Annotated in this window: 42 protein-coding genes, 2 tRNA genes and 1 other RNA gene; 18 read left to right on the top strand and 27 right to left on the bottom strand. The window is 73.8% G+C overall.

Annotation, left to right across the window (positions count from 1 at the left end; translation table 11 throughout):
• The 4 genes from WD794_13915 to WD794_13900 all read right to left on the bottom strand — a co-directional run.
• Positions 1–292 (bottom strand): hypothetical protein (locus WD794_13915; GenBank protein MEX2291404.1); only part of this gene is annotated, 292 nt, incomplete at its 3' end.
• Complete coding sequence (locus tag WD794_13910; GenBank protein ID MEX2291403.1) at positions 289–1,425, bottom strand: serine/threonine-protein kinase; 1,137 nt, start codon at positions 1,423–1,425, stop codon at positions 289–291. The genes WD794_13915 and WD794_13910, both read right to left, overlap by 4 nt.
• The gene (locus tag WD794_13905; GenBank protein ID MEX2291402.1) at positions 1,422–2,471 is read right to left on the bottom strand and encodes an aspartate-semialdehyde dehydrogenase; all 1,050 of its coding nucleotides are present in this window, start codon (positions 2,469–2,471) and stop codon (positions 1,422–1,424) included. The genes WD794_13910 and WD794_13905 overlap by 4 nt, the downstream gene beginning before the upstream one ends.
• Positions 2,468–3,727: an aspartate kinase gene (locus WD794_13900; GenBank protein ID MEX2291401.1), complete on the bottom strand. Its 1,260-nt coding sequence runs from the start codon at positions 3,725–3,727 to the stop codon at positions 2,468–2,470. The genes WD794_13905 and WD794_13900 overlap by 4 nt, the downstream gene beginning before the upstream one ends.
• An 88-nt stretch (positions 3,728–3,815) precedes the next feature.
• Between WD794_13900 and WD794_13895 the strand changes: the two genes are divergently transcribed.
• On the top strand, positions 3,816–5,459 hold the full coding sequence (locus WD794_13895; protein ID MEX2291400.1) for an NAD(P)/FAD-dependent oxidoreductase: 1,644 nt from the start codon (positions 3,816–3,818) through the stop codon (positions 5,457–5,459).
• On the opposite strand, the gene WD794_13890 is transcribed toward WD794_13895, so the two are convergent.
• The gene (locus WD794_13890; GenBank protein ID MEX2291399.1) at positions 5,401–5,835 is read right to left on the bottom strand and encodes an SRPBCC family protein; all 435 of its coding nucleotides are present in this window, start codon (positions 5,833–5,835) and stop codon (positions 5,401–5,403) included. The genes WD794_13895 and WD794_13890 overlap by 59 nt on opposite strands.
• Before the next feature lie 15 nt (positions 5,836–5,850).
• Positions 5,851–6,699, bottom strand: coding sequence for an SDR family NAD(P)-dependent oxidoreductase (locus tag WD794_13885; protein MEX2291398.1), 849 nt, complete (start codon positions 6,697–6,699; stop codon positions 5,851–5,853).
• 56 nt (positions 6,700–6,755) lie between these two features.
• Here WD794_13885 and WD794_13880 point away from each other — a divergent pair, with 56 nt between their 5' ends.
• Both WD794_13880 and WD794_13875 read left to right on the top strand, forming a co-directional pair.
• A complete protein-coding gene (locus WD794_13880) occupies positions 6,756–7,718 on the top strand; it encodes an ABC transporter ATP-binding protein (protein ID MEX2291397.1) in 963 nt (320 codons plus the stop codon).
• Positions 7,715–8,797, top strand: a complete 1,083-nt coding sequence (locus WD794_13875; GenBank protein ID MEX2291396.1) for an ABC transporter permease — start codon at positions 7,715–7,717, stop codon at positions 8,795–8,797. Before WD794_13880 ends, WD794_13875 begins: the two co-directional genes overlap by 4 nt.
• Here WD794_13875 and WD794_13870 read toward each other — a convergent pair.
• The 5 genes from WD794_13870 to ffs all read right to left on the bottom strand — a co-directional run bounded on the left by WD794_13870 (position 8,794) and on the right by ffs (position 12,310).
• Complete coding sequence (locus WD794_13870; GenBank protein ID MEX2291395.1) at positions 8,794–9,336, bottom strand: DUF5063 domain-containing protein; 543 nt, start codon at positions 9,334–9,336, stop codon at positions 8,794–8,796. The two genes, WD794_13875 and WD794_13870, sit on opposite strands and share 4 nt — an antisense overlap.
• Entirely contained in the window at positions 9,329–9,928 is a 600-nt protein-coding gene (gene recR, locus WD794_13865) for a recombination mediator RecR (GenBank protein MEX2291394.1), read from the bottom strand. The genes WD794_13870 and recR overlap by 8 nt, the downstream gene beginning before the upstream one ends.
• A gap of 36 nt (positions 9,929–9,964) precedes the next feature.
• Entirely contained in the window at positions 9,965–10,273 is a 309-nt protein-coding gene (locus WD794_13860) for a YbaB/EbfC family nucleoid-associated protein (GenBank protein ID MEX2291393.1), read from the bottom strand.
• A 95-nt stretch (positions 10,274–10,368) separates the two neighbouring features.
• Positions 10,369–12,183, bottom strand: a complete 1,815-nt coding sequence (locus tag WD794_13855) for a DNA polymerase III subunit gamma and tau (GenBank protein ID MEX2291392.1) — start codon at positions 12,181–12,183, stop codon at positions 10,369–10,371.
• Between the two features lie 28 nt (positions 12,184–12,211).
• An RNA gene (gene ffs / locus WD794_13850) (signal recognition particle sRNA small type) lies at positions 12,212–12,310 on the bottom strand.
• Between the two features lie 60 nt (positions 12,311–12,370).
• Between ffs and WD794_13845 the strand changes: the two genes are divergently transcribed.
• Both WD794_13845 and WD794_13840 read left to right on the top strand, forming a co-directional pair.
• Positions 12,371–12,456: transfer RNA gene (locus WD794_13845), tRNA-Ser, on the top strand.
• A 116-nt stretch (positions 12,457–12,572) separates the two neighbouring features.
• Positions 12,573–13,826 (top strand): MFS transporter, encoded by a 1,254-nt coding sequence (locus tag WD794_13840; GenBank protein MEX2291391.1) that lies wholly within the window; start codon positions 12,573–12,575, stop codon positions 13,824–13,826.
• 4 nt (positions 13,827–13,830) lie between these two features.
• Here WD794_13840 and WD794_13835 read toward each other — a convergent pair whose 3' ends face one another.
• The gene (locus tag WD794_13835; protein ID MEX2291390.1) at positions 13,831–14,106 is read right to left on the bottom strand and encodes a hypothetical protein; all 276 of its coding nucleotides are present in this window, start codon (positions 14,104–14,106) and stop codon (positions 13,831–13,833) included.
• 75 nt (positions 14,107–14,181) lie between these two features.
• On the bottom strand, positions 14,182–14,319 hold the full coding sequence (locus tag WD794_13830) for a hypothetical protein (protein MEX2291389.1): 138 nt from the start codon (positions 14,317–14,319) through the stop codon (positions 14,182–14,184).
• 150 nt (positions 14,320–14,469) lie between these two features.
• Between WD794_13830 and WD794_13825 the strand changes: the two genes are divergently transcribed.
• Positions 14,470–15,741 carry an ATP-binding protein gene (locus WD794_13825; protein MEX2291388.1) on the top strand — a complete coding sequence of 424 codons (1,272 nt, stop codon included), beginning with the start codon at positions 14,470–14,472 and terminating at the stop codon, positions 15,739–15,741.
• A 515-nt stretch (positions 15,742–16,256) separates the two neighbouring features.
• On the opposite strand, the gene WD794_13820 is transcribed toward WD794_13825, so the two are convergent.
• From WD794_13820 to WD794_13805, 4 genes are all read right to left on the bottom strand, one after another.
• Positions 16,257–16,346: transfer RNA gene (locus WD794_13820), tRNA-Ser, on the bottom strand.
• A 10-nt stretch (positions 16,347–16,356) separates the two neighbouring features.
• On the bottom strand, positions 16,357–16,833 hold the full coding sequence (tadA, locus tag WD794_13815) for a tRNA adenosine(34) deaminase TadA (GenBank protein MEX2291387.1): 477 nt from the start codon (positions 16,831–16,833) through the stop codon (positions 16,357–16,359).
• A gap of 11 nt (positions 16,834–16,844) precedes the next feature.
• On the bottom strand, positions 16,845–17,345 hold the full coding sequence (locus WD794_13810; GenBank protein ID MEX2291386.1) for a tRNA adenosine deaminase-associated protein: 501 nt from the start codon (positions 17,343–17,345) through the stop codon (positions 16,845–16,847).
• 34 nt (positions 17,346–17,379) lie between these two features.
• On the bottom strand, positions 17,380–17,871 hold the full coding sequence (locus WD794_13805; protein ID MEX2291385.1) for a tRNA adenosine deaminase-associated protein: 492 nt from the start codon (positions 17,869–17,871) through the stop codon (positions 17,380–17,382).
• 120 nt (positions 17,872–17,991) lie between these two features.
• Between WD794_13805 and WD794_13800 the strand changes: the two genes are divergently transcribed.
• Positions 17,992–18,603, top strand: a complete 612-nt coding sequence (locus WD794_13800) for a hypothetical protein (protein ID MEX2291384.1) — start codon at positions 17,992–17,994, stop codon at positions 18,601–18,603.
• A gap of 61 nt (positions 18,604–18,664) precedes the next feature.
• Here WD794_13800 and WD794_13795 read toward each other — a convergent pair whose 3' ends face one another.
• The 3 genes from WD794_13795 to WD794_13785 all read right to left on the bottom strand — a co-directional run bounded on the left by WD794_13795 (position 18,665) and on the right by WD794_13785 (position 21,598).
• Entirely contained in the window at positions 18,665–19,621 is a 957-nt protein-coding gene (locus tag WD794_13795) for an NAD(P)/FAD-dependent oxidoreductase (GenBank protein ID MEX2291383.1), read from the bottom strand.
• Complete coding sequence (locus tag WD794_13790; GenBank protein ID MEX2291382.1) at positions 19,618–21,261, bottom strand: ATP-dependent DNA helicase RecQ; 1,644 nt, start codon at positions 21,259–21,261, stop codon at positions 19,618–19,620. Before WD794_13790 ends, WD794_13795 begins: the two co-directional genes overlap by 4 nt.
• A gap of 172 nt (positions 21,262–21,433) precedes the next feature.
• A complete protein-coding gene (locus tag WD794_13785) occupies positions 21,434–21,598 on the bottom strand; it encodes a hypothetical protein (protein MEX2291381.1) in 165 nt (54 codons plus the stop codon).
• 139 nt (positions 21,599–21,737) lie between these two features.
• On the opposite strand from WD794_13785, the gene WD794_13780 reads away from it, so the two are divergent.
• Positions 21,738–21,965: a DUF3039 domain-containing protein gene (locus tag WD794_13780; GenBank protein MEX2291380.1), complete on the top strand. Its 228-nt coding sequence runs from the start codon at positions 21,738–21,740 to the stop codon at positions 21,963–21,965.
• Positions 21,966–21,989: 24 nt separating this feature from the next.
• Positions 21,990–22,841: an ROK family protein gene (locus WD794_13775; protein ID MEX2291379.1), complete on the top strand. Its 852-nt coding sequence runs from the start codon at positions 21,990–21,992 to the stop codon at positions 22,839–22,841.
• A gap of 9 nt (positions 22,842–22,850) precedes the next feature.
• On the opposite strand, the gene WD794_13770 is transcribed toward WD794_13775, so the two are convergent.
• The 3 genes from WD794_13770 to WD794_13760 are packed head-to-tail and all read right to left on the bottom strand — an operon-like array spanning position 22,851 to position 27,709.
• Entirely contained in the window at positions 22,851–23,897 is a 1,047-nt protein-coding gene (locus WD794_13770) for a UDP-N-acetylmuramate dehydrogenase (protein MEX2291378.1), read from the bottom strand.
• A gap of 9 nt (positions 23,898–23,906) precedes the next feature.
• Positions 23,907–24,812: an EamA family transporter RarD gene (gene rarD / locus WD794_13765; GenBank protein MEX2291377.1), complete on the bottom strand. Its 906-nt coding sequence runs from the start codon at positions 24,810–24,812 to the stop codon at positions 23,907–23,909.
• Between the two features lie 17 nt (positions 24,813–24,829).
• Complete coding sequence (locus WD794_13760) at positions 24,830–27,709, bottom strand: DEAD/DEAH box helicase family protein (protein ID MEX2291376.1); 2,880 nt, start codon at positions 27,707–27,709, stop codon at positions 24,830–24,832.
• A gap of 353 nt (positions 27,710–28,062) precedes the next feature.
• Here WD794_13760 and WD794_13755 point away from each other — a divergent pair, with 353 nt between their 5' ends.
• On the top strand, positions 28,063–28,266 hold the full coding sequence (locus WD794_13755) for a cold-shock protein (protein ID MEX2291375.1): 204 nt from the start codon (positions 28,063–28,065) through the stop codon (positions 28,264–28,266).
• Positions 28,267–28,419: 153 nt separating this feature from the next.
• Positions 28,420–28,854 carry a hypothetical protein gene (locus WD794_13750; protein MEX2291374.1) on the top strand — a complete coding sequence of 145 codons (435 nt, stop codon included), beginning with the start codon at positions 28,420–28,422 and terminating at the stop codon, positions 28,852–28,854.
• A gap of 235 nt (positions 28,855–29,089) precedes the next feature.
• Here WD794_13750 and WD794_13745 read toward each other — a convergent pair whose 3' ends face one another.
• Positions 29,090–30,292 (bottom strand): aromatic acid exporter family protein, encoded by a 1,203-nt coding sequence (locus WD794_13745; protein ID MEX2291373.1) that lies wholly within the window; start codon positions 30,290–30,292, stop codon positions 29,090–29,092.
• A 255-nt stretch (positions 30,293–30,547) separates the two neighbouring features.
• On the opposite strand from WD794_13745, the gene WD794_13740 reads away from it, so the two are divergent.
• Genes WD794_13740 through WD794_13730 form a run of 3 tightly spaced genes read left to right on the top strand, consistent with a single transcriptional unit; the run spans position 30,548 to position 33,231 of the window.
• Positions 30,548–31,093: a hypothetical protein gene (locus WD794_13740; protein MEX2291372.1), complete on the top strand. Its 546-nt coding sequence runs from the start codon at positions 30,548–30,550 to the stop codon at positions 31,091–31,093.
• Positions 31,094–31,111: 18 nt separating this feature from the next.
• On the top strand, positions 31,112–31,654 hold the full coding sequence (locus WD794_13735; protein ID MEX2291371.1) for a SigE family RNA polymerase sigma factor: 543 nt from the start codon (positions 31,112–31,114) through the stop codon (positions 31,652–31,654).
• Positions 31,651–33,231 (top strand): hypothetical protein, encoded by a 1,581-nt coding sequence (locus WD794_13730; GenBank protein ID MEX2291370.1) that lies wholly within the window; start codon positions 31,651–31,653, stop codon positions 33,229–33,231. The genes WD794_13735 and WD794_13730 overlap by 4 nt, the downstream gene beginning before the upstream one ends.
• Positions 33,232–33,259: 28 nt before the next feature.
• Here the strand turns inward: WD794_13730 and WD794_13725 are convergent, their stop codons facing one another.
• The gene (locus WD794_13725) at positions 33,260–35,452 is read right to left on the bottom strand and encodes a UvrD-helicase domain-containing protein (GenBank protein MEX2291369.1); all 2,193 of its coding nucleotides are present in this window, start codon (positions 35,450–35,452) and stop codon (positions 33,260–33,262) included.
• 75 nt (positions 35,453–35,527) lie between these two features.
• On the opposite strand from WD794_13725, the gene fabG reads away from it, so the two are divergent.
• From fabG to WD794_13710, 3 genes are read left to right on the top strand one after another with little or no spacing between them, the layout of a single operon-like run.
• Positions 35,528–36,235: a 3-oxoacyl-ACP reductase FabG gene (fabG, locus tag WD794_13720; protein MEX2291368.1), complete on the top strand. Its 708-nt coding sequence runs from the start codon at positions 35,528–35,530 to the stop codon at positions 36,233–36,235.
• Positions 36,236–36,260: 25 nt separating this feature from the next.
• Positions 36,261–36,887 (top strand): histone-like nucleoid-structuring protein Lsr2, encoded by a 627-nt coding sequence (locus tag WD794_13715; GenBank protein ID MEX2291367.1) that lies wholly within the window; start codon positions 36,261–36,263, stop codon positions 36,885–36,887.
• Between the two features lie 60 nt (positions 36,888–36,947).
• On the top strand, positions 36,948–37,649 hold the full coding sequence (locus tag WD794_13710) for a dihydrofolate reductase family protein (GenBank protein ID MEX2291366.1): 702 nt from the start codon (positions 36,948–36,950) through the stop codon (positions 37,647–37,649).
• A gap of 1 nt (position 37,650) precedes the next feature.
• Here the strand turns inward: WD794_13710 and WD794_13705 are convergent, their stop codons facing one another.
• Positions 37,651–38,961 (bottom strand): ArgE/DapE family deacylase, encoded by a 1,311-nt coding sequence (locus WD794_13705; GenBank protein MEX2291365.1) that lies wholly within the window; start codon positions 38,959–38,961, stop codon positions 37,651–37,653.
• 141 nt (positions 38,962–39,102) lie between these two features.
• On the opposite strand from WD794_13705, the gene WD794_13700 reads away from it, so the two are divergent.
• Positions 39,103–41,163, top strand: coding sequence for a ribonuclease R family protein (locus WD794_13700; GenBank protein ID MEX2291364.1), 2,061 nt, complete (start codon positions 39,103–39,105; stop codon positions 41,161–41,163).
• Here the strand turns inward: WD794_13700 and WD794_13695 are convergent.
• A complete protein-coding gene (locus WD794_13695) occupies positions 41,126–42,178 on the bottom strand; it encodes a phosphatase PAP2 family protein (protein MEX2291363.1) in 1,053 nt (350 codons plus the stop codon). The genes WD794_13700 and WD794_13695 overlap by 38 nt on opposite strands.
• Positions 42,179–42,329: the final 151 nt, after the last annotated feature.

Raw genomic sequence — 42,329 nt, 5'->3', positions numbered from 1 at the left:
CCGGCTCGGGCTGCTCCGTCGGCTCCGGCTCCTCGAGCAGCGCCGAACTCTCCCGGATCTGCAGCGCGATGGCCTGCAGCCGCTCGGCCTCGTCCCGGTCCAGCTTGCGGCTGTTGACCTGCCTGCGGATCGTGTCGAGCAGATCCTCGACGGCGTCCCGGACGCCCTGCGCGTCCGCGGCGTTGGCCGCTCGCGTCACGGCCTCCACGTCGCCGCGCAGCTCGGCCCGCGGGCTGCCACCGCAACCGGCCAGCAGGACGGCTGCCGCCGGGATCAGCCACAGCCGCCTCACGAGTCGACCTCCCGCTGAAGGTCCTGCAGCTGGCTCTGCAGCGGCTGCGGGATGCCCGGATCCACCGCGGGCAGCGGCCCGGTGGTACCCCGGTCCTGCAAGGCGTAGAGCGCGCCGGCGCCGATGAGCAGCGCCACCGCGAGCAACGCCAGCGCCCAGGCCCAGGTGTTGCGTGGAGCCGGAGCGACCGGGCGCGGGGCGACGGCCGGTCGGGGGGGCGGGGCCGGCGGAGCGGCCGGCAGCACCTGGGTGCGATCGCGGGCCGGGACCGCGGCGGTCGCGGCGGACATGAGCGTGGTCGCCGCGCCGCCGCCGGCGATCGCGCCCAGCTCACTGGCGGCGTCGGCCGGCAGCGGACGGTCCGCCGGCTCGCGGGCGGTCATCGCGCGCAGCAGACCCGGCCAACCCGCCGGCAGGGTCGCGGGCACCTCCGGTGAGCGGTGCAGGCGGGCCAGCGCGACCTCGACGGTGCTGCCGGCGTACTCCCGCTCACCGGTCAGGCACTCGAGCAGCACCAGGCCGAGCGCGTAGACGTCGGCGGGCGGGCCCACCGGCTCACCCGCGACCTGCTCCGGAGCCAGGTAGGACGCGGTGCCGACCATCATCCCGGTCGACGTCACCCGGGCGGCGTCGACCAGCCGGGCGATACCGAAGTCGGTGAGCCGGATCCGCCCGTCGCGGCCCATGAGCACGTTGGCCGGCTTGACGTCGCGGTGCACCAGCCCCTGGCCGTGGACGTACGCCAGCGCCTGCGCTATCGAGCTGCCGATACCCGCGGTCCGCTCCGACGGGAGCGGCCCGCGACGGATGGTGTCGGACAGCGTCTCGCCCTCCACCAGCTCCATGACCACCCACGGCCGGCCCTGCTCGTCGCTGCCGGCATCGTAGACCGGCACGAGCGACGGGTGGGACAGCCGGGCCAGCAGCCGCGCCTCCTCGCCGGCACGGGCCGAACTCTCGTCGGCCTGCACGGTCACGAGCTTCAGCGCCACGCTGCGGCCGAGGGCGTCGTCCTGCGCCTTCCAGACTTCGGCGGTGCCGCCGCGGCCGAGCAGGCTGACCAGCCGATAACGATCGGCGACGAACCGCTGCTCGCCGTCCCCGCTCGGGATCGCCTCGGTCGGGTCGGTCACGCCGTGACCCTGCCCAGCAGCTCGGCGATCTGCACCGCGTTCAGCGCCGCGCCCTTCCGGAGGTTGTCGTTGCTCACGAACAACGCCAGGCCGTTCGCGCCGTCCTGCCGCAGCCGGCCGACGTAGGAGGGGTCACGGCCGGCGGCCAGCAGCGGGGTCGGCACGTCGGCGAGCTCGACCCCCGGAGCGTTCCGCAGCAGGTCGGTCGCCGCTGCAACCGACAGCGGGCGGGCGAATTCGACGTTGAGCGACAGCGAGTGACCGGTGAACACCGGGACGCGCACGCAGGTGCCGGAGACCCGCAGGTCCGGAACGCCGAGGATCTTGCGGCTCTCGTTGCGGAGCTTGTGCTCCTCGTCGGTCTCCTGGGACCCGTCGGCCACCAGCGAGCCGGCCATCGGCAGCACGTTGAACGCGATCGGCGCGACGTACACCCCCGGCGGCGGGAAGTCCACCGCCGACCCGTCGTGCACGAGCAGCGTGGCACTGTCGGCGGTCTTGCGCACCTGACCGTCGAGCTCGTCGACCCCGGCCAGGCCGCTGCCGGACACCGCCTGGTAGGTGCTCGCCACGATCCGGACCAACCCGGCGGCGTCGTGCAGCGGCTTGAGCACCGGCATCGCAGCCATGGTGGTGCAGTTCGGGTTGGCGACGATGCCCTTGCGGATGTCCTGCAGCGCGTCGGGGTTCACCTCGCTGACGACCAGCGGGACATCCGGGTCCATCCGCCACGCGCTGGAGTTGTCGATGACGGTGACGCCGGCCGCGGCGTACTTCGGCGCGAGTGCCTTCGACGTCCCGCCGCCGGCGCTGAAGATGGCCAGGTCCAGCCCGGCCGGGTCGGCCGTCGACGCGTCCTCCACCACGATCGTGCGGCCGCCGACGGTGAGCGTCGAGCCGGCCGAGCGCGCGCTGGCGAACAACCGCAACTCCGCGAGGGGAAAGGACCGCTCGGTCAGCAGGCGCAGGACGACGGCCCCGACCTGCCCGGTGGCACCGACCACGCCGAGGCGGACACCTCGCGCGTTGCGCCCGGCCGCCGTCACCGGCCGGTCCCGGCGTAGACGGTGGCGCTCTCGCCGCCCCGGGCCCCGAGCTCGAAGGCCTCGTGCACGGCGCGTACGGCGTTCGGGACGTCGGTGTCGCGGCAGACGACCGAGATGCGGATCTCGGACGTGCTGATCGCCTCGGCGTTGATGCTGCCGTGCGCCAGCGCTTCGAAGAAGGTCGCCGTGACACCGGGGTGCGACTTCATCCCGGCGCCGACCAGCGACACCTTGCCGATGTGCTCGTCGGACAGCAGCGACTCGAAGCCGACCGACGCCTGCAGCTTCGACAGCGCGCTCATCGCCGTGGCCAGGTCGCTCTTGGGCAGCGTGAAGGAGATGTCGGTGCGGTCGGTCGCCCCCGACACGTTCTGCACGATCATGTCGATGTTGACCTCGGCGTCCGCCACGGCGCGGAAGATGGCCGCCGCCTCGCCGGGCTTGTCGGGCACCCCCACGACCGTGACGCGCGCCTCGGAGAGGTCGTGCGCGACCCCGCTGATGATCGCCTGTTCCACGTTGTCCCCTCGGGTGATGAGTGTGCCGGGCTTGGTCGAGAACGACGAACGCACGATGAGCGGCACGTCGTAGCGGCGGGCGTACTCCACGCACCGCAGGTGCAGGATCTTGGCGCCGGAGGCGGCCAGCTCGAGCATCTCCTCGTACGACACCGTCGGCAGGTGCCGTGCATCCGGCACGATGCGCGGGTCGGCGCTGTAGACGCCGTCGACGTCGCTGTAGATCTCGCAGGCCTCGGCGCCGAGCGCCGCCGCGAGCGCGACAGCGGTGGTGTCCGAGCCGCCGCGGCCGAGCGTGGTGATGTCCTTGCTGTCCTGGCTGACGCCCTGGAAACCGGCCACGATCGCGACGTGGCCCTCGCCGAGTGCCTCGACGATCCGCCCCGGCGTCACGTCGATGATGCGGGCCTTGCCATGCTTCGAGTCGGTGATCACGCCGGCCTGGCTGCCGGTGAACGACTGCGCGGACAGGCCCAGCGACTGGATCGCCATCGCCAGCAGGGCCATCGAGATCCGCTCGCCGGCGGTGAGCAGCATGTCCAGCTCCCGGCCGGGGGGCAGTGGCGCCACCTGCTGCGCAAGATCGAGCAGCTCGTCGGTCGTGTCGCCCATCGCGCTGACCACCACACACACGTCGTGCCCGGCCTTCCGGGTCGCCACGATGCGCTCGGCGACCCGCTTGATGCGCTCGGCGTCGGAGACCGACGAGCCTCCGTACTTCTGCACGACCAGACCCATGGGCGACGAGTCTACGGGCGGCGGTGGCCATGCCGCCGCGGCGCGACCGGCAGGCGTCAGCGTGCGGCGCCTGGGCAGGGGGTCAGGCATGACGGACGCGGTGGTGATCGGAGCCGGGCCGAACGGCCTGGTCGCGGCGAATCTGCTCGCCGATGCCGGCTGGGAGGTGTTGGTCCTCGAGGCCCAGCCGGAGCCGGGCGGGGCCGTGCGCAGCGCCGAGGTCACGGCGCCCGGCTACGTCAGCGATCTGTTCAGCGCCTTCTACCCGCTCGGCGTGGCCTCGCCGGTCCTGCGGGACCTGCAGCTCGAGCAGCACGGGCTGCGCTGGCGGCATGCACCGCAGGTGCTCGCCCATCCGCTGCCGGACGGCCGGGCGGCGCTGCTGAGCCGCGACCTCGCGACGACGGCCGCGTCGGTCGAGGCCTTCGGCGCCGGTGACGGTCAGGCCTGGCGCACCGGCTACGCGGAGTGGGAGCGGCTGTCGCCGTCGCTGCTCGACGCGCTGTTCACACCGTTCCCGCCCGTACGCGCGGGGGCGCGGCTGCTCCGCGAGCTCGGCCCCGGCGACGCGCTGCGCTTCGCGCGCTTCGGGATGCTGTCGGTGCGGCGGCACGGCGCCGAGCAGTTCGCCGGACAGGGGGCATCGCTGCTGCTGGCCGGCAACGCCCTGCACACCGACCTCGCGCCGAGCTCTGCCGGCAGCGCCGTCTTCGGCTGGCTGCTGGCCATGCTCGGCCAGTCGGTCGGCTTCCCGGTACCGGAGGGCGGGGCCGGCCGGCTGACCGACGCCCTGGTCACCCGACTGCGTGCGCGCGGCGGCCGGCTCGAGTGCGATGCCCGGGTGAGCGGCGTGGTGGTGCGCGGCGGTCGCGCGGTCGCGGTGCGGATCGCCGACGGGCGGACCGTCGACGTACGGCGTGCCGTGCTGGCCGACGTCCCCGCACCGCAGCTCTACCTCGACCTAGTGGACGCCAAGGCCCTGCCGCCGCGGCTGCTCGACGACCTGCGGCGCTTCCAGTGGGACTCGGCCACCGTCAAGGTGGACTGGGCGCTGAGCGGGCCGATCCCCTGGCGCGCACCCGAGGCCGCCCAGGCGGGCACCGTGCACCTGGGCGGCTCCCTGGACGACCTCGCCGCCTACAGCTCCCAGCTGGAGCGGGGGCAGGTGCCGGAGGAGCCCTTCCTGCTCGTCGGGCAGATGACGACCGCCGACCCGAGCCGCTCACCCGCGGGCACCGAGTCGGCGTGGGGCTACACGCACGTGCCGGCGCAGCCGCGCGGCGACGCGGCCGGTCAGCTGAGGGGCGACTGGGGGCCGGACGACCGGCAGCGCTTCGTCGACCGGATGGAGCACCGGCTCGAGCAGTACGCCCCGGGCTTCCGGGACCTCGTCGTGGGCCGGCACGTCCAGTTCCCGACCGACCTGCAGGCGGCGGACGGCAATCTCGTACGCGGGGCGCTGAACGGCGGCACCGCCGCCCTGCACCAACAGCTGGTCTTCCGCCCGACTCCGGGGCTGGGCCGCGCGGAGACGCCGGTCGCCGGGCTCTATCTGGCCTCGGCGTCCGCGCACCCGGGTGGCGGTGTGCACGGGGCCTGCGGCGCCAATGCGGCCCGTGCGGCGCTGCGGGCACGCAGCACGGGGCGGCTGGCGCTGGCCGGCACGCGGCTGCTCACTGCCGGCGCGCCTGCTGCTCGAGGCGCCGCAACGACTCGACGTTCCGCACCTTGATCAGCACGTCCGCGGCGGGGTTGTGCAGCCGCCTCGCCCAGCCGCGCAGCGGCTCCTCCTCGATGCTCACGCGGGTGCCGCCGTCGCCCGGCTCGGCCTGCAGAACCACCCGCGCCGTCCCGGCCGGCCAGGCGTGCGCCTCGAGCTCCAGCCGGGTGTCCGGGCCGTAGGCGCAGCTCACGGTCTCGTCGTCCTTGCGCAGCGGGCCGTAGCCGACCGTGTAGTGCAGCCGACTGCCCTCGGCCGGCCAGCCCGCGTCGACGGCGCGGATGGTCCGGGTGCCGACCACCCAGTGCCCGTAGCTCCTGCCGTCGCGCAGCACGTCGAAGACCTGCGTCGGCGTGACGCCGCGCATGAACCGCCGGGTGATCGCCATGCCGACCAGGTGCCCTCAGGAAGGGCCGACGTAACGGCCGACGCGACGCTCGGCGAGCCGGCGGCCGGCCCGCTCCAGCCGCCCGGCCGCCGGCCGCGCGAGCAGGTCCACGACCGGGCTCACCAGCGGGTACGACGCCAGCCGCGCGGCGCCCATCCAGCGCGGCACAGCCACCGACCGCCCCCGGCCGCGCTCCAGCTCCCGGCGCACGGCCCGGGCGACCCGGTCCGCGCGGATGCCGGGCGACGGCTGCAGCTCCGGGTCGTCCTCGCGTGGGTGCAGCCCCAGTGCCCGGGCGTGGAACTCGGTCGCCACGAAGCCCGGGTGGATGCTGTGCACCCGCACCCCCTGCGACGTCACCTCGCGGCGCAGGCCCTCGACGAAGCCGTCGACCGCACGTTTGGTCGCGGCGTACACCGTCAGCGGCGGCGGCGAGACCCAGGCGGCCGCCGAGGACAGCATCAGCACGTCGCCGCCGCCGCGCGCGAGCATCCCGGGCAGCACCAGACGGGTGAGGTCGACGTACGCCGTCACGTTCGTCGCCACGAGTCGCTCCACGTCGTGCGCCGTCATGTCGGCGACGGCACCGACGTAACCCAGCCCGGCGTTGTTCACCAGGACGTCGAGCCGGCCGTGCCGCGCGAGCACTGTCTCGACCAGTTCGCCCCGCTGCGCGGGATCCCGCAGGTCGCAGGGCACGACCTCCAGCCCCGGGAGGCGCTCGGCGACCAGCCGGAGCCGGGTCCCGTCGCGCGCGCAGCCGACGACCCGTGCGCCGGCCGCCGTCAGCCGGGCGGCAGTGGCCCGGCCGATGCCGGCGGTGACACCGGTGACGAGCACGACCCGGCCGGCGAGGACCCTCATCCGGCCTCTGTGCCCGGACCCGCTCGCCGCATGCCTGCGGGCGTTAGTCTCCGGCCGTGGCCGATCTCCTTGGCTCTTCCGGCGAGCCCGTGCTGCCGTCCGGCAGGGGCGTGGTCGCCCGCGGCGTCCGCCGCACCTTCGGCCCGGTCGAGGCGGTACGCGGGATCGACCTGACTGCGTTGCCGGGCGAGGTCACGGCGCTGGTCGGGCCGAACGGCGCGGGCAAGACGACGCTGCTGCTGGTGCTCGCGACGCTGCTCGTGCCGGACGCCGGAGAGGTGCGGGTGGCCGGCTTCGACCCGGTCACCGAGCCGGACCAGGTGCGCGCGCGGATGGGCTGGTCGCCGGACGTCTTCGGCCTCTACGACAACCTCACCGGCCAGGAGTACCTCGAGTTCGTCGGCGAGGCCTACCGCTTGGGCCGCAGCCGCGCCCGCAGCCGGGCACGCGAGCTGCTCGCGCTGGCCCGGCTGCCGGAGTATGCCGACCGGCCGGTGCACACGATGTCGCGCGGGCAGAAGCAGCGGCTCGGCCTGGCCCGTGCGCTGGTGCACGAGCCCGAGGTGCTGCTGCTCGACGAGCCGGCCGGCGGGCTGGACCCGCGCAGCCGGGTGGAGCTGCGCGAGTTGCTCCGGCTGCTCGCCCGCTCAGGGGTCGCGGTCCTGGTCAGCAGCCACCTGCTCGGCGACCTCGAGGAGCTCGCCGACCGGGTGGTGTTCGTCGACCGCGGCGCCACCGTCGGCGAACACCGGCTCGACCAGCTGCCCGAAGGCACGGCGGCACGGCCGTGGCGGGTGCGTGCCCTGGACATGGAGGCGCTGCTGGCGGCGCTGCAGCGTGGCGGCTACGACCACGACACGCCGACCATCGCCGGCGTCGACGTCCGGCTGGCTTCCGACGAGGCCGCCGCCGAACTGCTCAGCGGCCTGGTGCGCGAGGGGGTGCCGGTGGTCGCCTGCCAGCCGCTCGGCGGTGCGCTCGAGGCGGCCTACCTGCAGCTCACGGAGGAGGGTCGATGACCGGGTCCGGGATCGTCACCGTGGCCCGCCAGGAGTTCCGGTTGCGCATCCGCGCCGGGCGCTGGAAGTGGCTGCTCACCGTCTTCTTCCTGGTGCTGCTGGGGTTCACCGCGCTGCTGCGCGGCGCACTGTCGAGCGTCACCGAGCAGGACGTGCCGTTCAAGGGCACCGTCGTCTACGGCGGCCTGATGCTGTTCGTGCTCGGCCTCGCGCTGCTCGTCGTCCCCGCCCTGGCGGCCCAGTCGGTGAACGGTGACCGCGAACGCGGCACCCTCGCCACACTGCAGGTGACGCTGCTGTCGGCGGCCGAGATCACACTCGGCAAGTTCGTCGCGGCCTGGGGCACCGCGCTGGTCTTCCTGGCCCTGACCTTCCCCCTGGTCGGCTACGCGATGACGCAGAACGGCGTGCCGTTCCTGCGCGTGCTCGTCGTGACCCTCGTGCTCGCACTGCTGCTCGGCACGGTCTGCGCGATCTCGCTGTGGTGGTCGGCGGTCCTCTCGCGCACCACGACCTCCGGCGTGCTGGCCTACCTCACCGTCTTCACCCTCACCGTCGGCACGCTCATCGTCTTCGGCCTGGTCACCGCGGTCACCGCGGAGCGCTACACGCAGACCTACGAGAACGACTGCCCCCCGCCGCCGCCGGGTATCCCGGCACAGGACTTCGGCTGCGTCGACGGGCCGGTCACCTACCAGACCAGCCGCGCACGCACCGACCGCACCTGGTGGCTGCTCGCGCCGAACCCGTTCGTGGTGCTCGCCGACGCGGCGCCGCAGATCCCGGACGAGCCGATCGACCCGAGGCAGCACCGGTCCGGTGTACGGGCGAGTGACCTCGACCCGCTGGGCCAGATCGGCCGACAGGTCCGCCAACTGCGCCGCGCGCCGTCCGACGAGCCGGACTCGCCGACGCCCTTCCCGTCGCCGGGGAGTCCCTTCGAGCCCGAGCCGTCGGCCCCGGTCTGGCCGACCGGCCTGGTGGTGAACGTGGCGCTCGGAGTCGGGGCGCTCGCGCTGACCACCCGACGGCTGCGTACGCCCACGCGCACCCTCCCGCGCGGCCAGCGGGTCGCCTAGAGCAGGTCGGGAACAGGCTCCTCGGCGGCGTCCAGCCGCACGTGCGCGACGACGCTCTGCAGCGCACGCAGCGCCGCTCCGGCCGAGCCGCCCCAGGAGTTGAGGTAGGTGAACTGCCACCACCACAGGGCCTCCCGCCCGCGGCCGGCGTCGTAGTGCAGCAGGCCGCGGACCAGGTCCTGCGCCATGTCGGCCAGGTCGTCCGACAGCCGGTAGGGCACTGGCGGATCGTCGGCGTACGGGTCGAAGACCTCGAGGTAGGCGTCGATGGGGTCGAGCTGCTCGACCAGCCCGTCGCGGACCTTGTCCAGATCGGGCGCCCGGTCGAGCAGCGGCTCGACGTTGGTGTCGAGGATGACGTCGGTACGGGCGCCGAGGTGGGCGCCGGCCACGCACATCTGCGCCACGTCGAGCAGCAGCAGGGCGACCGCCTGGCTGCCGGCCTGCCCGGAGGCGACCAGCTCCAGTGTCTCCAGGAAGGACCGCACGTCACGCGCGACGTCGGTCGCCAGCTCCAGGTCCTCGATCGGCTCAGACATCGACCTGTCTCCGTCCTTCGAAAGCGCGGCCGAGGGTGACCTCGTCCGCGTACTCCAGGTCCCCCCCGACGGGCAGCCCGCTGGCCAACCGTGTGACGCGCAGCCCCATCGGGCTGACCAGGCGGGCGAGGTAGGTGGCCGTCGCCTCGCCCTCGAGATTCGGGTCGGTGGCCAGGATCAGCTCGGTGACCGACCCGTCCTGCAGCCGGACGAGCAGCTCGCGCACCCGCAGGTCATCCGGCCCGATGCCCTCGATCGGGCTGATGGCGCCACCCAGGACGTGGTAGCGGCCGCGGAACTCGCGGGTCCGCTCGATCGCGACGACGTCCTTGGACTCCTCCACGACGCAGATGACCGAGAGGTCGCGGCGCGGGTCACGGCAGACGCGGCACTCGTCCTGCTCGCTGACGTTGCCGCAGACCCGGCAGAACCGGACCTTGTCCTTGACCTCGGTGAGCGCGCCGACCAGCCGCCGCACGTCGGCCGGGTCGGCGGCGAGCAGGTGGAAGGCGATCCGCTGCGCGCTCTTGGGCCCCACGCCCGGCAGCCGCCCGAGCTCGTCGATGAGGTCCTGGACGGCGCCCTCATACATGTCGGCGCCCGGTCCGCAGCAGGATCACGTCGGCCCCTACATCCCCGGCAGGCCGAGGCCGCCGAGCCCGCCGGCGAGCGGGCCCATCGTCGTCTGCTGGAGCTCCTGCGCGTTGTTCGCGGCGTCCCGGATGGCGGCGACCACCAGGTCCTCGAGGCTCTCGACGTCGTCGGGGTCGATCGCCTTCGGATCGATCTTCACCGACAGGACATCGCCGGAGCCGCTGACGGTCGCGGTGACCAGCCCGCCACCGGCAGTGCCCGTGACCTCGGTCCCGGCCAGCTGGGCCTGCGCCTCCATGAGCTGCTGCTGCATCTTCTGCGCCTGCTTCATCAGCTGCTGCATGTTCGGCTGTCCCTTGCTCGGCGGACCGGCCACGGGCGTCTCCTCACGTCTGGTGTTGCTGGCGAGAGTACGGGGACCGGAGCTGCCTGCGGTGCTCAGTCCTCGCCGGAGGTGCTCACGACCTGCCCGCCGAGCTGGTCGACGACCAGGCGCAGGGCGGCGTCCTCACGATGGCCCTCCTGCGGCGCCGGAGGCTCGTCCGGGTCGTCCGGCACGGCCTCGTCGCCCGGGGCGAATCCCGGACGGGCGGCCGGTGGCGCCGGCGACGGGGTGCGGCCGGTCGTCTGCGACCCGCCGGTCGGCTGTGACTCGGCAGCACCCAGGCTCTCGTGCAGCACGCAGCGCAGGTCGAAGTCGGCGCCGAGCACCGCCTGCAGCGACTCCCTCAGCACGTCCGGGCCGGTGCCGGCCTGGAACTGCCGCAGGATCGGCGCGTGCTGGAACGCCAGCACCAGGGTGCGCCCACTGACCGAGCCGACCGTGGCGTCGGCCAGCTGCGCGTGGGCGGTGCGCTTGCGGCTCTTCACGGCGCCGAGCACGGCGTCCCAGGCGCCGCGCAGCGCTGCCGCATCCACGCCGCCACCGGGCCCCTGCGTCCCGGACTCCGAGCCCGGTCCTGCTCCCGCGCCGGGACGCCCGGGCTCCGGAGCCGGCGGGGCGGGGGCGGCCGGGAGCGGGGTGGTCGGGGGCGGGGTGGTCGGGGGCGGGGTGGTCGGGGCGGTCGGGGCCGGAGCAGCGGGGGCGGGGGCGCCGGCGATGTCCAACCTGCGCTCGAGCCGCTCGAGGCGGACCAGCAGGGCCGATTCTCCGGTGGCTGCGGCCGGCAGCAGCACCCGGGCGCAGACCAGCTCGAGCAGCAGCCGCGGCGTGGTCTTGCCGCGCATCTCGACCAGGCCGGCGTGGAACAGGTCGGCGGCGCGGGACAGCCCTGCGGTCCCCATCGCCACCGCCTGCCGGCTCATCCGCTCGAGCTGGTCGGCCGGGCAGTCGAGCAGTCCGGTCGAACCGGCGTCCGGCACGGCATCGAGCACGATCAGGTCGCGCAGCCGCTCGAGCACGTCGGTGGCGAACCGGCGCGGGTCGTGCCCGCCCTCCATCACCTGGTCGAGCAGGCCGAAGACGGTCGCGGAGTCACGCGCGGCAAAGGCGTCGACGATGCCGTCGAGCAGCGAGTCCGGCGTCACGCCGAGCAGTGCGGCGGCGCCCTCGCGGGTGACACCGTCCGGTCCGGCGGAGGCCAGCACCTGGTCCAGGATCGACAGGCCGTCGCGCGCCGAACCGGCTGCGGCGCGTACGACCAGGGGGATCACGGTGCTGTCGATCGCGATGCCCTCAGACCCGGCGACCTTCGTGAGCAGCTCGGTGAGCGTCTTCGGCGACATCAGCCGGAACGGGTAGTGGTGGGTGCGGGAGCGGATCGTCTGCAGGACGTTCTCCGGCTCGGTCGTCGCGAAGACGAACTTCACGAAGTCCGGCGGCTCCTCCACCAGCTTCAGCAGCGCGTTGAACGCCGCCGTCGTGACCATGTGCGCCTCGTCGATGATGTAGACCTTGAAGCGGCTCGACACCGGCGCGAAGAAGGCCCGCTCGCGCAGGTCACGGGCGTCGTCGACGCCGTTGTGCGAGGCGGCGTCGATCTCGATGACGTCGAGCGACCCGGGGCCGTTGGGCGCGAGAGCGACGCAGGAGTCGCACGTCCCGCAGGGGTCCGGCGTCGGGCCCTGGGCGCAGTTCAGCGAGCGCGCCATGATCCGCGCGCTGGAGGTCTTGCCGCAGCCACGCGGGCCACTGAACAGGTACGCGTGGCTGATCCGCCCGTTGGACAGCGCCTGCCGCAGCGGCTCGGTGACGTGGTCCTGGCCCATCACCTCGGCGAAGCTGCCGGGCCGGTACTTGCGGTAGAGCGCCAGGCTCACGCTGAGACTCCCTCCACGACAACGACAGGACCCCCCGCACACCCGCCCAGAGCCTGCCTGCCCTTGCTGCCTTCCGGCCCTGGGGGAGTTCAGCGGGATGGGCGCCGCACGAGGGGTCTGTCCCGACCCTACCCGTCCGGGCGGCTGACCGGAGCCGGGCGGCTCGGCTAGGATCGGCGGCGGAGGATTCGCCTAGTTGGCCTATGGCGCACGCTTGGAAAGCGTGTTGGGGGCAACCCCTCGCGAGTTCGAATCTCGCATCCTCCGCCGAGACGACAGCCGCTCCCCGCCGGGGCGGCTGTCGTCGCTGATCAGCGTCCCGGCACTCCGGGCGGGGCGCTGTCCGTCCCGCGCCGGCTGGCCAGGTCGGCAAGGATGGTCCTATGGCCCGTGCCGTCGACCTCTCGAGGGCGCTGTCCCGTGGCGCTGTCCGCCGGGTGCGTGCGGCCGCGCGCGCCGACGGCGCCGATCGCAGTGGGCTGTCGGCGCTGATCTCGGTGCACGCCCTGCACGCCGCGGGCGACGCGCTCGTCGCCGTCGCCCTCGCCGGCACGCTGTTCTTCAACGTCCCGCTCGGCGAGGCACGCAGCGGGGTCGCGCTGTACCTGCTGCTGACGATGCTGCCGTTCGCCCTGCTCGTCCCGGTCGCGGGGCCGGTGCTGGACCGCTTCCCGCACGGCCGACGCACGGTCCTCGCGGTGACCACCGGCGGCCGCGGGCTGCTGACGTGGGTGATGGCGGGGGCGACCGCCGGCCTGGGGCTCTACCCGCTCGCCCTCGCGGTCCTCGTGCTCTCGCGGGCGTACGGCGTCGCCCGTTGCGCAGCCGTGCCGCGTGTCCGTCCACCTGCGGTCGGGCTGGTCTCGGCCAACGCCCGGCTGAACGTCGCCGCCGTGACAGCGGGGGCCGGGGCGGCCGCCGTGGGCTCGGGCCTCGTCGCGCTCACCGGCTCGTCCGGCTGGGTGCTGCGGCTGGCCAGCCTGCTGCTGCTCACCGGCGCGGTGCTGGCCCTGCGGCTGCCCGAGCACGTGGACGAGCCGGCCGGGCCGACGGTGCGCTCCGCACTTCGCTTCCGGCTCTCCCGCACCTCCCCGCGGGTGACCGGGCCGCTGGCTGCCGCGCTGACGCTGCGCGCTGTCGCCGGGCTGCTCACCGTCTTCCTCGCGTTCCTGTTCCGGGCCGAGGGTGCCGCCGGCATCCTCGTCGGCACCGTCATCGCCGCCGCCGCAGTCGGTCAGCTGGCCGGCACGGCGGGAGCGGCCCGCCTGCCGGAGCGGGCGTCGCGGCTGCTCGCCGTCGTCGCGCTGGCCCTGCCGTTCGCCACCTGCCTGGCCGCCGCGCTCATGCCGGTCGGGGCGTGGATGGTCGCCGCGGCCGGCGCCACCGGGATCTCGGTCTCGCTCAGCAAGTTCGCCCTGGATGCGGCCGTGCAGGCGCACGTGCCGCCGCGCTCGATCAGCAAGGCCTTCGCCCGGTCGGAAACCGGCCTGCAGCTGGCCTGGGTGACGGGCGCCGCTGTTGCCCTGGCCCTGCCGACCAGCGCCGTCGTCGGCTTCGGAACGGCGGCAGCGCTGCCGCTTCTCGGGCTGCTGCTCGCCCGCCAGCTCGCGCTGCGCAGCCGGCCGCCCGCGGCGTAGCGGCTCAGCCGGCGAGGAGGGCCTCGAGGTCGCCCGGGACCTCCAGCAGCGCGGCGTCGCGCTCGACCTGCGCACCGACTCCGGCGGGCGGCCCCCAGCCGGAGGCGACGAGCAGGCGGTAGAGCCCGACGCGCGCGTGCAGCAGACGCTCGGCCGCGGCCTCACAGGTCTGCGCCGACTGGGCCTTGCTGGCGGAGCGCCAGGCGGACGCCGCCGAGCGGTAGCGCTGATAGGCGGCCTGCAGCTCCACCTCGTACGGCTCCTGCGCGGCCCCTTCCACCCTGGGAACATCGGCGGGCAAACCGGGCGTCTTGAGCACAGGGGAAGATGATCCGCCGGCTTCAGCCAGGAGAGGTCAGCCGTACCAGCCGACGACATCGGCCACCACGTGCGGCGAACCGGCGCTCGACCGCAGCCGCACCGTCCCGGCCGCCGCCACCGGAACCACCACCAGGTTCGGCACCGTCTGACCCCGCACGTAGTTCAGATTCAACGTCCATCTGAGCTGTTCTGGGAGGGGCGCCGGGTGTCTGGAGACACCAAGGACTGACCCCACGGCTACCCCTCGATATCCCAGACTCAGGGCGCTCGATATCCCTCACTCCGGTCCCTCGAAATCCCCGACTCCTGCTACCGTGACGAGATGCCTCCATCCCTGGACGGGATCGTCGAGCGACGTGTTCTTGCCGCAGCTCGAGAGCGGATGGTCGACGATCCCGTCGTCCTGCTCGAAGGTCCGCGGGCTGTCGGGAAGTCCACCCTCCTACGTGCCATCGCCGCGAGCTGCGGGGCGACCGTGCTGGACCTGGATGACCCGGCGACCCGACAAGCCGTCGCCGACGACCCCGGCACTTTCGTCGCGGGTAGTACGCCGATCTGCGTCGACGAGTACCAGAAGGCCCCGCTCGTGCTTGACGCGATCAAGTCGGAGCTGAACCGGGACGGGGCACCCGGTCGATTCGTGCTCACCGGCTCCACCCGTCACGACTCCCTCCCCGCTGCCGCGCAGTCACTCACCGGGCGCCTGTCGAGGTTGACGGTCTTCCCACTGTCGCAGGGGGAGATCACCGGCACGCGCCAATACCTGCTCGAGCGACTCTTCACCGACCCCACCGGCGCCGTCGCGGCCGTGCCCACCTCGACGACCAGCCGCGAGGACTACATCGCCCGGATGGTCGTCGGTGGCTTCCCGATTGCCCTGAGGAGATCCACCGACAGCACGCGGAACCGCTGGTTCGACGAGTACGTCGCGCTGACCCTGCAACGCGACGTGCGGGAGCTGAGCCGGATCCGGCAAGGGCCGTTGCTGGCGGACCTGCTGCACCGGTTGGCTGGGCAGACCGCCCAGGTTCTCAACGTGGACCGCGCCGCACGGGACGTCGGGCTCGATGCCAGCACCACCGAGAGCTACGTCCGGCTGCTCGAAGCCGTGTTCCTGATCCACCGGCTGCCCGCTTGGGGGAAGACGCTGAGGGCGCGGGCCGCGTCGACGCCCAAGCTGCACGTCCTCGACTCCGGCGTCGCAGCCCGGCTGCTCCGCCTCACCCCGGACAAGCTCGCCCGCAAAGACCCGACCGCCCTCACCGAGCTCGGTCATCTGCTGGAGACCTTGGTCGTGGGCGAACTGCTCAAGCAGGCCTCCTGGCTCGACGGACTCGCGGGCACGGGCCACTGGCGCACGCATGACGGGGACGAGGTCGACCTCGTCATCGAGCGCGACGACGGATCGATCCTCGCGTTCGAGGTCAAGGCCGCGGGACGCGTGCCCGGCGCGGACCTCAAGGCCCTCCGCAAGCTCAGGACGGCGGCCGGCGACGCCTTCGTCGCCGGAGTGGTGCTCTACACCGGATCGCGGTCGTACAACGCAGAAGACCGACTGCACATCATGCCCGTCGACCGGCTCTGGTCAGCCTGAAGGCCCAAAGCACCCAACGGCACACCTGGAGGCGAAGCACGGCCAACTCCAGGGCGGGCCGCGCTCCGTCGCGACGACCTCGGCCGGGATGCTCTTGGCCGCCTCACCGATGCCGATGAGCCGGACCCGAACGGCCGTCGGTCGCCTACGCCGTGAGCACGACCTCAGGCCGCTCGAGGATGCTGTGACGCGGCTCCTGGCGGACGGCGCCTGGCGGCGGCGAGAGGCTTGGTCGTAGACACAGCGCGCCGCGCCGGAGCTGGGTGTGTTGTCGGGGGGTGTACACCACACGTCAAGATTCGGGAAAGGTTGACCGCTGGTGTAACAGCCGCTGCGCGGCACATGCCGATGCGCGAGCAGCCCCGGTCGATCTCGGTGCCACCCCTGTTCAGGGATCAGGCGCTGCTGGCACCGAGTACGCCGGGCAGCGGGCTGGGGGATAGACCATTGCGGGAGATCATCGCCACTGACGACGGTCCCGCAGGCCCCTGGCCTGCGGGACCGTCGTCAGCCCTTGGCGGTGGCGGTGGGATTTGAACCCACGGAGGAGTTGCCCCCTCACACGCTTTCGAGGCGTGCTCCTTCGGCCGCTCGGACACGCCACCGCCGCAGACTCTAGCGAAGCCCGGCATCCCCGCGGACCCGACGGCCCGCGAAGAAGGTGCGGAGCAGCGCGGAGCACTCCGGCTCGAGCACGCCGCGCACCACCTCCGGCCGCCAGTTGAGCCGCCGGTCGCGTAGGAGGTCGAACAGCGAGCCGGCCGCGCCGGCCTTGGGGTCGTCGGCGCCGTAGACGACCCGCTCCACGCGGGAGAGCACGATCGCGCCGGCGCACATCGTGCACGGCTCGAGCGTCACGAACAGGGTGCAGCCGGTCAGCCGCCACGAGCCGGTGGTGCGAGCCGCGTCGCGCAGCGCCAGCACCTCGGCGTGCGCGGTGGGGTCGCCGCTGCCCTCCCGGTCGTTGTGCCCGGCGCCCACCAGCACGCCGCCGGACCCGAGCACCACGGCACCCACCGGGACGTCGTCATGGGTCACGGCGAGCGCGGCCTGCTCGAGCGCCCACCGCATCCCCTCCTCGTCCGCGACCATGCGTGAGGTGCTCAGCCCTCGCGGAGCTGCTCGAGAATGTCGTCGCAGCCGGCCCGTTCACAGATCGCGGTCAGGACGTCGGCCGGCAGCAGACCCTCCTCGGCACACAGCGCGAGCAGGTCCTCCGCGGACGTGCCGAGGTCGGCGAGCACCGCCTGGTCGCCGACGGGCTGGGCGATCGGCCGGGTGCCCTCGTCCTCCTCGTCCTCGTCGTCGACGGGCGGCTCGGTGTCCTCCCAGAGCAACTGCGCCACCTCGCTGGCCAGCACCGCACGGCGGTCGGACAGGAAGACCCGCGGCTCGTCGAGCGAGCCGACGCCGCCGTCCACGCGGACGACGGCCAGGTGCTCGTCGTCCTCCTCCAGCAGCAGGAGCGCCGGACCGGCGCCCTCGCCGGTCAGATCGCGCAGGACGTCTGCGAGCTGCTCGACGTCCTCGATCCCGGACAGCTCGATCTCCTCACCCGTCCAGCCCTCGCCCGTCCGGGCGAGGGCGCCCGCGCAGTACGACACGGTGCAGGCTCCTGGGCTGGGGGAAAGGGAGGTACTACTCCACGAGGGCGTCGACTACCCGCTCGAAGGACTCCGAGAACCCCAGCCGCCGCGCGAGTAGCGAGAGCATCTCGTCGGCGTACGCATCGAGGTCCGCGAGGATCGCCCCCATCTCCATCTCGTCCAGCCCCAGGTCGTCGAAGATGCCGAGGTCGCCGGCCGGCCAGACCTCTTCGAGCTCGTCGTCCTGGGGCACCTGGACGTCCAGGTGCTCCAGCACCTGCACCGCCAGGTCCCAGGCGACGGCCGCCGTGACATCGGACAGCAGCAGCCGCACCCGCCCCATCTGCACGCGCACGACGACGAAGAACTCGTCGGCGACGTCGACCAGCGCGAACGCGCCGTTCTCGCCCGGCTGCTGACGGACGGCCGCGATGAGGCCGGGCAGGTCCTCGGCCAGCGCCTCGGGCAGCACACCGAGCTGCCACTGCGCGTCCTGCCGGAAGACGAGAACGGCGTACGCATCGGTCCCGCTGCTGTCGGCCACGGTGCGAACTGTTGCAGATGTGGCCGATGGGAGGAAGCCGCGCGGGTTCACCGCACCCGCGCCGCGGGTAGGCGAAGGACCAGCGCCCGCCCACCCCGATTCAGTTCCTGGAGGAACACCATGGCACAGCGCAACACGCTCGCCCACTTTCTGCACGACGTCGGCCTCGCTGCCTGGTTCGGCGGGTCGCTGATGGGCGCGATCGGCGTCAACGGCGCTGCCGCCGACGTCGACGACCCCCGCCAGCGGGCGCGTGTCGCGAACGCCGGCTGGAACCGCTGGACCCCGTTCAACCTGCTGGCGATCGGTGCCCACCTGGTCGGCGGCGCGCAGCTGCTGAAGGAGAACAAGGGCCGCGTGGCGACGCAGCGGGGCGTCCTTGCGAACACCAACACCAAGCTCGCCCTGACCGCCGGCGCGCTGGGAGCGACCGCCTACGCCCGGGTTCTCGGCAAGAAGATGCAGTCCGCCGGCGACGTGCCCGTCGCGGGTGGCACCGACTCGCTGACCAGCACCCCGGCGGAGGTCGCGAAGGCGCAGAAGCAGCTCTCGGCGCTGCAGTGGGCCATCCCGGGGTTGACCGGCGCCATGCTCGCCAGCAGCTCCCTGCACGAGGAGCAGCAGCGTCCGACCCAGGTGATAACCGGTCAGCTCCGCGCACTGCCGGCCACTGTCGGCACGGCTGTCGGCGGCGCGGCCGTCGCCGCCAAGCAGCTGGTGGCCAACGACTAGACGAGCCGTGCACGAGGAAGGCCCCCACCGTCCGGCGGGGGCCTTCCTCGTGTCCGCGCGGCTACTCCCGGGTGGCAGGCGCAGGATCGGGCGAGGTCGGCGCACTGTTCCGGCCGAAGAAGGACTGGGCGCAGGCGACGCCGGCGACCACACCGGAGGCCGCCGCGACAGACACCAGCTGCAGGCCGGGCGTGACGTCACCGGCGGCGTACACGCCGGACACGGAGGTCTGGCCCTGGCGGTCCACCGCGACGTAACCCTCCTCGTCCAGGGCGCAGCCGAGCGAGGCGGCCAGGGCGACCCGCGGCCGGTGTGCGAGGGAGAACAGCACCAGGGAGGTGGGCACCACCTCCCTGCCGTCGAGCTGCACCCCGGTCAGGTCGCCGCGGGTCCCGAGGAAGCGCACCGCGTCCCGCTCGAGCAGGTCGATGTCGTGCGTCTCCAGCTCCTTGCGGCAGCTCTCGTCGCCCTCGAAGCGGATGCCGTTGGTGACGACGGTGACCGAGGCGGCCCAGTTCTTGAGCGTCGCGGCGAAGCCGACCAGGTGCGGGTCCCAGCCGAGCGCGACGACGTGCCGGTCCCGGGCCTCGTAGCCGTCGCAGGACGGGCAGTGGAAGACCGACGCGCCGTAGTGCTCGTGGAAGTTCTCGACCTCCGGCAGCATGTCCTGCACGCCACAGGCCAGCACGAGCCGGTGGGCGAGCAGGTCGGCGTCGATCTCGAACAAGCCGTCGGCACGCCGGTTCAGGGTGGTCGCGGAGCGCTGCCGGATCTGCGCGGTCGGATAGGCGAGCACCTCGTGCCGGCCCCGCTCGAGCAGCTCGGCCGGTCGCTGCGGGTCCCGGCCGAGGTAGCCGTGCGAGCTCTCGACCCGTCCGGAGCGGTACTCCTGCGAGTCCAGCACCACGACCGAGCGCCGGTAGCGGCCGAGCCAGGACGCCGCCGCGAGGCCAGCCGGGCCGCCGCCGACCACGACGACGTCCACCTCCAGCCGCTCGACCGGTGTACCCGGCGTCACCCCGCTGCCAGCAGGCCGCGCGCGGCGACTGCCTCCAGCGACAGCGTGCGGTAGCCCACGTCGTCGAACAACACGACGATGCGGTCCCCCTCGTACCGCATGACGACGCCTTCTCCCCACGCTGCGTGCGACACCTTCGACTGCAAGGGGTACGGCGATGAGGCGGCGTCGGCCTGATCCGCCGCTGTGCCGGCCAGACAGGAGTCGCAGTTGCCGCAAGGCCGCTCCAGCGTCTCGCCGAAGTAAGCGAGCAGGAACTGCCGGCGGCAGCCCGTGGTCTCGGCGTAGGCGCGCATCATCTCCACCCGCGACTGTTCGACCTTCCGGTGCGTGTCGGCCACCGTGACCGCCGCCTCCGCGGCTTCCAGGGGCGGCTGGGCGTCCTCGACGGAGGCGATCGTCCCGTCGGCCTGCACCTGCAGCGCACCGGTCTGCTCCAGCAGGTTGACCAGTCCCGCGAGCCGGGTCGGAGGAAGGTCCATCTCCGCTGCCAGCACAGTCGGCTCGACCGCACCCCGGGCGTGGTGGACCAGGGTGGCGACCTTGCGCAGCGCGTGCTCGTCGACGTTGCCGCTGGCGAAGAACTTCCGCAGCCCCAGATCCTCCTGCCGGTAGTACAGCGCCGCGACCGCCGGGGCATCGTCGCGGCCGGCCCGGCCGATCTCCTGGTAGTAGCTGTCCAGCGAGTCGGCCACCTCGGCGTGCAGCACGAAGCGGACGTCCGACTTGTCGATACCCATCCCGAAGGCGGTGGTTGCCACGACGACGTCCAGTGCCCCCGAGGTGAAGCGCTCGTGGACCTGCTCGCGGTCGGCTGCCCGCAGCCCCGCGTGATAGGCAGCCGCGTCGATGCCCAGCTCCGCGAGCACCTCGGCGTACTGCTCCGCGCTCTTGCGGGTGGCCGTGTAGACCAGGCCGGGCTTGGCCTCACCCATCGCCCGAATCGCCACGGCCTCACGCCGCTGCTCGTCGTCGCGGAAGGCCTGCACCTCGAGCGCGAGGTTGGGCCGGTCGAAGCCGCAGACGACCTGCTCGACGTCGCGGAGCCGCAACCGACTGACGATCTCGTCCCGGACCGGCGGTGACGCGGTCGCTGTCAAGGCCAGGACCCGCGGCCGCCCGACCCGCTCGATGGCGGTGTGCAGCCGCAGGTAGTCGGGCCGGAAGTCGTGGCCCCAGGAGGAGATGCAGTGCGCCTCGTCGACGACGAACAGCGACGGCCGGGCCGCCGCGACGGCGTCGAGCACGTCGGGCTTGCTGAGCTGCTCGGGGGCAAGGAACAAGAACTCCACCTCGCCCGCCCGCAGGGCGTCGAACGCGGCGTCCCGGTCCTTGTCGGTCAGGCTGCTGTTGGCCTGCACAGCGGCCCCGGCACCGGCTCGGCCGAGCAGTCCCGCAACCTGGTCGCGCTGCAACGAGATGAGCGGGCTCACCACGACCGTCGGCCCGTCGATGAGCATGGCCGGCACCTGGTAGACCGCGCTCTTGCCCGAGCCGGTCGGCATCACGACCAGGGTGTCGCGCCCCGCCATGACGCTGCGCATCGCCTCCAGCTGGCCCGGACGCAGACGTTCCCACCCGAAGGCGGTGCGGGCGGTGCGCTCGAGGTCGGCGGTGCTGGCGTCAGGGCGGGCAGACAGCGGAGCTCCAGGGCGTACGGAGGAAGCGCCGCTCCGGGGGCGGGCGGTGCGGCCTTGACCTACCCGCCCGGAGCGGGCTCAGCCGTCAGCGCCCAGGAAATACTGGCCGCCCGGGGAGACCAGCCCCTGACACGAGCCGCGGGTGGTGCGGACTAGCCGCGGGTGGTGCGGACTAGCCGCGGGTGGTGCGGGCGTGCAGCAGCGCGCGGGCACGAGCCAGCTGCTGGGCGCGCGGGCGCAGGCGGGCCCGCAGCTCGGAGGCTTCGCGCAACATGTCGAGGACCGCGAGCCGCCTGCGGCGCTCGGCCTCGGTCAGGCGGCGCCTCGTCTGTGCCATGGACGACGTCTACCCCATCCAGCGGGCCGACGATGCCTGTCCGACCCTCCCGTCACGCACTTGTCACCTCTACGCCTGCTCGCGCTCACCTCCGGGACCGCTGGTGGCCGCGGCGGCGCTGCCGTCCTACCCTGGCAGCATGACCGAGCTCGATACCCGGCCCGTCGGCGATCCCCGGCTCGACAACGGCGAGGACAACCGGTTCAGCCACTTCGTGCGCAAGGAGGACATCCTGCGCAGCGCCGTCGACGGCGTACCGGTGACGGCGCTGTGCGGCAAGAAGTGGCTGCCCGGCCGGGACCCGGAGAAGTACCCGGTGTGCCCGACCTGCAAGGAGATGATGGGCATGCTCGAGGCGATGCAGTAGGTCGCCGTCGAGACCGTCCTGGCCGTGGACGTCGGCGGCACGAAGATCGCTGCCGGCGTGGTCGATGCCTCCGGCGCGCTGCTGCGGTCGGCACAGGTCGCCACCCCCCGCGGGACCGACCCGGAGGAGGTCTTCGCGGCACTGACCTCGGCGGTGGCGGCCGTGCAGCCCGGCGACGTGCGGGCGCTCGGCGTCGGTTCGGCGGGACCGATGACCCTCGGCGGCGCGAGTGTGTCGCCCCTGAACATCCCGGGCTGGCGCGGCTTCCCCCTGCTCTCGCGGCTGTCCGGAACCTACGACGTGCCCGTGGTGGTGGACGGCGACGCGAAGGCGCTCGCGGTCGGGGAGGGCTGGAAGGGGGCCGGCGCGGCCAGCCGCGACTTCCTCGCCATGGTCGTCTCGACCGGTGTCGGCGGCGGTCTGGTTGTCGACGGCCGGCTGCTCGACGGGGCGTCCGGCAATGCGGGTCACGTCGGGCACGTCGTGGTCGTGCCCGGCGGGGCGCCGTGCGGCTGCGGCGGCTCCGGCTGCCTGGAGGCCGAGATCAGCGGTACGGCGATCGGGCGCCGGCTGGGCGGACCGGCCGCGGGCGCCGGTCCGGCCGAGGTGGCGCGGGCCGGACGGCTACTCGGCGTCGGGCTGGCCTCCGTGGTGAACCTGCTGGACCTGTCGGTGGTCCTGGTCGGCGGCTCGGTGGCGCTCGGCTTCGGCGCGCCGTTCCTCGCGGCGGCCGACGCCGCGCTGCGCGAGACCTCGCGGCTGGGCTACACGACCGGCTGCACGATCGCGCCGGTCGGCCTCGGCCGGGAAGGGCCGCTGGTGGGCGCCGGCGGCCTGGCCTGGCGGCTGCTCGGCCACGACGTCGGCGTCCGGTAGCGGTAGCCGCTACAGCGGCTCGCCCACGAGAACGGGCTCGGGCACGAGCTCGACGCCGAAGCGCTCCCGCACCCCGTCACGGACCGCCCGCGCGACCCGCAGCAGGTCGGCGGTGGTCGCCCCCCCGCGGTTGACCAGCGCAAGGGGGTGCTTGCCGGAGATGCCCGCAGCGCCGTCGAAGGCTCCCCGACCGAAGCCGGAGCGCTCGATCAGCCAGGCGGCCGAGACCTTCGTGCGGCCGTCCGGCTCCGACCAGCTCGGCGGGGTCTCCGGCACGCGGGCGAGCAGGTGCTCCAGCTGCGTGGGGGTGAGCAGCGGGTTGGTGAAGAAGGAGCCGGCGCTGCGGGTGTCGGGGTCGGCGGCGTCCAGCACCATGCCCTTGCCGCGGCGCAGCGCCAGCACCGCCTCGCGCACCTCGCCCAGCGGCGCCGTCGCACCGAGCGGGACACCGAGCCGGCGCGCCAGCTCGGCGTAGCCCACCGGTCCCGACAGCTCGCTGGAGGTGAGCCCGAAGGTCACCGACAGCACCACCCAGCGGCCGGGGGCGCGCTTGAAAACGCTGCTGCGGTAGGAGAATTCGCACTCCGGGGCGGTCAGCGTGACGACCGTGCGGGCGGACCGGTCGTAGGCCCGCACCGCGGTGATCGTCTGGGAGACGTCCTGGCCGTAGGCCCCGATGTTCTGCACCGGGCCGGCACCGACCAGGCCGGGAATGCCCGACAGCGCCTCGATGCCGGCCAGCCGGTCGGCGACACACAGCCCGACGAGGGACTCCCACTCCTCGCCGGCGCCCGCCGTCAGGAGAACGCGGGCGTCCTGCTGCGTGGCCGACAGCCCGTGCACCGCCACCCGGACGACTGTGCCGGCGAAACCGGCGTCCGGCAGCACGAGGTTGCTGCCCCCGCCGAGCACGAGCAGCGGCTCGCCCGCGTCGTCGGCGGCGTGGACGACGCCGACCAGTGACTCCTCGTCGTACGCCGTGACCAGACGGCGGGCGGGCCCGCCCAGACGCAGGGTCGTCAGCGGGGCGAGCGGGACGTCAGCGCGGTCGAGCACCGGCGCAGCCTATGCAGGGGTGTTCACGGCCAGCCGCAGCGTGCGGCGGTGGTGCCGCACCAGGTCGGTGGTGAACAGCGCCAGGCCGGACCAGACGAGGACGAAGCCGAGCAGCCGCAGCGCCGGTAGCGGCTCAGCGAACAGGGTGACCCCGAGCAGGAACTGCATCGTCGGGGTGAGGTACTGCAGCACCCCGAGCGTCGTGAGCGACACCCGGGAGGCGGCCGCACCGAACAGCAGCAGCGGCACCGCGGTGACGACGCCGGCGAAGGCGAGCAGGACGGCGTGCCCGATGCCCTGGCTGGCGAAGGTGCCGGCACCGGTGGCCCCCAGCAACCCCACGTAGGCCGCGGCGACCGGTAGCAGCACGGCGGTCTCGACGGCGAGTGCCGCGACGGCTCCGACGCCCGACAGCTTCTTCAGCAGGCCGTAGCCCCCGAACGAGAACGCCAGCACCAGGGCGATCCAGGGCGGACCGCCGTTCTCGACCGTGAGCACCACGACCGCGAGCAGGGCCACCCCGAGCGCCGCCCACTGGGTGGCACGGAGCCGCTCGCCGAGCACCACGACACCCAGCAGCACCGTGACGATCGGGGTGACGAAGTAGCCGAGCGAGGCCTCCACGACCTGGTCGGACGTGACCCCGTAGATGTAGGTCCCCCAGTTGACCCCGATGAGCACGGCCGCCAGCGCGAGCAGCCGCAGCCGGCGGCGGTCGGCGGCAGCGGCCCGCAGCGCGTCGAGCCGGCGCGTGACGGCGAGCAGGGCGACCACGACCACCAGCGACCACAGGATGCGGTGGGCGAGGATCTCGAGGGAGCCCGAGGGGGCCAGCAGCGGCCAGTAGAGCGGGAACAGTCCCCAGATCAGGTAGGCGGCCCCCGCAGAGAGGGCACCGCGGCGGGTCGCTGTCACCCGGTCACGCTAATCGGCTACCGCCAGACGGTACGCAACCGGCTGGTCAGCGTGAACGGATCTTCGCCCCGCAGCAGGTCCAGCAGCGCGAACCCCTCCGCGTCCTTGGCGAGCACCAGCCGGCCGGCACCGACATGGGCCCACCAGGCGGCCTCGAAAGCCGCAATTCCCTTTCTGGAACGGCCGAACGCCGTCGGCACGGCGTGCCACGCCACGGCCGCCTCGACCGGGCGGCCAAGCGCGCGTGCCCGGGCCAGCCGGTGCCGGTCGGCGGCCGCGGCGGGCACCGGCAGCACCAGCCGGGAGACCAGCCAGCGGGGGTCGGCGAGCGGCGCCAGCAGCTCCTCCAGGCAGGTCGCGAACAGCAGCGAGTCCGCTGTCGGTGCGTCGAGCTCGCACGCCACATCACCGCCGGGCCCACCGGTCACGCGCACCGCCGCGGCACCCACCGAGGTCGCCCCGATGGCGTGCAGGGCATCGCCGACGGCGTGCGCCAACTGACGCAGGGTCGCGGTCTGTCCGCCGTCGGCTACCGGCTGCAGGGCACGCAGCTGCCGGGCGTAGCGACGGCCACCGACAGCGGCCGTCACCAGGGCGCCGGTGCCGGCTGCAGCGGTCATGCCGGTCGCCGGGCCCTCGGCCAGACCGACCGAGACACCTGCCGGCACGGCGGTCGCGGTCGGCAGCGGCCACAGCCGGGTCGGGCGGTGCGGGTCCGGCAGCGGTGCGGGAGCGGGCGCACCGAGGGTCTGCCGAACGACCAGCAGCGGGGCCGGCACGACACCGCCCGGCAGCCCGAGCGACCGCTGGGCGCGGACCCGCAGCGTCGCGACCTCGATGCCGCGGTAGCCGGCCCCGACCGCCCAGGCGACGCGTACCGCATCCCGATTCGCGGTCCGCACCAGCGCGCGGTCGTTGACGGCGACGCGGGTCTGCGGGTCCGGCGGGGCGTAGGGCCCGAGGGCGTCGTCGCAGTGCCCGATGCCGGATTCGACGACGCCGTCGCGGCCGGGAGCGAAGTGGTGCTCGTGCTTGCGGACGGCCCGCAGGTAGTCGGCGTCGCCGCGCGGGTGCTCGTCGCTGACGCAGACCACGGTCCAGTTGTCGGCGACCTTGTCCGGCCGCTGCGGGTCCAGGCGCAGCGACCGGCCACGCAGCTGGGTCACCGCGGTCGGCGTGGCGGCGGTGGTCAGGTCCACCACGACGTCGAGCGCCGGGCAGTCCCACCCCTCCCCGAGCAGGCCGCGGGTGCCGACCAGGACGTGCGTGCCGCCGGCCTCGAGCCATCGGGTCATCAGCGCCGTCCAGACCCGCGCGCTCCAACCGACCCCGGCGCTCAGCGTGACGAGGGAGCGGTTCCCGTCGAGCGGGTCGGCCAGCAGTCGGTCGGCCAGCGCCGCCGGCGCGAACGCCCGGAAGCCGGCCAGGTCCGCACGCCGCATCGCGACGGTCCGCCCGGTCACCAGCACCGGACGCAACGCCGGTCCGAGCTCGCTGTTCGCCAGCGCCAGGAAGGACAGCCGGGCGGAGCCGGCCGGCCGCTCGCGAGGGGCCTCCTGCGGGCTCGCCGGCGCCTGGGCGGGGCGCTGCTCGACGTCGCACAGCACGACCGCGTGCAGGTCCTCGCCCAGCGCCTGGAACTCGGCGTCCAGGATATGGAGCGCAGCGGCAGCCTTGGCGGCCGACAGCGCACAGATGCGGTCCACCAGCGACGTCGAGGTGCGCAGTCCGCGCCCGGTGAGGACGAAGCCGAGGCTGGGCAGCACGGCCCGGATCGACTCGAGCAGGCGGGCGTCCTCCGGGGAGGACGTCCGGGACAGGTGCTCGCGGGCATAGGCCCCGAGCAGCACCGCCCAGTCCCGGGCGTCGGCCGCCACCCGGTGCTCCTCCCGCAGCCGCGCGCCGACCGGCAGCTCCAGCACCCCGGACTGCACCAGGCGCAGGCCTGCCCGGGCCAGTTCCGGCTCGACCTCCGCCAGCTCCGACCACGTCAGCCGCGGCGCGTCGCGCTGCAGCCGGCGGTCGTGCAGCCGCCGCCAGAGCCAGTCCAGGAACGGCAGGCTGCCGGTGCGCAGCGACAGCAGCTCGAGTCGTAGGTCGGCGAAGCGCTGACGTTCTCCGACGACGCGGGCCTCCTCCTCGGCGGTCGGTGCGGTGAGGTAGACCAGCTCCTGGTAGGGCGCCAGCTCGCCCTCCTTCACCGCCGCCGGCGCCGGCACCACGAAGTCTCTGTCGCCGAACAGGTCGTCGTGCAGCTCGCCCTGCCGGGCGGTCATCGAGGTGTGCGGGGTGGCGGTCAGACCGAGCACCCAGGTGTCCTCCCCCAGGGCGCGCACGAGGGCGCGGCACAGGTCCCCCCACGTCTCCAGCAGGTGGTGGCCCTCGTCCAGCACCAGCGTCCACGGCCCGCTCGTGGCTGCCCGTCGTACCAGGTCGCGACCGCGCGGGTGGAGCAGGTCGAGCAGGTCACTGCCCTCCTCGCCGTGCAGCGCGGCGCGGCGGGTCTCGGCCAGCGAGGCGGAGGAGTCGTCCTCGACATCCTCGTCGTCGGCGGTACGGTCCCAGGCAGTGAGGGACTGGTAGGTGAGCACGCTCAGCGGAGCTGTCAGGGCCGGCTCGGCGCTGCCCGGGCAGGGGTGCGGACCGTCGCCGCCGAAGGCCTTCCACTGCGCCAGCCACTGGGCCTGCACGGCCGTGTTGGGCGTGAGGACCATCGTGCGGCGGCCGATCCGGCGGGCCGCCTCGAGACCCAGCACGGTCTTGCCCGCGCCCGGCGGCAGCACGAGGCAGGCGCTGGAGCGCCCGGCGGCACGCAGCTGCTCGGCTACGTCGAGGGCCTGCGCCTGGTAGCGCCGCAAGGTGCCCGGGAAGGCGCAGCGGTCCCAGGCGTCGTGCATCACCTGGGCATCCTGCCAGGACGGGACTCAGCGGGAGTGATCAACGCCGGAATTCCTCATCTTTCGCCCTCACAGACAGGCGCAAGCCCGGCGTTGATCAAGGGCGGCGGCGGCCCGGCGAGAAGCTTGGCGCCGGCACTCTGCGCCACAGCAGCCCGGCGAGCGCGCGCAGGACCACGCAGCCCACGGCGCCGACCTGTGTAGACTGTGGCCCGGTTGCAGTTGCACCTCTTCGCTCGTGTTCATCAACGCCCGCGGACGTGTAGGTCGCGGGCGTTTTACGCGTCTCCGACAGCTCAACTCCGGGATCGCGCACAGTGCGCGGCCCCATGGTCTTTGAAGGAGACAGCAACATGGCTCAGGGTTCTGTGAAGTGGTTCAACGCCGAGAAGGGCTTCGGCTTCATCGCTCAGGACGGCGGCGGCGCCGACGTCTTCGTGCACTTCTCCGCGATCGCCACGGACGGCTACAAGTCCCTCGACGAGAACCAGCGCGTCGAGTTCGACATCACGCAGGGCCCCAAGGGCCCGCAGGCGGAGAACGTCGTTCCGCAGTAGTTCCCGCTCACCCGTCGGCCCGGTCCCCTGTGGGGCCGGGCCTTCGTGCGTCCGGTCCGGTGGTGGCCACCTTCCTGCAGACCTGGGGCAGACTGGTAGCAGCGCCCGACGACGAGCCCGCGTCGGTATCCCTCATGGAAGCGAGCTTCAGCCGTGGAAGAGACCGCCGAGCTGGGGCCCGCCCCCGAGCTGCAGGCCGCCGTCGACGAGGCGGCGCAGCGCGTCGAGGCCCTGGTCGCCGTAGACCCCGAGCTGGTGCACGGAGACGTGGTGGAGCAGGTCGCCGCCGAGTGCCCGCTCGACGTCGCGGTACTGCTGTGCCGGCAGACGATGGACTTCCTCCCCGACACCGTCCGCCAGCGGGTGTTCGAGCACGAGAACGCCGACACCATCGCGGCCAATGCCCTCGTCACCGCCGAGCGGGACGCCGTCGAGGCCAAGGCCAAGGCCCGGACGAGGAAGGCCGCCGCGACCCGCGCCGCCACGCTGGCGCGTGAGGCCGAGGCGGAGAAGGCCGTGCTGAAGTCCAACACCTGCCCCGACTGCTTCCAGCTGCGCGCCGCCTCCGGCGTCTGCGGCTGCGACTAGTAGGGCCGAACGCCGGCCCCCAGCCTGCTGACTCGGCGCGGACTGGGCCGACAGCGGCCGCCCGGCGACACCTGTCCTGCTGCGCTGGTTGCAGGAGAGGTCAACTTTCTGGGATTGTTGACCTCTCCTGCACACAGTTCCGACCGGACACATGCCCCGCGGCAGTTTCGGTCCCTGCACGCGGCCGGGTCCATGCAACGAGAGGGGCCGCTCCCTGCGCTCCGCTGTCGAGGACCTACGGCCGGACCCGGTCCTGCTGCTGCGCAGAGTCGCCGGCAAGCAGCATCGACGGGCGCCGGTCCGGGCGTTCGGGGGCGACCGCGGCGAGGGAGCGCCGCAGATTCGCCACGACAGCGCCGAGCACCGCGACCTCCGCGTCGTCGAGCTGCCGTCGTTGCCCGAACTCCTCCGTGAGCCGCCGCACCGCCTCCTCGGCGTCCTGGACCCGACGGTCGTCGGGCTCGAGATCGGTGTCGTAGGCGCGGACGAGCTCCGCCAGCTGGTCGAGCGCATCCGCCGTCACCGCCGCCAGCTCCGGGTCCAACGGCTTCCGCTCGAGGTCGCCGCTGTGGGTCTGCGCAAGCATCTCTGGCAGGTCCTCCGCGAGGAGGGCGACGCGGTCGAGCGCCCGCCCGACGCGGCGTTGCCGCTGGACCGCAGCTGAGTGGTGCCGGGCCCGCAGATTGCCGCGGCGTGCGTCGAGCACCTCCTGCGTCGCCTCACGGGTGCGGCTGGCCTCAGGACCCAGCGGGTGCACGCGCCAGTGGTCCTGTCGAGCCGGCGCCGGACCCACCCGGAGGCCGTCGGCCAGATCCTTCAGCTGGTCGACCACCCGGTCACGCAGCCGGCTCAGCGCCTCCTCGCCCTCATCGAGGCGCAGGGCCGGCAACAACAGGTTCAGCGCGACCCCACACAGCGCACCCAGCCCGGTCAGAGCGACGTACGCGATCGCGTAACTGGCGGCCTGGGTGTCGCCGACGACGAGCACGAACAGCGCGACGATCGGCACCCAGCTGCGCTGTTCCCCGACCCCGGGCAGGGCACCGAGCGCCACTCCGACGCCGACGACCAGGGCCAACGAGATGGGACCCGGCGCAATCAGCGAGTGCACGGTCACCCCGAGGCCCGCGCCCACCGCCAGCGCGAGGAAGGCGGCTCGCGCGGTCCGCAGCGACGCTGCCACCGTCGGGTGCGTCGCCACCACAGCGCCGAGCGGTGCGTAGTACAGGTAGCTCTCCAGCTGGACGCCGGTGGGTGCCCGCGCGACGATCTCCGCCACCACCCACGCCAGGACCGCGGCAAGGGCTGACTTCACCGCCAGCTGAGTGCGGGCGTGCCGCGCCAACCGCTGTGCCTGGCGCAGCGCGACGTCGCTGGTGATCGGTACCTCCTCGTCGGTCCTGACGACACACCCTTCCCGGGCACCCGGGCGACGCACACCCGCGGGCCTGCCGGTGTGGCCGGGATCACTTCTCCGGACGACTGCGCCACCAGGGAACCCGTCGGCCGGTCACGGCGTCTGATGTCCATGTGGACGTGGCTGCCCGGCATCGCCCCCGTGGGACTGACTCTGCTCCTCACCGCCTGCGGCAGCCCGACTGCAGATACCGCGGCGTCCTCCGCGACTCCGGCTGAGCCAGGGTGGTCCTCCGCCGCGACCTCTCCGCTGTCGCCGCGGCACAGCGCCCGCGCCGTGACGGTCGGCGAGGAGGTCCTCCTCCTCGGCGGGGACAGCAGCCCGCTGTGCCCTCCCGGCGCGAACTGCGTCGACGCACCCGAGCCGCAACGGGACGGCGCCGCCTACCGACCCTCGACCGACACCTGGCGGGCGCTGCCCCGCGACCCCCTCGCGCCGGCCTTCGACCGCGCGGTGGTCGGGAAAGGCAACGGTCTCGTGCTGGAGTCGCTGCCGCCCTCGCCCGGGGTGCCGCCGGACGGGCTCCGGGTTCAGGCGTCGTCCGCAGACCTGATCACAGCCGGCGAGGGCCTGGTCCTCGAGGTGCCCCGTCGCCGGTGGCACGTGCTCGAGCCGGCACCCGGTGCGCCGTCGGACGGCGTCGTCGGCACGTGGGTCAGCCGGCAGCTGGTCGTCTTCGGGGGTGGCAGCACTGCCAGCAGGCCGCGGTCGCTCACTGCCGAGACCTACCTTCTGGACCTCGCCGTCCTGACGCCCCATAGAGGTGTCGGTCCGCCTGAGCAACAACGCGTGCCAGCCCACGATTTCAGCTGCTCCTCGTGAGACGGCGAGGGCAGCTCGATGCGTAGTACCGGTGTGGAGGTGCCCTTCGAGGACTTCGTGCTCGCACGCGGTCCCGCGCTCGTGCGGTTCGCGTATGCCCTGTGCGGCGACGCGCACCTTGCCGAGGACCTGGTGCAGGAGGTTCTGGCTCGCACCTCCTCGCGGTGGGGGCGGCTCCAGCCCAGCCCCGAGCCCTACCTACGCACGGCCATCGCCCGCGAGCTGATCAGTTGGCGGCGCAGGCGATCCCACGGCGAACGTCCGTCGGACATCCCGGACCACTCCGGTGGCCACGCCGCGGACGAGATCGTCGACCGCGACCCGCTGTGGCGACTGCTCGCAGGACTGCCGGCGCGCCAGCGTGCCGTGCTCGTCCTGCGCCATTACGAGGCGCTGCCTGATCGTGAGATCGCAGCTCTGCTCGGCTGCCGGGACTCGACCGTACGAAGCCTCGCCGCCCGCGGCGCCGCCGCCCTGCGGGCGCATCCCGATCTCGCGTACCTGTCCGACAGCGGTACCAGGCACGCCGGCTCTCCTGACCAGGACGGAGCACGCTCATGACCCACGACCTCGGGACGGCAGTCGACCGCTCGGTGCGCTCTGCCGTCGACGAGCTGCGCCCCGATCCGGTGCTGCTGCTGCGCGGGGTCGAGAGCAGGCGGCAAGGTCGCGCTCGCACCGCAAGGTGGCGGGCCGCAGGCGCGATGGCTGCCGCTGCCGCCGCCACCGCAGCCGTGGTTCTCGTGGTGCCGCTGCTCACCGGCGTGCAACCGACGCCGCAGCCCGCAGACCCCCCCGTTCCCCCGGGCAAGCAGGCCGTGAGCTGGCACGGCGTCGAGGTGCTGGTGCCGGTGGACTGGAAGATCGGCGACCAGCGCTGCGGCACCGCACAGAGCGACACGGTCCTGCGGCCGGGCATCGTGAACAGCTGCCTGCCACCGGCGGTTCCGGGCCTGACGGTCGTCGAGTTCCACGCACTGAGCCCTGACCAGCGGACGCGTGCCGCGCAGGTCGCTGCGGTGGCAACCGACCCGGTCGAGGTGTCCGGGGTCCGCGCGCTGCGCGGGAGCCGGCCGCTGGACGACGAGCCGGGGGTGCAGCGGGTGCTGGTCCTCCCGAGCGAGGACGTCGTCGTGTCCGTACGGTCTCCGGAGCCGGCGCGGGCCGACGCGCTGCTGGACGACGTCCGCGTCGTGGCGGTCGATGCCGCCGGCTGCCGCTCGCGCATCCCGCACGCGCAGCCCACCCAGCCGGCCGCGCGGGAGGGCGCCGGGAGCTCACTGGTTCCGGGCACACCGATGACGGCCAGCCTGTGCCGTTACGGCGGCCTGCGCCTGGAGGCGTCCCGGAGACTGGACCGGGAGCAGGTGCGCGACCTCCAGCGCCGGCTCGACGCCCTTCCGACCGGAAGGTCCGGCCGGATACCTCCGGAGGAGATCTCCGACGACTACTGCGCCCGGATCGACGACGACGTCGATCTGCTCGACGTCGACTACGACGAGGGGCCTGCGGTTCAGGTCTACATCAAGGCGCAGGGTTGCACCGACCGGTCGCCGACCAACGGAAGCACCACGCGCCGCCTGACGGTGTCACTGCCCTCGACGCTCTCCCGGCTGCTCCACGGGTGGCCGATCGACGACGACCTGGACCGCACCCAGCAGCGGCCGCAGCCCGCGCCGGAGCTCGGCTACGTGCAGCTGCCGGACAACCCTGCCGTGCCCGCGCAGCGCGCGGACCTGCTGGCCGGCACCGACGGCAGTGACGACCCGCAGCTGCTCGGCGCCACTGCCGCCGACGGCCGGCGGTGCCTGCTGCTGTCTGCTCGCAGCGGCGACCTCCGGACGGTGGAGTGCCGACAGCAGACGGCCGACGACGCCCCGGTGGGCGGCTTCGACACCGACAGCGGTGACCGCCGCGTGCTGCTCGCGGCCGTCGGCGAGCGGGTCCGCTCGGTGCGGGTCCTCGCCGGCGGTGAGCAGGTGGCGGTCTGGGCGACGTGGGGCGGCGGCAGTCGCTACGACCAGCGCCGCTACGTCCTGGGCCTCCTGCCGGCCGGCGTCGAGAACGCCGAGCTGGTGGGGCTCGACGCCGCCGGGTTCGAGGTGGGGCGTGCCGTGCCTGATCGCCTGTCCGCATGAGAGCGCTCCGGCACGTCGTGCAGCGGGTTCAGCCGTCGAGCAGCGTCTCCACCGGCTCCGATGCCACGACCACCAGCCGCTGCGTCGCGCGGGTGATCGCGACGTAGAGGCTGCGCAGCCCGGCGACGGGGTGCCGGCTCTCCTCGACGATGCCGTGCGGGTCCACGACGACGCAGCCGTCGTACTCGAGTCCCTTGACCTGCCAGGGATCCACGACGGTCAGCCGCGGGTCGGCCGGCAGCACGTCGCGCACCGCGTCCACCAGCCGGTGCGGCGCGACGACGCCGACGGTGCCGCCGACCTGCGTGAGCAGCGTCCGGACCGCCTCCGGCAGCGACGACAGCACGTCGCCGACCAGGTGCAGCGGCTGGACGCCGGTGCTGCGCACGGCCACCGGTGCCTGCAGGCTCGGGTCGATCCGGGCCAGCAGCCGCGCGGCCAGAGCCGCCACCTCGGTGCTGGTGCGGTAGTTGGTGGTCAGCTCCACCGAGCGCAGCCGGCTCCTGCCCAGCACCGCCGACAGCGCGTGGCGGATCTCCTGCACGTCGGGCCAGGCGGACTGCACCCAGTCGCCGACGACCGTCCAGGTGGCGCCGCGGGCGCGTCGGCCGAGCATCCGCCACTGCATCGGCGTGACGTCCTGCGCCTCGTCGACGACGACGTGGGCGTAGGTCCGGTAGTCGCGTTCCTCGGCCAGGTTGCGCCGGGCGCGGGCGGTACGGTCGGCGTGTGTGGTGACCCCGCTCTCGCGGGCGCGCGCGTCGAGTTCCGCCATCTCGTCGTAGCCGTCGTCCTCCTCCTCGACCTCGGCCGGGGCGACGCCGAGCAGCTCGGCCAGCTCGTCGTAGAGCGCGACGTCCGCGGCGGTCAGCGGCGCGTCGGCGGACCATGCGGCGCTCAACGCGGCGACCTCGTCGTCGTCCAGCAGTCCGCGGGCGAGGTCACGCAGCGGCAGCTCGCCCGCGCGGAGCCGGGTGAGGACCGGCCACGGCAGGAGCACCGGCCAGGCGGTGTCCAGCGCCCGGCGGAACACCGGGTCGTGCATGATCCAGCCGGCGAAGTCCTCCCGGTCGTCGGACTCCATCCGGGTGCCCTGCGGGCGGCGCTCCCAGGCCCGCCAGGCCAGCTCGACGACGGCGGCGGAGAAGGCCTGCCGCCCGCTGTTGTGGCTGCGGCTGGACCGGTGCACGTGCGCCCGGCGGCGGGCGATCTCGGCGCCTCGGACGGTCACGGTGACGCCCCACCGCGCGATCTCGAGGTCCTGCAGGTGGCGGGCTCCGCCGAGGTGGCGCACCACCTTGCGGAGCAGCTCGGCCATCCGTGCCGAGCCCTTGACCGCCACCGCGGCCGGCTCGTCGTGCCCGGCGACGACGGTTCCGCGGGGCAGCTCCGGCAGGTCGGCGAGGGAGGCCAGCCGGACGCCGGTCTCCCCCAGAGCCGGCAGCACCGCACCGATGTAGTCCACGAAGACCGGGCTCGGCCCCACGACCAGCACGCCCCGGCGGGCGTACCACTCGCGCCGGGCGTACATCAGGTAGGCAACGCGGTGCAGCGCGACCGCCGTCTTACCCGTGCCGGGACCGCCGGTGACGACCAGCGCACCGTCGTCCGGGGCGCGCACCGCCTCGTCCTGCTCACGCTGGATGGTGGCGACGATGTCGCGCATCTGCCCGGTGCGCTCCCGGCTGACGGCCGCCAGAAAGGCGCCGTCGCCGATGACGACGGTGCCCTCGAGGACGTTCTCGGCAGAGGCGTCCAACAGCTCGTCGTCGACCCCGACGACCTGCTGACGCCGGGTGCTGATCGTCCGGCGGCGCACCACGCCCTGCGGGTCGGCCGCCGTGGCCCGGTAGAACGCAGCCGCCGCCGGGGCCCGCCAGTCGACGACGATCGGCTCCTGGCGGTCGGTACGCAGGCCCGTCCGGCCGATGTGGTGCACCGTGCCGTCGTCGCGGTCCAGCCGGCCGAAGACCAGCCCCTCGCCGGCGGAGTCGAGATCGGCCCGCCGGTTGGCGGCGGCCTGCGCGGTGACGTCCCGCTCGTACACCGCCTGCGGACTGCCACCGGCCGGACGCAGGCTCTCGGTCTCCCGCTGCAGGGCCTCGCCGCGCAGCACGTCGAGGCGCGCGAGGGCGCGGTCGAGCACCTCCTGCTCGCGGGCGATCTCGCTGTGCAGAGCGCCCCCGGCGACACCCACGGCCGGCACGGTGTCAGCGGTCACCGCGACAGTCTGCCGGTCCGCCTGCACCAGACCAGGCGCGGGTCCAGGTCGTGCCCGACCCGTTACCGTCCAGCCATGACCTCCTCACGCTCCGTCCTCGTCACCGGTGGCAGCCGCGGCATCGGCCTGGCCACCGCCCGCACCCTCGCCGCGGCCGGCCACAAGGTGGCCGTCACCTACCGCGGGCAGGCGCCTGAGGGGCTGCTCGGCGTGCGCTGCGATGTGACCTCCGGCGCGGACGTCGAGCGGGCGTTCGGCGAGGTCGAGGAGCAGCAGGGCCCGGTCGAGGTGCTGGTCAGCAACGCCGGGATCACCGACGACCAGCTGCTGCTGCGCATGACGGAGGAGTCCTTCAGCCGGGTCCTGGACACCAACCTGACCGCGGCCTACCGCGTCACCAAGCGGGCCAGCCGCGCGATGCTCAAGGCCCGCTGGGGGCGGCTGATCTACATCTCCTCCGTCGTCGGGCTGTCCGGGGCGCCCGGACAGTCCAACTACGCCGCCAGCAAGGCGGGTCTGGTGGGCTTCTCGCGCAGCATTGCCCGGGAGCTCGGCAGCCGCGGCATCACCTCCAACGTCGTGGCGCCCGGTTACGTCGACACCGACATGACGGCCGAGCTCACCGACGCCCGCCGGGAGGAGGTGCTGAGGTCCGTTCCGCTCGGCCGCACCGCCTCCACGGAGGAGATCGCCGGCGTCGTCGCCTTCCTGGCCGGCGACGCCTCGTCGTACGTCACGGGTGCCGTGCTGCCGGTGGACGGGGGCCTCGGCATGGGGCACTGATCGCCCTGCCCCTAGAATCTCGGGCGTGACCACACCGAATACCTCTGCAGTGCGCGCCTGGGCGCGGGACAACGGCTTCGAGATCGCCGAGCGCGGGCGGCTGCCAGCCGAGGTGACGTCGGCGTACGCCGCGGCACACCGCACCGGCGGGGCGGGCGCGAGGACGGGCGGGCGCAAGGCTGCGACGCCCCGGTCGGCGCCGAAGACTCCGGCGAGCAAGCCCAGCGCCGAGATCCCGAGCAAGTCCAGCGCCGAGATCCCGAGCACGCCCGGCGCCGACATTCCGCGGAAGTCCGGCGCGGAGATCCCGAGGAAGCCCGGCGCCCCGGCCCCGAGGAAGCCGGGCGCTCCGGTGCCGGCCGCGCAGGTGCCGGCCGCGCAGGTGCCGGCCACGTCGGGTCGACCCGCGTCGGCCCGAATGGTCACTCCTGCCGAGGCAGGAGGCGAGCCGGCCGGGGCCACCACCGCGGCCATCCCGACGCCGGTGAGCCCGAGTCCGGCGCCGACGCCCGCGCCGTCAGCGGCCCACGACGACCGCCGGCTGGACGCACTCAGCGAGCAGCTGGACGCCCTCACCGCCCGCGTCACCGCCCTGGAGGCGGCCGCCGGCGAGAGCAAGGGCATGGGCTCGCTCTTCCGTCGTTCGCGCTAGTCACCAGCGGCGTCCCGTACCCCCGGCGCCACGGGCCCCGGGCCGCGGGATGCTTGCCGGGTGCGCCTCCTGCTGCCCGAACCGCGACCGCTCGCCGTCGAGGACCTGCTCGAGCTGTACGCGCCCGGCGACGCCCCGTCGCTGCGGGCCGGCTTCGTCCTCACGGTCGACGGCGGCGTCGCCCACCGGGGCACCAGCCGCGCTCTGCAGAGCCCCGCCGACGAGGCCGCCTTCCACACGCTGCGCGCCGTCGCCGACGCGGTGCTCGTCGGGGCCGGTACGGCGCGCAGCGAGGACTACGGCCCGATCCGCCCGCGACCGGCCGGGCGCGGGTGGCGCGCGCGGAACGGCCGGCCGCCGCAGCCCCCGCTGGTGCTGGTCAGCCGCTCACTCGACCTCGATCCGACGGCCCGGTGCTTCGACCCCTCGACGGTCGTCGTCACCTGCGCGGCTGCGCGAGGACGTGACCGCTTCCCCGACGTCGTCGTCGCGGGCGAGGACGAGGTGGACCTGCCGGACGCGCTCGACCAGCTGCGCGCCCGCGGCCTGACCCGGCTGCTGTGCGAGGGGGGCCCGCAGCTGCTCACAGCCCTGCTCCGGGCCGGTCTGGTCGACGAGTTCTGCCTGACCCACACGCCGCTGCTGCTCGGAGCCGGCGCCCCGACCCTACTGACGGCGCCGCAGCTGACGAACCTCGAGCTCACCCATCTGGTGGACGGCGGAGGCGGCGTGCTGCTCGGCCGCTATGCGGTGCTCGGCTGAGCTACTCCACCCCGCAGCCGCCGGCCACGACCAGCACCAGCGCCTGCGTCACCCGGACCAGCTCGTCCACCGGCACGGACTCGTCCGGCCCGTGCGCCTGCCGGATGTCCCCTGGGCCGTAGAGCACCGTCGGGATCCCGCCGAGGCCTGACAGCAGCCGCTGGTCGGAGCCGTAGGGCACGCCGTGCACGACCGGCCGCTCCCCCTGCAGGTGGGCGTGCGCGTCCGAGACCAGCCGCTCGACCGCCGACCCGGGCGGGGCCGACGAACTCGCGAACTGCCCGCCGAACCACTCGACCCCGACCGGGTGCGCCGACAGCCACGGGTCCTCGGCACATACCTGCGCGACCGCGGTCTCCAGCGCGACCCGCGCCTGCTCGACCGGCTCGTCGAGGGCCACCCCCAGCCGTCCCTCGGCGACCAGGACGTCCGGCACGCTGCTCGGCCAGTCGCCGGCCCGGACGGTGCCGACCGACAGTGGGTAGGGCAGCAGGTAGCCGGCCATCAGCGGGTGGGCCTCCCGGTTACGGGCGGCCTCGAGGCGGCGCAGCGCGGAATGGACCAGCAGGTACTTCTCGACCGCGTCGACGCCCTCCAGCCGCATGCTCGCGTGCACCGACCGGCCGGGCACGGTCAGCCGGAAGGTCAGCGCGCCGGCGCTCGCGGTCACCAGCCCGCCGGCCGTCGGCTCGCAGATGACGGCGAGGTCGCCCCGGTGACCGCGGCGCAGCGTGGCGAAGGTACCCAGCCCGCCGTCCTCCTCCCCGACGACGCTCTGCAGCTGGACCCTGCCACGCAACCGGACACCCGCCTGCCGCAGCGCCTGGACGGCCAGGACCTGACAGGCCAGGCCGCCCTTCATGTCGCATGCTCCGCGACCGAAGACGCGGCCACCGCGGACCGTCCCTTCCCAGGGCCCGACCGTCCACAGGTCCGCCGCACCGGCGGGAACGACGTCGAGGTGGCCGTTCAGCACGACCACCGGCCCATCGCCGGTCCCACCCCACGAACCGACCAGCCCCCAGGCCTGCGTACGCGGCGCCTCCAGGCCCGGGAAGTCCGGATCCGCGAGCGTCGCGGCCAGATCGATCGACCACAGGTCGGTGTCCATCCCCGCCGCGCGCAGCCGGCGTTCGAGCGCGTGCTGACCCTCGCTCTCGGCGGCGCTGCCGGTCACCGTCGGCAGCGCGACGAGCTCCTGGACGAGCTGCACGAGCGCACCGGCGTCGACGGCGGCCAAGGCGTCCGCCACGCCGCGGGGGAGGTCGGCGCGCGGAGAGACGGACAGGGGCGGCGGGAAAGTCGCGGTCACTGCCCAAGCCTGCAGCCGATTCGCCCGGAGCGGCGGCCGAACGGCCGAAACCGACCCGGACGGGCGGCGCACCGGCCCCACCGGACCCTCGCGGTGCGCCGTCCGCCCGGCGCGGGGCCGCTCGCCATAGAGTCAGCCGCGATGACCGAGCCGATGTCCCGCCCCCGCCCCCGCCGCCGCCCGGCCCCCCGCCGCCCGGCACCCGCAGCTGCCCCGGCCGCTGTCCCCGGCGGTGTCTTCCGTCCCCATGTCCGCGGCTTCGGCTTCGTCGACCTCGACACGCCCGTGACCACACCCGAGGGACAGACCGTCACCTCCTGCTTCGTCCCGCCACCCATGACGAAGGGACTGCTCGCCGACGACCGCGTCGACGTCGCCTACGTCGTGGAAGAGGACGGCCGGGCCACCGCGACGTCGGCGACGCTGCGCGAGCGGGTCCGCACAGAGGTCTACGGCGTGGTCGAGGAGGGCCTGGTCCTGCGCCTGGACCCGCACCTGGGCTCCGGCCGCTGGACACTCGTGGGCCGGGTGGAGGACCTGCCGGTCGGTGTGGCGGTGCTCGCGGACATCACCGGCTCCTCGACGGCCGACCCCTCCGACGAGTGGGAGGACCCGACGTCGGCCGACGCCCTGCTCGAGCGCATCCGGATCCGGCACCGGCTGCCGCTGAAACACCCGGCCGACGCGCTGGCCGAGGTCGCTGCGGTCGCGGACGCGAGGCCACGCCGCGGCGGGCCGAGCCGGCGCGATCTACGCGACCTGACGACGTTCACCATCGACAGCCCGAGTTCGCGCGACCTGGACGACGCCCTGTCGGTCTATGCGGCCGATGCCGACGGCGGCATCCGGGTCTGCGTGCACATCGCCGACGTCGCCGCCCACGTACGCCCCGGCACTGCCCTGGACCGCGAGGCCCGCCGCGCCGCCACCAGCGTCTACCTGCCCGGCTGGACCCGCCCGATGCTGCCGCCCGGCCTGAGCGAGGACGCGCTCAGCCTGATCCCGGACGCCGACCGGGACGCGCTCACCGTGGAGATGCGGGTCGCCACCGACGGCACCGTCACCGCCGCCGACGTCTACGCCTCGCGGATCCGGTCCGACACCCGCCTGTCCTACGAACAGGCCGCGGCCGCGCTCGCGGGGCAGCGGCCCGAGGGCGTCGCCGACGAGGTGCTCGACGCGCTGCGGTGGCTGCGGACCGCCGGCGCCCGACTGGGCGTGCAGCGGCTGCGACGCGGTGGCGTCGAGGCCCGCCGGGTGGAGCCCGACCTCACGGTCGAGGTGGTCGAGGGCGAGGCCGCCACGGTCGCGGCGAAGCCGTCCAATCCGGCCAACCTGCTCATCGAGCGGCTGATGGTCGCCGCCAACGAGTCCGTGGCCGGCTGGCTGGTCGACCGCGGCCTGCCCGGCATCTTCCGCGTGCATCCCGCACCCGGTGCGGAGGCCGCGCCCGCGCTCGAGGCCTTCTGCGCCGCCTCGGGGTACCACCCCGGCTTCGGCAGCACGCTGACACCGCTGGACCTGGCGGCGCTGTCCGCCCAGCTCGACGTGGCCGCGGACGACACTGCGAGCGCAGTCTGGGACGTGCTGCTCGGCTTCCTCGGCCGTGCGTCCTACACGCCCGTCGCTGGAGCGCACTTCGGTCTGGCGTCGGTCGGCTACTCGCATTTCACCAGCCCGATCCGGCGCTACGCCGACCTGGCCGTGCACCGGGTGCTGCACGCGTTCCTGGCCGGCGAGCGGGAACCGGCGGGCTTCCCGTCCTCGGCCGAGATGTCCGAGCTCTGCGCGCACATCAACACTGCCGCGCGCACCGCCTCGCAGGCCGAGAACCAGATGCGCAAGTCGCTCTGGCTGGCCGAGCTGGCCGCCGCGGACCCGGCGACGACCTACCGCGCACGCGTCACGGGGGTCGGCGCCAAAGGCGTGTTCGTCACGCTGGACCGTTCGCGGGTGAGTGGCATGGTCAACACCCGGGAGCTGCCCGGCCGCGGCTGGGCGCCGACGGCGGACGGACTGGCACTGGCCGATGCCGGCGGCCACCGGCTCGGCTACGGCGACGTCGTGACGGTGCGGATCACGTCGGCGGACTGGGAGTCCGGGCAGCTCGAGCTGACGTTGGAGGGAACCCCGGCGCGCGAGCAGCGGCCCCGACGGCCCGGGGTCAGGACGCCAGCGCGGGCGCGCACGAAGAAGGCGTGAGGGCGTCTGCCGGCGGGAGCGCCGGGGCGCGTTCGGTGACCTTGGCAGCCAGCCAGACCGACAGTGCGCCGATGCCCAGGCCGGCGATGTCGTCGACGAGGTAGTGCCAGCCGAAGTAGACGGTGGACAGCGTCGTGAGCACGAGGAACACCCACATGGCCCAGCGGATCACGCGGTGCATCCCGAGGCGGTGGGCCACCAACACCCCGGTGAACACGATCGACACGTGCAGCGACGCGAAGCCCGCGACCCCCTGGATCGCGGTGGCGCCGATCGGGTCGGTGAGCACCTCCAGGCGGGCCTCCAGCAGGCTGCTCTGCAGGGCGCTGACCCCCGTCTCCGGCAGGTCGGCGAACAGCGCCGGCCGCACGAAGACCGGGCCGAGGGAGGGCAGGAGGTAGTAGCTGGCCGCCCCCAGGAGCCAGTTCAGGCACAGTGCGGTGACCCACAGCGCCCCCACCCGGATGTTGCGGGCCCACACCAGCGCGGCTCCGAGTGAGACCGGTACGAAGGCCAGGAACAGCAGGTACACCACGGACAGGACGTAGGCGGCCCAACCGGTCCCCAGCAGCGTGTGCAGGACGGTCGACGGGTCGGCGCCGAAGAGCATCGCCCGGTCGAGGTCGAGCAGGGCCGCGTCGTGCAGCCGGTCGCGGGCGAACGGCAGCGCGCCCTTGAGGTTGCGGTAGGAGACGTACGTGGCGTAGAAGCTGCCCAGTCCGATGGCGACGAGCAGGCTGCGGCGGCGGTCCCAGCGCTCCCTGACGACGTCGTTCAGCGCCCTGCGCACGCCGAACAGCCCGCCGGCGCGGAGCAGGGCGCGGGGCAGCACGTCGGCGACGAAGAACGCGAAGACGATCAGCGGCAGCCGCACCCAGGCCGGGCCGGCGATTCCGTCCGGGTCACGGATCGGCAGGTCCAGCACCGACGCGACCGTGATCGCCAGCAACGACGAGCCGACCGCCAACGCCACGGCCAGGCCGTAGACGCGGCTTCTGGGCGCGAGGGACGGCACCGGTGAACGGTACCCGGCCCGGCGTGAGGAGGCAGAGTGCACGTCTGCTGAACGCCGGGTGAGCCGCTTCTCGTTCCCCCTGCCGCTTCCCTGCCGCTAGCCCGAAGTTACGTGATCTTGGTCGGGTTGTAGCTCGCTGACCTGGGGTTTT

It is taken from the genome of Mycobacteriales bacterium, assembly GCA_040902655.1.
Taxonomy (GTDB): Bacteria; Actinomycetota; Actinomycetes; order Mycobacteriales; family SCTD01; genus SCTD01.
Note: the sequence above shows the minus strand (reverse complement) of the source record. Positions and strands in the feature narration are given on the sequence as shown.

Excerpts from the sequence above, each read along its gene's own strand:
- WD794_13900 (MEX2291401.1), bottom strand. The coding sequence starts at position 3,727 with ATGGGTCTGGTCGTGCAGAAGTACGGAGGCTCGTCGGTCTCCGACGCC.
- WD794_13895 (MEX2291400.1), top strand. The coding sequence starts at position 3,816 with ATGACGGACGCGGTGGTGATCGGAGCCGGGCCGAACGGCCTGGTCGCG.
- WD794_13890 (MEX2291399.1), bottom strand. The coding sequence starts at position 5,835 with ATGGCGATCACCCGGCGGTTCATGCGCGGCGTCACGCCGACGCAGGTC.
- WD794_13885 (MEX2291398.1), bottom strand. The coding sequence starts at position 6,699 with ATGAGGGTCCTCGCCGGCCGGGTCGTGCTCGTCACCGGTGTCACCGCC.
- WD794_13875 (MEX2291396.1), top strand. The coding sequence starts at position 7,715 with ATGACCGGGTCCGGGATCGTCACCGTGGCCCGCCAGGAGTTCCGGTTG.
- WD794_13870 (MEX2291395.1), bottom strand. The coding sequence starts at position 9,336 with ATGTCTGAGCCGATCGAGGACCTGGAGCTGGCGACCGACGTCGCGCGT.
- recR (MEX2291394.1), bottom strand. The coding sequence starts at position 9,928 with ATGTATGAGGGCGCCGTCCAGGACCTCATCGACGAGCTCGGGCGGCTG.
- WD794_13860 (MEX2291393.1), bottom strand. The coding sequence starts at position 10,273 with ATGCAGCAGCTGATGAAGCAGGCGCAGAAGATGCAGCAGCAGCTCATG.
- WD794_13840 (MEX2291391.1), top strand. The coding sequence starts at position 12,573 with ATGGCCCGTGCCGTCGACCTCTCGAGGGCGCTGTCCCGTGGCGCTGTC.
- WD794_13825 (MEX2291388.1), top strand. The coding sequence starts at position 14,470 with ATGCCTCCATCCCTGGACGGGATCGTCGAGCGACGTGTTCTTGCCGCA.
- tadA (MEX2291387.1), bottom strand. The coding sequence starts at position 16,833 with ATGGTCGCGGACGAGGAGGGGATGCGGTGGGCGCTCGAGCAGGCCGCG.
- WD794_13800 (MEX2291384.1), top strand. The coding sequence starts at position 17,992 with ATGGCACAGCGCAACACGCTCGCCCACTTTCTGCACGACGTCGGCCTC.
- WD794_13785 (MEX2291381.1), bottom strand. The coding sequence starts at position 21,598 with ATGGCACAGACGAGGCGCCGCCTGACCGAGGCCGAGCGCCGCAGGCGG.
- WD794_13780 (MEX2291380.1), top strand. The coding sequence starts at position 21,738 with ATGACCGAGCTCGATACCCGGCCCGTCGGCGATCCCCGGCTCGACAAC.
- WD794_13760 (MEX2291376.1), bottom strand. The coding sequence starts at position 27,709 with ATGCACGACGCCTGGGACCGCTGCGCCTTCCCGGGCACCTTGCGGCGC.
- WD794_13755 (MEX2291375.1), top strand. The coding sequence starts at position 28,063 with ATGGCTCAGGGTTCTGTGAAGTGGTTCAACGCCGAGAAGGGCTTCGGC.
- WD794_13735 (MEX2291371.1), top strand. The coding sequence starts at position 31,112 with ATGCGTAGTACCGGTGTGGAGGTGCCCTTCGAGGACTTCGTGCTCGCA.
- WD794_13730 (MEX2291370.1), top strand. The coding sequence starts at position 31,651 with ATGACCCACGACCTCGGGACGGCAGTCGACCGCTCGGTGCGCTCTGCC.
- fabG (MEX2291368.1), top strand. The coding sequence starts at position 35,528 with ATGACCTCCTCACGCTCCGTCCTCGTCACCGGTGGCAGCCGCGGCATC.
- WD794_13700 (MEX2291364.1), top strand. The coding sequence starts at position 39,103 with ATGACCGAGCCGATGTCCCGCCCCCGCCCCCGCCGCCGCCCGGCCCCC.